The organism is Mycobacterium sp. NPDC006124, assembly GCF_040614235.1.
GTDB lineage: Bacteria > Actinomycetota > Actinomycetes > Mycobacteriales > Mycobacteriaceae > Mycobacterium.
The window spans coordinates 398,778-456,448 of sequence record NZ_JBEXUA010000004.1; the positions used below are offsets into that span (position 1 = coordinate 398,778).

At 69.0% G+C, this 57,671-nt stretch carries 47 protein-coding genes and 2 tRNA genes (3 of these 49 running past the window's edge); 22 read left to right on the forward strand and 27 right to left on the reverse strand.

Features of this window, described 5'->3' with window-relative positions; translation table 11 throughout:
- Positions 1 to 879: the 5' portion of a WcbI family polysaccharide biosynthesis putative acetyltransferase gene (locus ABZ195_RS11550; protein ID WP_355217687.1), read on the reverse strand. The gene continues 72 nt to the left of window position 1, outside the view; 879 of the gene's 951 nt are visible here — the first part of the coding sequence; its start codon is at positions 877 to 879; the stop codon falls past the left edge of the window.
- A gap of 63 nt (positions 880 to 942) precedes the next feature.
- Between ABZ195_RS11550 and ABZ195_RS11555 the strand changes: the two genes are divergently transcribed.
- The 4 genes from ABZ195_RS11555 (at position 943) to ABZ195_RS11570 (ending at position 6,351) form a co-directional block, all read left to right on the forward strand.
- The gene (locus ABZ195_RS11555) at positions 943 to 1,980 is read left to right on the forward strand and encodes a hypothetical protein (RefSeq protein WP_355217689.1); all 1,038 of its coding nucleotides are present in this window, start codon (positions 943 to 945) and stop codon (positions 1,978 to 1,980) included.
- 212 nt (positions 1,981 to 2,192) lie between these two features.
- Entirely contained in the window at positions 2,193 to 2,969 is a 777-nt protein-coding gene (locus ABZ195_RS11560; protein WP_355217691.1) for a hypothetical protein, read from the forward strand.
- A 12-nt stretch (positions 2,970 to 2,981) separates the two neighbouring features.
- Positions 2,982 to 3,845 carry an ABC transporter ATP-binding protein gene (locus ABZ195_RS11565; RefSeq protein WP_355217886.1) on the forward strand — a complete coding sequence of 288 codons (864 nt, stop codon included), beginning with the start codon at positions 2,982 to 2,984 and terminating at the stop codon, positions 3,843 to 3,845.
- 4 nt (positions 3,846 to 3,849) lie between these two features.
- Positions 3,850 to 6,351, forward strand: a complete 2,502-nt coding sequence (locus ABZ195_RS11570) for an FtsX-like permease family protein (RefSeq protein ID WP_355217693.1) — start codon at positions 3,850 to 3,852, stop codon at positions 6,349 to 6,351.
- Between the two features lie 3 nt (positions 6,352 to 6,354).
- Here the strand turns inward: ABZ195_RS11570 and ABZ195_RS11575 are convergent, their stop codons facing one another.
- The 6 genes from ABZ195_RS11575 to ABZ195_RS11600 are packed head-to-tail and all read right to left on the reverse strand — an operon-like array spanning position 6,355 to position 13,750.
- Entirely contained in the window at positions 6,355 to 7,518 is a 1,164-nt protein-coding gene (locus tag ABZ195_RS11575) for a hypothetical protein (RefSeq protein ID WP_355217695.1), read from the reverse strand.
- Positions 7,519 to 7,544: 26 nt separating this feature from the next.
- Complete coding sequence (locus ABZ195_RS11580; protein ID WP_355217697.1) at positions 7,545 to 8,516, reverse strand: haloalkane dehalogenase; 972 nt, start codon at positions 8,514 to 8,516, stop codon at positions 7,545 to 7,547.
- An 11-nt stretch (positions 8,517 to 8,527) separates the two neighbouring features.
- Positions 8,528 to 9,229: an SDR family oxidoreductase gene (locus tag ABZ195_RS11585; protein WP_355217699.1), complete on the reverse strand. Its 702-nt coding sequence runs from the start codon at positions 9,227 to 9,229 to the stop codon at positions 8,528 to 8,530.
- A gap of 4 nt (positions 9,230 to 9,233) precedes the next feature.
- Entirely contained in the window at positions 9,234 to 11,645 is a 2,412-nt protein-coding gene (locus ABZ195_RS11590; protein WP_355217701.1) for a PEP/pyruvate-binding domain-containing protein, read from the reverse strand.
- Between the two features lie 3 nt (positions 11,646 to 11,648).
- The gene (locus ABZ195_RS11595) at positions 11,649 to 12,626 is read right to left on the reverse strand and encodes a TIGR03617 family F420-dependent LLM class oxidoreductase (protein ID WP_355217703.1); all 978 of its coding nucleotides are present in this window, start codon (positions 12,624 to 12,626) and stop codon (positions 11,649 to 11,651) included.
- Positions 12,623 to 13,750, reverse strand: coding sequence for a hypothetical protein (locus tag ABZ195_RS11600; protein WP_355217705.1), 1,128 nt, complete (start codon positions 13,748 to 13,750; stop codon positions 12,623 to 12,625). The genes ABZ195_RS11595 and ABZ195_RS11600 overlap by 4 nt, the downstream gene beginning before the upstream one ends.
- A gap of 40 nt (positions 13,751 to 13,790) precedes the next feature.
- Between ABZ195_RS11600 and ABZ195_RS11605 the strand changes: the two genes are divergently transcribed.
- From ABZ195_RS11605 to ABZ195_RS11615, 3 genes are all read left to right on the forward strand, one after another.
- Positions 13,791 to 14,420: a TetR-like C-terminal domain-containing protein gene (locus tag ABZ195_RS11605; RefSeq protein WP_355217707.1), complete on the forward strand. Its 630-nt coding sequence runs from the start codon at positions 13,791 to 13,793 to the stop codon at positions 14,418 to 14,420.
- Between the two features lie 460 nt (positions 14,421 to 14,880).
- Positions 14,881 to 16,515, forward strand: coding sequence for a fatty acyl-AMP ligase (locus ABZ195_RS11610; protein WP_355217709.1), 1,635 nt, complete (start codon positions 14,881 to 14,883; stop codon positions 16,513 to 16,515).
- 26 nt (positions 16,516 to 16,541) lie between these two features.
- Positions 16,542 to 17,294 (forward strand): enoyl-CoA hydratase, encoded by a 753-nt coding sequence (locus tag ABZ195_RS11615; RefSeq protein ID WP_355217711.1) that lies wholly within the window; start codon positions 16,542 to 16,544, stop codon positions 17,292 to 17,294.
- Positions 17,295 to 17,304: 10 nt separating this feature from the next.
- On the opposite strand, the gene ABZ195_RS11620 is transcribed toward ABZ195_RS11615, so the two are convergent.
- The 5 genes from ABZ195_RS11620 to ABZ195_RS11640 are packed head-to-tail and all read right to left on the reverse strand — an operon-like array spanning position 17,305 to position 23,299.
- On the reverse strand, positions 17,305 to 18,111 hold the full coding sequence (locus ABZ195_RS11620) for a CoA ester lyase (protein WP_355217713.1): 807 nt from the start codon (positions 18,109 to 18,111) through the stop codon (positions 17,305 to 17,307).
- Positions 18,111 to 18,599 carry a MaoC family dehydratase gene (locus ABZ195_RS11625; RefSeq protein WP_355217715.1) on the reverse strand — a complete coding sequence of 163 codons (489 nt, stop codon included), beginning with the start codon at positions 18,597 to 18,599 and terminating at the stop codon, positions 18,111 to 18,113. Before ABZ195_RS11625 ends, ABZ195_RS11620 begins: the two co-directional genes overlap by 1 nt.
- A complete protein-coding gene (locus ABZ195_RS11630) occupies positions 18,596 to 19,756 on the reverse strand; it encodes an acyl-CoA dehydrogenase family protein (protein WP_355217717.1) in 1,161 nt (386 codons plus the stop codon). Before ABZ195_RS11630 ends, ABZ195_RS11625 begins: the two co-directional genes overlap by 4 nt.
- The gene (locus ABZ195_RS11635; protein ID WP_355217719.1) at positions 19,753 to 21,744 is read right to left on the reverse strand and encodes a biotin carboxylase N-terminal domain-containing protein; all 1,992 of its coding nucleotides are present in this window, start codon (positions 21,742 to 21,744) and stop codon (positions 19,753 to 19,755) included. The genes ABZ195_RS11630 and ABZ195_RS11635 overlap by 4 nt, the downstream gene beginning before the upstream one ends.
- A gap of 4 nt (positions 21,745 to 21,748) precedes the next feature.
- Positions 21,749 to 23,299, reverse strand: a complete 1,551-nt coding sequence (locus tag ABZ195_RS11640; RefSeq protein WP_355217721.1) for a carboxyl transferase domain-containing protein — start codon at positions 23,297 to 23,299, stop codon at positions 21,749 to 21,751.
- Positions 23,300 to 23,390: 91 nt separating this feature from the next.
- Here ABZ195_RS11640 and ABZ195_RS11645 point away from each other — a divergent pair, with 91 nt between their 5' ends.
- Positions 23,391 to 24,005 carry a TetR/AcrR family transcriptional regulator gene (locus tag ABZ195_RS11645; RefSeq protein ID WP_355217723.1) on the forward strand — a complete coding sequence of 205 codons (615 nt, stop codon included), beginning with the start codon at positions 23,391 to 23,393 and terminating at the stop codon, positions 24,003 to 24,005.
- Here ABZ195_RS11645 and ABZ195_RS11650 read toward each other — a convergent pair.
- Both ABZ195_RS11650 and ABZ195_RS11655 read right to left on the reverse strand, forming a co-directional pair.
- A complete protein-coding gene (locus tag ABZ195_RS11650) occupies positions 24,002 to 24,157 on the reverse strand; it encodes a DUF6131 family protein (RefSeq protein WP_263999203.1) in 156 nt (51 codons plus the stop codon). The two genes, ABZ195_RS11645 and ABZ195_RS11650, sit on opposite strands and share 4 nt — an antisense overlap.
- A 30-nt stretch (positions 24,158 to 24,187) precedes the next feature.
- Positions 24,188 to 24,403, reverse strand: a complete 216-nt coding sequence (locus tag ABZ195_RS11655; RefSeq protein WP_355217725.1) for a hypothetical protein — start codon at positions 24,401 to 24,403, stop codon at positions 24,188 to 24,190.
- A gap of 157 nt (positions 24,404 to 24,560) precedes the next feature.
- On the opposite strand from ABZ195_RS11655, the gene ABZ195_RS11660 reads away from it, so the two are divergent.
- Positions 24,561 to 25,343 carry an MmpS family transport accessory protein gene (locus tag ABZ195_RS11660; RefSeq protein WP_355217727.1) on the forward strand — a complete coding sequence of 261 codons (783 nt, stop codon included), beginning with the start codon at positions 24,561 to 24,563 and terminating at the stop codon, positions 25,341 to 25,343.
- Here the strand turns inward: ABZ195_RS11660 and ABZ195_RS11665 are convergent.
- Positions 25,340 to 26,659, reverse strand: a complete 1,320-nt coding sequence (locus ABZ195_RS11665; protein ID WP_355217729.1) for an MFS transporter — start codon at positions 26,657 to 26,659, stop codon at positions 25,340 to 25,342. The two genes, ABZ195_RS11660 and ABZ195_RS11665, sit on opposite strands and share 4 nt — an antisense overlap.
- Positions 26,660 to 26,692: 33 nt before the next feature.
- On the opposite strand from ABZ195_RS11665, the gene cmrA reads away from it, so the two are divergent.
- Complete coding sequence (gene cmrA / locus ABZ195_RS11670; protein ID WP_355217731.1) at positions 26,693 to 27,499, forward strand: mycolate reductase; 807 nt, start codon at positions 26,693 to 26,695, stop codon at positions 27,497 to 27,499.
- Positions 27,500 to 27,503: 4 nt separating this feature from the next.
- Here the strand turns inward: cmrA and ABZ195_RS11675 are convergent, their stop codons facing one another.
- Complete coding sequence (locus ABZ195_RS11675) at positions 27,504 to 29,108, reverse strand: helicase HerA-like domain-containing protein (protein ID WP_355217732.1); 1,605 nt, start codon at positions 29,106 to 29,108, stop codon at positions 27,504 to 27,506.
- Between the two features lie 92 nt (positions 29,109 to 29,200).
- Between ABZ195_RS11675 and orn the strand changes: the two genes are divergently transcribed.
- Positions 29,201 to 29,848, forward strand: a complete 648-nt coding sequence (gene orn / locus ABZ195_RS11680) for an oligoribonuclease (protein ID WP_355217734.1) — start codon at positions 29,201 to 29,203, stop codon at positions 29,846 to 29,848.
- 39 nt (positions 29,849 to 29,887) lie between these two features.
- Positions 29,888 to 29,960: transfer RNA gene (locus ABZ195_RS11685), tRNA-His, on the forward strand.
- A 91-nt stretch (positions 29,961 to 30,051) separates the two neighbouring features.
- Here the strand turns inward: ABZ195_RS11685 and ABZ195_RS11690 are convergent.
- Together ABZ195_RS11690 and ABZ195_RS11695 are read right to left on the reverse strand one after the other, a co-directional pair.
- On the reverse strand, positions 30,052 to 30,417 hold the full coding sequence (locus tag ABZ195_RS11690) for a hypothetical protein (protein ID WP_355217736.1): 366 nt from the start codon (positions 30,415 to 30,417) through the stop codon (positions 30,052 to 30,054).
- Positions 30,418 to 30,548: 131 nt separating this feature from the next.
- The gene (locus ABZ195_RS11695) at positions 30,549 to 31,772 is read right to left on the reverse strand and encodes an Ig-like domain-containing protein (RefSeq protein ID WP_355217738.1); all 1,224 of its coding nucleotides are present in this window, start codon (positions 31,770 to 31,772) and stop codon (positions 30,549 to 30,551) included.
- A gap of 158 nt (positions 31,773 to 31,930) precedes the next feature.
- Between ABZ195_RS11695 and ABZ195_RS11700 the strand changes: the two genes are divergently transcribed.
- Together ABZ195_RS11700 and ABZ195_RS11705 are read left to right on the forward strand one after the other, a co-directional pair.
- Positions 31,931 to 32,006, forward strand: a tRNA-Lys gene (locus ABZ195_RS11700).
- 569 nt (positions 32,007 to 32,575) lie between these two features.
- Complete coding sequence (locus ABZ195_RS11705; protein WP_355217739.1) at positions 32,576 to 32,746, forward strand: hypothetical protein; 171 nt, start codon at positions 32,576 to 32,578, stop codon at positions 32,744 to 32,746.
- A gap of 6 nt (positions 32,747 to 32,752) precedes the next feature.
- Here ABZ195_RS11705 and ABZ195_RS11710 read toward each other — a convergent pair whose 3' ends face one another.
- Positions 32,753 to 32,980, reverse strand: a complete 228-nt coding sequence (locus ABZ195_RS11710) for a DUF3618 domain-containing protein (RefSeq protein ID WP_355217741.1) — start codon at positions 32,978 to 32,980, stop codon at positions 32,753 to 32,755.
- 107 nt (positions 32,981 to 33,087) lie between these two features.
- Between ABZ195_RS11710 and bcp the strand changes: the two genes are divergently transcribed.
- Entirely contained in the window at positions 33,088 to 33,561 is a 474-nt protein-coding gene (gene bcp / locus ABZ195_RS11715) for a thioredoxin-dependent thiol peroxidase (RefSeq protein ID WP_355217743.1), read from the forward strand.
- On the opposite strand, the gene ABZ195_RS11720 is transcribed toward bcp, so the two are convergent.
- Genes ABZ195_RS11720 through ABZ195_RS11730 form a run of 3 tightly spaced genes read right to left on the reverse strand, consistent with a single transcriptional unit; the run spans position 33,550 to position 44,584 of the window.
- Positions 33,550 to 34,887: a dipeptidase gene (locus tag ABZ195_RS11720; RefSeq protein WP_355217744.1), complete on the reverse strand. Its 1,338-nt coding sequence runs from the start codon at positions 34,885 to 34,887 to the stop codon at positions 33,550 to 33,552. The two genes, bcp and ABZ195_RS11720, sit on opposite strands and share 12 nt — an antisense overlap.
- Before the next feature lie 21 nt (positions 34,888 to 34,908).
- Complete coding sequence (locus ABZ195_RS11725; protein ID WP_355217746.1) at positions 34,909 to 35,304, reverse strand: holo-ACP synthase; 396 nt, start codon at positions 35,302 to 35,304, stop codon at positions 34,909 to 34,911.
- Between the two features lie 43 nt (positions 35,305 to 35,347).
- Positions 35,348 to 44,584 (reverse strand): fatty acid synthase subunit beta domain-containing protein, encoded by a 9,237-nt coding sequence (locus tag ABZ195_RS11730; protein WP_355217748.1) that lies wholly within the window; start codon positions 44,582 to 44,584, stop codon positions 35,348 to 35,350.
- A gap of 1,128 nt (positions 44,585 to 45,712) precedes the next feature.
- Between ABZ195_RS11730 and ABZ195_RS11735 the strand changes: the two genes are divergently transcribed.
- The 4 genes from ABZ195_RS11735 (at position 45,713) to ABZ195_RS11750 (ending at position 49,640) form a co-directional block, all read left to right on the forward strand.
- Positions 45,713 to 46,765 (forward strand): ABC transporter ATP-binding protein, encoded by a 1,053-nt coding sequence (locus ABZ195_RS11735; protein ID WP_355217750.1) that lies wholly within the window; start codon positions 45,713 to 45,715, stop codon positions 46,763 to 46,765.
- 27 nt (positions 46,766 to 46,792) lie between these two features.
- Positions 46,793 to 47,998, forward strand: coding sequence for an ABC transporter substrate-binding protein (locus ABZ195_RS11740; RefSeq protein ID WP_355217751.1), 1,206 nt, complete (start codon positions 46,793 to 46,795; stop codon positions 47,996 to 47,998).
- 62 nt (positions 47,999 to 48,060) lie between these two features.
- The gene (locus ABZ195_RS11745) at positions 48,061 to 48,840 is read left to right on the forward strand and encodes an ABC transporter permease (RefSeq protein ID WP_355217888.1); all 780 of its coding nucleotides are present in this window, start codon (positions 48,061 to 48,063) and stop codon (positions 48,838 to 48,840) included.
- On the forward strand, positions 48,840 to 49,640 hold the full coding sequence (locus ABZ195_RS11750) for an ABC transporter permease (protein ID WP_355217753.1): 801 nt from the start codon (positions 48,840 to 48,842) through the stop codon (positions 49,638 to 49,640). The genes ABZ195_RS11745 and ABZ195_RS11750 overlap by 1 nt, the downstream gene beginning before the upstream one ends.
- Before the next feature lie 12 nt (positions 49,641 to 49,652).
- On the opposite strand, the gene ABZ195_RS11755 is transcribed toward ABZ195_RS11750, so the two are convergent.
- Positions 49,653 to 50,318, reverse strand: a complete 666-nt coding sequence (locus ABZ195_RS11755; RefSeq protein ID WP_355217755.1) for a MerR family transcriptional regulator — start codon at positions 50,316 to 50,318, stop codon at positions 49,653 to 49,655.
- A gap of 165 nt (positions 50,319 to 50,483) precedes the next feature.
- On the opposite strand from ABZ195_RS11755, the gene ABZ195_RS11760 reads away from it, so the two are divergent.
- Complete coding sequence (locus tag ABZ195_RS11760) at positions 50,484 to 51,752, forward strand: MFS transporter (protein ID WP_355217757.1); 1,269 nt, start codon at positions 50,484 to 50,486, stop codon at positions 51,750 to 51,752.
- Here the strand turns inward: ABZ195_RS11760 and ABZ195_RS11765 are convergent.
- From ABZ195_RS11765 to ABZ195_RS11775, 3 genes are all read right to left on the reverse strand, one after another.
- Positions 51,749 to 52,165 carry a ChaB family protein gene (locus ABZ195_RS11765; RefSeq protein WP_355217759.1) on the reverse strand — a complete coding sequence of 139 codons (417 nt, stop codon included), beginning with the start codon at positions 52,163 to 52,165 and terminating at the stop codon, positions 51,749 to 51,751. The genes ABZ195_RS11760 and ABZ195_RS11765 overlap by 4 nt on opposite strands.
- Before the next feature lie 47 nt (positions 52,166 to 52,212).
- A complete protein-coding gene (locus ABZ195_RS11770; RefSeq protein WP_355217890.1) occupies positions 52,213 to 53,415 on the reverse strand; it encodes a low temperature requirement protein A in 1,203 nt (400 codons plus the stop codon).
- Positions 53,416 to 53,527: 112 nt separating this feature from the next.
- Positions 53,528 to 56,374, reverse strand: coding sequence for an MMPL family transporter (locus ABZ195_RS11775; RefSeq protein WP_355217761.1), 2,847 nt, complete (start codon positions 56,372 to 56,374; stop codon positions 53,528 to 53,530).
- A gap of 148 nt (positions 56,375 to 56,522) precedes the next feature.
- Here ABZ195_RS11775 and ABZ195_RS11780 point away from each other — a divergent pair, with 148 nt between their 5' ends.
- On the forward strand, positions 56,523 to 56,945 hold the full coding sequence (locus ABZ195_RS11780) for a PPOX class F420-dependent oxidoreductase (protein WP_355217762.1): 423 nt from the start codon (positions 56,523 to 56,525) through the stop codon (positions 56,943 to 56,945).
- Positions 56,942 to 57,671, forward strand: partial view of a 2-C-methyl-D-erythritol 4-phosphate cytidylyltransferase gene (locus ABZ195_RS11785; RefSeq protein WP_355217763.1) — the 5' portion only. 8 nt of this gene lie beyond the right edge of the window; the window shows 730 of its 738 coding nt (coding positions 1-730); its start codon is at positions 56,942 to 56,944; its stop codon lies beyond the right edge, outside the window. Before ABZ195_RS11780 ends, ABZ195_RS11785 begins: the two co-directional genes overlap by 4 nt.
- Positions 57,657 to 57,671: the final stretch of a 2-C-methyl-D-erythritol 4-phosphate cytidylyltransferase gene (locus tag ABZ195_RS11790; protein WP_355217764.1), read on the reverse strand. It continues 684 nt past the right edge of the window; only the last 15 of its 699 coding nucleotides appear in the window; the start codon falls outside the window, past its right edge — the gene reads right to left on this strand; its stop codon occupies positions 57,657 to 57,659. The genes ABZ195_RS11785 and ABZ195_RS11790 overlap by 23 nt on opposite strands.

The following is a 57,671-nucleotide window of genomic DNA, read 5'->3' on the forward strand; positions in this document are numbered from 1 at the left end:
GAAGTCGGGATTGTCCTGATACCAACGCAATTGGGTGCGGTGCACGTCCTGAGGGCTGATTTCGGAACCGTCGAACCACCAGTCGGCGCGACCGGGCGCGACGATGCCGCGAGCCGTGAGCACCCGCGACTCCAGCGGTGCGATCGCCGAGCCGAGCAGGGTGTGCGGCGGCGTGGGCACCGTGGCCGTGACGTCCAGTGCGGCCAACACCCGGCGCCCCAGCTCCACCAGCACTCCGTTGCCGGGATGGTTGACGGTGTGCGCGGCGTCGGCGCCGCTGCGCCCCAACACGTCCGACACCGCAACGTCGCACTGCAGTCCTTCCCGACGCGCCAGTTCGGCCTCACTCGCCTCGGCGACGGCGACGAACGCGGAGTCGGCGACCTCGACGTCCCACTCCTCGTCGGCGGTCAGGCCGTCGCGGGCCGCGACCACGGTCCGCAGATCGTGGTAGGGCACCACCGGCGGCACCACGCTCCGGTCGGACGGGCGCCGCACGATGGCCTGGAACGGATGCAGACCGGCGTAGCGGATCACCGGCCACCGGATCACCCGCGCCGAACGCGGCAGTCGAGCGGCGAGTTCGGCGGTGCCCAGCGGGAGGTCGCGGTAGCCGTCCCTGATCGGTTGGCACACCAGCACCTCGGCCCTGGCGAGCAGATCCCGGAGCGGTGGCAGGTCGGCGGGCTCGAGTTCGTGCACGGGCGGCATCCGAACGGTCGAGTAGGGGCGATCCGGCACGCCGTCGAGGACCAGCCGAAGCGCCTCGGCCTGACAGTTGCCGACCACCACCCACAGCGGCCGCGACTCGTCGTCACGGGTCGGGTCGACGCGGTAGAAGTCACCGTAGTGCCGAGTCCTCGGCGACGGTTGGTGCACCACGTCACGCTATCCGTCCGGCGTGATCTCGTGCAGACGGGGTAAAGGCTGCGGGTGCTCACCGTGGCGTCCGTTCCCGCAAGCCACCCCTACGTCGCCGCGGTGGTCGACACCTCGCGTGTCATGCTGCTGCCCGATCCGGTGCCACCCGGGGCCACGATGGCGGGCCAGTGGTGGCCACCGCGGCTGCTCGACCCCGACTATCTGCGCCGCGAGATCGGCACGATCGACGTGCTGCACGTGCACTTCGGGTTCGAGGCGATCGCCGTCGCCGACCTGCGCGCGGTCCTCGACGTGCTGCGCCACGCCCGGGTCCCGTTGGTGCTGACGGTGCACGACCTGCACAACCCGCACTTCGCCGACGCCGCGGAGCACCTGGCCCGGCTGGACGTCCTCGTACCCGCGGCCACGGTCGTGCTCACCCTGACCTCGGGGGCGGCCGCCGAGATCGGCCGCCGGTGGGGCCGCGACGCCGTCGTGCTGCCCCACCCCCACGTCCTGCCGATCGACGCCGTCGGCCTGGCGCGCCCGTCGCGCCCGCACCCCGTCGTCGCGGTGCACGGCAAGGCGTTGCGCGCCAACATCCGGCCGTGGCCGGTCGTCGACGCGCTGCTCGTCGGCGAGCGTCCCCGGCACCACCTCCGACTGGACCTCGACGACGAGGCCCTGCGCGTCACCGGCACGGCCGAGCGCGTCCGGCGCTACCGGGAAGCCGGGGTCGACGTGCGGGTGCATCGTCGATTCAGCGACGACGAACTGGCCGACTACCTGATGGAGGTCGACGTCGTGGTGCTGCCGTACGCGTTCGGCACCCATTCCGGGTGGGTGGAGGCCTGTCACGATGCGGGCACGACCGTCGTCGTCCCCGACTGCGGTTACTTCACCCAGCAGCACGGGGCGCCGGAGTACGGCTACGGCCCCGACGGGCTCGACGACGCCGGGCTGCGCCGCGCCGTGATCGCGGGCCTGGCCCGCCTGACGCCTTCCGCGACGGCCGACCTCGAGAAGCGCGAGCGGCGGCGCCGGCAGCGAGCCGAGGTCGCGGCCGCGATGGCGGACCTCTACGACACCGCCGTGTCGGCGGCACCGGCGGCTAGGTGATCTCGTTTGCCGTCACGGGAGCGCCGCTACCCTGCGTGGTTGCGCGGTTGCTGAACGCCTGACCCGTCGACGGGAGGCAGCTGTGAACCTCGTCGAGGCGTTTGCGTCTCATCCCGGTCGATGGCATGGTCAGTCGCAACCCGCAGACGGGTCACCTCCGCGACGGCAATCTGCCTGTCGAAATGCATGCTGATAGGTGGGAGCACCGGCGAGTGACGGAGTACGTCTACGACATGTCGGAGATCGAGCGCGACGCGCTGACCGCGCGCTTCCTCGACACCAAGCGACTGGGCTGCAGCCGGTTCGCCTGCTTCGCCATCGAGGGCACCGATCCGTTCGCCAACATTGCGCGACAGGTCGAGCGCGAGGTCTTCGAGGAGTCGTGGGGCAACGACGCCGCAATGATGAAGCGGGAGTACGGCCCGTACGACGAGAGCAGTCTGTTCTTCCTCGTGGTCGACACGAAGGACGGCGTACCCGCCGGGGCGCTCCGGATGATCCGCAACTCCCCCGCCGGACTGAAGACGATCGTCGACCTCGACGACTGCGTGAAGTCGCCCATCGCGCCGACGACGATCTCGGTCGACGAGGTGATGCGCCAGCACGGGATCGACGACCTCGACCGCGTCTGGGACGGCGCGACGGCGGCGATCCCCCGCCGCTACCGGCGCCGGCTGGTGGTCACCCACGTCCAACTGATGCGCATCATGGCGCTGGGGGCCATGCGGGAGAACATCCAGCACTTCGTCGCCGTCCTGGACGCACCGGTGGTCAGGCTGGCCCGCGACGTGTTGCGGCTGCCGCTGACCCCGCTCGCCGGCACGCCGCCGTTCACGCACATGGACGCCCCCGACAACCAGGCGGTCTACGCACACGTGCCGTCGATCCTGGGACTGGGCGGTCGCCGCAACCGCAAGGTGGGACAGAAGATCAAGGACTGCCTCGGCGAGAGGTCGTCGGCGGTCCCGGAACAGTTCGCCGCGAGGTGACCTGACGTGGCGTTGACCGTCGACCTGACCAATGTGGTACGGGAGTACCGTACGGGTGGGCACGTCGTCCGCGCCCTCGACCGGGTGACGCTGCGGATCAACGGCGGCGAGTTCACCTCCATCGTGGGGCCGTCCGGTGCGGGCAAGAGCACCTTGCTGCAACTGCTCGGTGCCCTGGACTCTCCCGACTCGGGCTCGATCCAGTTCAACGGCACCGAGATCGCGACGATGACCGACGAGCAACAGTCGACGTTCCGCCGCCATCAGGTGGGCTTCGTCTTCCAGTTCTTCAATCTGCTGCCCACCCTGACCGCGTGGGAGAACGTCGCCCTGCCGATGCTGCTCGACGGCAAGCGACTGCGCCGGGTGCGCGCCGACGCCGTGGCGCTACTCGACCGCGTCGGCCTCGGTGACCGGATCGACCACCGCCCCGCCGAGCTGTCCGGCGGGCAGATGCAACGGGTGGCCGTGGCTCGCGCCCTGATGATGGATCCGCCGCTCATCCTCGCCGACGAACCGACCGGCAACCTGGACTCCTCCACCGGTGCCGCGATCATGGAACTGCTGCGCGACGTCTCCCGGACCGACGGCGCCGGCCGCGCCGTCATCATGGTCACCCACGACCTCGCCGCCGCCGCGCAGACCGACCGCGTCATCACGGTGCAGGACGGTGTCGTCAGATTCGACACCGCCGGCGGCGCCGGTCGCGACGTGAACTCGCCGCGGCGTGCACCCGACGGCGGCCGCCACGCCGTCGGCGTGCGCGAACAGCCGACCGAGGTCATCCCGACCGTCCGCAACGGCGAGTTCACGTCACACGTCCTGCTCACCGACCCGCCACGCCGACGCGGCAAGCACTCCGCGCACCGGCGCTGACCCGGTGCCGCTCCCCGCCTTCAGCCGACTGAAGGTCCTCAACGTTCGTGAGCTGCGCACCCACTGGGGCCGCGCGTTGGCCTCGGTCCTCGTCGTCGCGGTGTCGGCCGCGCTGCTCGTCGCCGTCCTCGGGGTCTCCGGATCGATCACCGGATCGATCGACCGCCTCGCCACCAGCATCGGCGGCGACGCCGACCTCGAGGTCTCCGGCATCACCGGTGACGGCGTCGACGACGCCATGCTGACCACCGTGGCCGCCACCAAGGGTGTCCTCGCGGCCGTGCCGTTGATCCGAACGCGCGTCACCGCCGACGGCCAACCCGCCCTTCTGATTGGTCTCGGCCAGAACGCCGCCGAACTCCACTCCGACCTGCAGACCGCCATTCAGGACCAACTCGAACGGGGGTCGCCCGTGACGTCGGCGCCCGACGGGGTCATCGTCGGTGCCGGCCTGGGCGTGGCCAAGGGCCAACGATTCGAGGTGGCGGGCTCGACGCAGGTCACCGCCGTCGCCGTGGTGGACGGACCGGCCGCCCGCCGGCTCAACGACGCCCACTTCGTGATCGCCCCGTTGGCACTGGCGCAACGACTCTCGGGCCGCGAAGGCAGGCTCGACTCGATCCTGGTCTTCACCACCTCCGGTGCGGAACCGCCTGCGGTGCGCTCGGCGCTGACGACCGCACTGCAGGGCAGGGCGGTAGTGGCGACGCCGAGTTTCCGTGCTGCGCAAGCCAGTAGCTCGTTCGCCATTCTGCAGGCCATGACCCTGTTGGCCGCCTCGGTGTCGTTGGTGGTGGCTGCGTTCCTCAGCTACAACGCGATGAGCATCGCGATCGCACAGCGCCGCCCCCTCATCTCCACGATGCGCGCGCTGGGCGGGCGGCGGCGAACGATCATGTCCGACATGCTCTCCGAGGCCGCACTGGTGGGCTTCCTCGGCGGGATCGTCGGGTCGGCGGTCGGCGTCCTCATCGGACTTCTGGCCATCGGCAAGCTGCCGTCGACGATGGTGCAAACCCTCGACGCCCGGCTGGAATACGTCCTGCCCGTCTGGGTGGTGCCGCTGACCGTCGTGGCGTGCGTCCTAGCCAGTGTCAGCGCCTCCGCGCTGGCCGCCCGTCAAATTCACGCGGTCGCGCCGATCGAGGCGCTGGCCCCCAACGGCGCGTCCACCACCGACCGCGGGTCACGGCGGCTCAAGATCGCCGCGGGGATCGCCGGCGTGGCACTGCTCGCCGTCACCGTGGGCGTGGTCGCCGCCGACCTCGGTCAGATCGCCATCGCGTCGATAGCGTTGTCCTTCATCGGCTTCAGCGCGCTGTGCTTCGCCTTCTCGGGACCCATCATCGCGGCCGCCGCGGCCGTGGCCCGCCGGTTCGGATCCGCCGGGGTGCTCGGCGCAGCCACCATCGAGCGCGCGCCCAAGAGGATGTGGGTTGCGATGATGACGGTGCTGACGGCCGTCGTCACCACCGTGGCGGTCACCGGGGCCACCAGCAACGCCGTGGACTCCACGGTGGCCTCCTTCGCCTCGATCGCCCAGGCCGACGTGTGGGTGAGTTCGGCTGCCGCCACGGACTATTCGTCGACGCTGCTGCCGCCCGGGACGGCCGCGGCCGTCGCCGACGTCCCCGGTGTCGCACGGGTGGTGCCCGATCAGATGGCCTTCGCCACCGTCGACGAGTCGCGGGTGATGCTGCTCGGCATCGCGGCCGACTCGCACCGGGACATCTTCACCTCGCTGAGTCCGGGTGACCGCCAGAAGCTGCTGACGGGCGAGGGCGTGGCCCTCTCGCGCGATCTGGGCACGTCGATGAAGGTCTCGGCGGGTGACCAGATCACGCTGCAGACCCCCACCGGTCCGCGCTCCGTGCGAGTGCTGGCACTGGTGCCGTACTTCTCCGGGATGACGGGCACCGTCGCGTTGAGCCTGGCCGCCATGCAGGGCTGGTTCGACCGCGCAGGCGCCAGCGACCTGGAGGTCACCGTCACCCCCGGCGCCGACCCGGACGCCGTCCGGGCCGCGATCCGCAAGGTCGTCGCCCCGGAGGCCTTCGTCTACTCCGGCGACGAGGCGCTCGAGGGCGTGGCGAGCGCCCTGGACCAGGTGATCGCGGTCATCACGATCATCGCGTGGATCGTGGTCGTGGTCTCGGCGGTGACGTTGCTCAACACACTGATGCTGTCGGTGCTGGACCGCCGTCGGGAGATCGGGGTGCTGCGCGCCATCGGCGCCACCAGGGCCTTCACCCTCAAGGCCATCCTCGCCGAGGCCGCGGGCATCGGAATCGTCGGTGCAGCACTGGGACTCGTCCTCGGCGCCGCCATTCAGTACCTGACCTCGGTCGCGCTGACCAACGTGCTGAGCATCGACGTCGCGTGGCAGCCGAGCCCCTCGATGATCGGCATCGGGCTTGCGGCACTGGCGATCTGCCTGCTCGGGTCGGTGCCACCGGCGGTGCGGGCGGCCCGGCTCGACATCGTCGACGCGATCAGCGCCGACTAACCGTCAGCGGACGAACCAGGCGAACCAGTCGCGCGAGGACGGCTGCAGATAGTGCTGCGACGAGACCTTCTCGTCCGGAAAGAGTTTGAAGCCCTGCGGTGAGCCGCCGGGCTGCGGATGGAAGTACGCCCCGCTCACCCAGTCCGGGTTGATGTCGAGTTCCATGCCACGGACCACGCCGGCATCGGCGAGGATGCGGCCCAACGTGCATACCGACATGGCCGGGCCGGCGACGTAGACCTCGACTCCGGTTGCGGTGACTCCGAATCCGGAGCGGTGGATGAACGCCGTCTGACCGATCGTGGTGCCCCACTCCTTGGTGCCGCCGGTCGCGCAGGTCGGGTTGACCGCACCCGCGTCGACGAGCGGCACGAGGTTCTGCCGGACGCTCGTCACCCCCGGCGCCATCCGCACCTCCTGATTCCAGCTGCCGACATCCGCGGTGCCGTCGGCCCGCAGGACCAGGCTGGCCTCGCCGTCGACCAGGCGGCGGACGGTGCGCCCCTGGCTGTAGTACCCGGGATGGCTGGGATCGGTCAGCCGGAAGCCGCCGTTGAACGCCACCGCGACCGCATCCCTCTCGCCGGTGGTCAGCGCGGGCGCGGCGGACCAGTTGCCGCCGGGATCGGTGGTGCCGGGCCGTAATTCGCCGCGGATGAGGGCGGGGTCCATCCGCAACACGCCGACGACGAAGGAGGTGTGCTGATCGTCGGGCCGCAATGCCGCCACCTGAACGGCGGGCCTGCCGCGCACGCTCACGACCGTGTGCCACGTGCCTTCGTTGGGCAGCGCGGTCTCACCGCCCAGCGGCGGCATCGGAGCCGAGGGCAGCGTCGCCGAGCCCGGCACCTGCGGCACGGCCCCGGCCGCGGCGGGAATGCCACCGGCCGGCTCACCACCGACGGCGGGCTGGTTGCGCAGGTAGAGCTGCTTCTCCAACCAGGTCACCTCGGCGTTGAAGCCGTGACTGCGGCCCCATTCCGCGAGCTTGGCCGCGACGCCGTCGCTGCCGGGGACGCGCAGGGCGTCGACCGCGCAGCCGGCGGCGGTCACCGCCAACACCACGACCACCGCGAGGACGACCAGACGCAGGCGCCTCGGCCACCCGCGGGGCGTCGTGGGCGTCATGCGTCGCGCGGGGTCTTCTCGCTGCACCGTGGTGACCACGGCTACGAGATTGCCAGGGTTTGCTGTCAGTTCGCCGTGGACGAACTGTGCGCGACGAAGTCCGCCACGATGCGGCCGAGTTCCTCGCCGCGCTGCTCCTGCACGAAGTGACCGGCGCCGCCGATCGTCACGTGCTGCTGCCCACGCGCGCCGGGCACGTGGCGCTGGAACACGCCGTCCCAGCCGCGGGTGGCGGGATCTCCGTCGGAGTAGGCGGTGAGGAAGGGCTTGTCCCACCGCTGCAGCACGCCCATGGTGTCGCGACCGATCTTCGCCCCGGGATCGTTGCGGGTCAACGGGATCAGGGCGATCATCTGGCGGAGCCCTGCGGTGAAGGACCGGTCCGGGAACGGTGCGTCGTAGGCGGCCAGCACGTCGGCGGGCAGCGGTCCGGCCACCGCGTCGAGGAAGAAGCTCGGGACGATCTCCGGCGCCCGCTGGTAGAAGGCGACGTAGTCGAGCAGCGTCTCCTGCAACGTCATTCGGCCGTCCCCCACCCCGTGGTGGGCCCACTCGAGCTGGCCCTCCAGCGCCGGGTCGCAGGTGTGCAGGATGGTGTTGGTGGCCACGACCCGGGCGAAGCGCGCCTCGTCGCGGGCCAGCACGCTCAACCCCAGCGGCCCACCCCAGTCCTGGGCGACGAGGGTGACGTCGCGCAGATCCAGTGCGGCGACGAAGCTCGCCAGCCAGTTCACGTGCCGGGCGAAGGTGTAATCGGTTGCATCGGAGAGCTTGTCGGAGCGGCCGTATCCGATGTTGTCGGGCGCCACGACCCGAAGGCCGGCGTCGACGAGCACGTCGATCACGTGGCGGTACAGATAGGACCACGTGGGTTGGCCGTGTACGAGCAGCACCACCGACCCGTCCCGCGGGCCGACGTCCACGTAGTGCATGCGCAGCGGTTCGACGCCCCTGCTCTGCACGTGCACGTGGTGGGGCGGGTACGGATAGCCGGGCAGACCGGCGAACCGGTCCTCGGGAGTCCTCAGGACCGCCACGCGCCGCGGGGTCAGTTCCCGAGCTGCGGGTAGAGGCTCGTCACCCCACCGCCGAAACCTGACCGCACCTGGCGGCTGGTCTCGTCGGCGAGCACTTCGTACTCACCGGCCGCGATCGCGTCCAGGGCCTGGGCGGCGACGTCGGCGGGATCCGATCTCGGGCCGTCGAGCCCCTCGGCCATGTCGGTGTCCATGAGGCCGACGTGCAGTCCGGTGACCACGATGCCGCGAGCCGCCAACTCGAGACGCACGGCGTTGGTCATCGACCACGCCGCCGACTTCGACGCGCAGTATCCGCTGATGTCGGGGTAGCTCACCCAGGACAGCACCGAGAGCACGTTGAGGATGCCACCGCCGCCGTTGCGTTCGATCACCGGGGCGAACGCCCGCACCATCGACAGCGTGCCGAAGTAGTTCGTCGCCATCTCGCGGTGAGCACCGTCGAGGTCCCCGCTCAGGAGGTTCACGTTGGCCGCGATTCCGGCGTTGTTGACCAGCAGCGTCACGCCGCCCGCCTCCTGAGCCGCCGCGGCGACCGACGCCGGGTCGGTGACGTCGACGGCAATGGGGATGACGCCGTCGAGATCCACCGAGCCCGGATCGCGGGCCCCGGCGTACACCGTGGCGCCGCGGGCGGCCAACTGGCTGGCGAAGTGTCGCCCGAGCCCGCGGTTGGCGCCGGTGACGAGTGCGGTCGAACCAGAGATCTCCATGGAGTCATACTGCCCCTCGACGCACGGGCGCGTCCGACGTTCCGGGCACTGGCTCGACGCGAAGCCGGGTGACCGTCCCGCGGTCGCCGTCCACCCTGACGCGGTCCCCGGTCCTGAGCACCTGCGTCGCCACCAGGGTGTTGACCACGCACGGCAACCCGTACTCGCGCGCGACCACCGCGCCGTGGGACACCGAGCTGCCGATGTCGGTGACCAGTGCGGCGATCACCGTGAAGTACGGCGTCCAGCCCACGTCGGTGACGGGGGCGACGAGGATCTCCCCGCGCTGCACCTCACGCGCCTCCTGAATCGACTTCGCCACGCGCACCACGCCTTCGGCGACACCGCGACTCGCGGGCCGACCCAGGATCTCGCCCTCGGTGGTGACGCCGGCCGCTCGAGAGAGGATGGGCGTGGGCCGCCCGATCGAGACGTCGTCGAACTCCAGCGACTGCTGAAACGCCAGCGCTTCCCGGCGTTGCCGCGCACGTTCGACGAGTTCGGTGACGTCGGCTTCCCCCACCACCCGGTGCAGTTCGGCCCGGTCGAAGAAGAAGACGAGATCGGCGTCGGGCAGACGTCCCGAGGCGGCCAGCACGTCCCCCAGATGGCGGTATCCACGTTTGAGGCGGTGGGCCATGGCGGTCATCTTCGACTTGGTCTCCTCCCGGCCGCGCGCACCGCCCCGGGCCAGCCGCGCGAGCAGCCGAACCGTGCCGGACGCGGGCTCGTCGACCCCGCGGCCAGGGAGATGCCCACCGCTCGCGTCACGGACCGACTGCACCATGGCCTGCATCATCGACCCGAGCCCCTCGCCGTCCTGCGCCCACGCGGGGTCTCGCATGCACAGTTCGCGGTACCCACGGTGGCCGTGGCGACTCAGGAACGCACGCAACGCATCCGAGGCCGGACCGCCTCGATCCCGCAAACGGGTCACGGCCTCTGCCGGCTCCGCGGCCAGGAACCATTCGGTGGCGGTGTCGTCGGCCGCGACCAGCCGCACCACCCGGTCCAGTTCCTCCACCATGAGGGCACTCTCGACGTCGGCCGCGCCGGCCATCAGTCGGGCGGCCTCGGCCTGGCCGTTGCTCTCGTCACGACCGTCCTTGACGGCGCGGCGCACCAGGTAGCTCTCCAGGACGTTGGCGCCGACCGCCGCGCGCGAAGAGGAGCGCACGTGGACCAGGGTGACGTGGCAATACAGTTCGACGCCGGACTCCAGCTGTCGCAGAACGGCTTTCGGATCGTGACCGGTCGGGATCTCGAACCCGGCGATCTGGTCGCCGAGGCGCCGGATCGCCGGCCCGGCGGACAGCGCGTGCGACACGAGCCGGACCGTGTTGACGAGCTTGTCGGCGAACGGCTTCGGCGGCTTGGGCACGAGTTCGTCGACCACGCGTCCGCAGATCGACATTGAGAACTGCTCCAGGGAGTTGCCGAGGATGCCCGAACTCAGCGCCGTGCCCTCGGTCATGTTCAGGAACATGTGTCCGTAGAAGTACCCAACCTGACGCCACGGCGTGTCGTAGCGCTCCTGGGCGCGGGCCACCACCTGGGTCGTCTGCATCGCGTAGTCGATCGCGTACCCCGACACCGATGCGGTGAGCGGGCAGAACGCGCCCGGCATCATCTCGCCGATGTTGCACCGCGTGTAGACGTCGGCGGCGCCGGTGACGGGGGTGTCCATCTCGTTGAGGTCACCGGGCAGCGTGGTGACGGGTCTGGCCTGCAACCACCACAGGCGGCCGGCCTGGTCGACCGCCCATTCCAGATCCATGGGTCGACCGCAGTGCCGGGCGACCTTCAGTGCGCCGGCACGGATCTGGGCGACCTCGGCGTCGCTCAGCACGGGAGCCTCCCCGACGTCGCGGACCGCCTCGGTGCCGTCCGCGGTCAGCACGTAGTGGTCGGAGACCGCCGACCCGTCGACGAGCGCCTCCCCCAGACCGGCAATCGCGTCGATCACCAGGAGATCCCGGCGCCCGGTCGTCGGATCCGCGGTGAACACCACGCCTGCCGCCCGAGCGTCGACCATCCGCTGGACGACCACGTGCATTTCGACGGGATCGGGGCCGCCGTAGGCGGTGGCGCGCTCGGAGTCGGCGGAGAGGGCACACCGGTGAACGGCGGCGACGAAGTCCTCCAGGGTCTCGACCCCGAGCACGGTGTCGTATTGCCCGGCGAAGGAGTGCTCGGCGCCGTCCTCTCCGGTGGCCGAGGACCGGACCGCCACCGGTGCGTGCATCCGGGTGAAGCGCTCGGTCACCTCGTCCGGAAGCGGGGTCCGGGAGACCCCGGTGACGACGAAACCCGATGGGACGTCGAGTCCGAGGCGGGTCAATTCGGCCAGGCCCCAGGCCTTCCCGCCGAAGCGGTCGTCGACGACGTCGTCGAACTCGATCGTGGTGGTGTGCATTCCTCAGCCCAACGCGTCGACGATCTCGGCCAGGGCGTCGGTGGCGATGGGCCCCGGCTGATAGAGGCAGATGCGGTCGGAGATGCCGTCGACGCGGTCTCTGACGTGCGCAGCCACCTCGGCCGGGGTGCCGCACGCGGCGATGGTGTGCAGCACCTCGTCGTCGATCAGCGTCGGCATCTCCTGCCACCGCCCCTGCTTGGACATCGCGTTGAGTTCGGGTTGCAGATCGCCCCATCCGTGCGCGTCCAGCACCGGGCGATAGGCGGGCGTGGAACCGTAGAACGCCAACAGCATTCGCGTCGAAGCGTGGTCCTCCCCGACTGACACGATGATCTCGGGGACCACCGCGAGATCATCGGCGCCCCGGCCGGCCGCCGCGAGTCCCTCGCGAACGGCGGGCATGGTGACCTCGTGCAGGAAGCGCTTGGACCCGAACGGCATGACCAGCAGACCGTCGGCCACCTCGGCCGTGGCCCTGGTCATGCGAGGGCCCAGCGCGCCGAGATAGATCGGTGGTGGACCGAACGGGTTGGGGCCGGGGTTGAAGGTCGGTGTCATCAGGGTGTGCCGGAAGTACTCGCCGCGGAAGTCGAGCCGCTCGTCGTCGTTCCACGTGGCGAAGATGGCCCGCAGCGCGCCGACCATCTCCTTGATGCGGGCCACCGGGTGGTCGAACTCGGCGCCGTAGCGCTTCTCGATCTGAGCGCGAATCTGGGTGCCGAGCCCGAGGATGAAGCGACCCTCGGAGATCTCCTGCAGGTCGTTGGCCTGGTGCGCCAGCTGAATCGGATTGCGCGGCAACGCGATCGCCACGTTGGTCATCAGGTCCAGACCCTTCACCGACGACGCCAGCACCAGCGGGGTGAAGACCTCCCGCGGTCCTTCGAAGGTGAACACCCCGGAGGCGCCCGCTTCCCGCAACAGTGCTGCGCGTTCGACGACGTCGGTGGGACCGAACAGCGCGGTCATGACCTTCACGACGTGGCCCCGGACTGCGCGTCGGTCCAGTCGTGCAAGCCCGACGGATGGTGCGGGCCGATGACGGCGTGCTCGAACAGCCCGACCCCCTCGCGCGTGGAGCCGTCGGCCTCGGTGCAGGTCGCCCGGCCAACGTGGTCGATCAGGCTGAAGGGAGCTCGCGCCATGACCTCGGGATCGGTCAGGTCGTAGGAGACGCGTTCGGCCGACGGACCACCCATCCACGTGCCGTGAGACCAGGAGGAGTCACCGCCGTAGCCGGAGCCAAAGGCAATGGGCGCGAACAGCTTCGATTCGACGTCGAGCTGAAGCCGGTCACCCGAGCGCGTCATCATCTCGACGTGTGCTCCGGAGGGAATCCGGGTGCCCGACACGTAGTGGACGGTCGCGCGCACGCCGTCGAGCTGCTCGACCCTGCCGTCGGCCCACCTGCGGGTGCAGTCGTACAGGCTGCGGTGGCCGTCGGGGTCCTCCTGGATGATCAGGAAGATCTGGTAGTCGTCGAAGGCCAGTGGTAGGTACAGCCACCACATTCCGCCGAAGGCCGTGTCGGGCCGGCCGGCCGGCTCGGCCTCGCCGATCGGCCGGATGCCCCAGGACCGGTCGCGGTTGCCGACCGAATTCGCGGGGTCGACGTGCAGTCGGTCACCGTCGACGTCGATGCACCCCTCCCACGTGCCAAGCTGGGCGAAACGACAGGCCTGCAGGGTGACTCGGCGTTCGGTGTGCATGTGGTGCGGATGTTCCAGGGCAGCCGGGAACCTGCCCCGCCACCGCAGGTCGACCGCCACGCCGTCGGTCTCGGCGACGGTCAGGTGCAGCTCCTGCAGAGGTTCGACGACGTCGAGCCGGTAGCCGTTGACGAACTGGTGCATGCGGTCGTCGTCGATCGCGTCACTGAAGCGGACGGCGGTCTGGGTGTCTCCGCGACGGATCAGAACGTATGCGTCCTTGACGCCAAGCCGGGGGTAGTAGCCGATACCGGTGAGCATCATGAAGCGGCCGTCGCGCTCGAGCACGTTGAAGTAGGAGCGATCGTAGAAGTTGCGGTCCGAGGTGGCGGGGGCGCTGATGGGCACGGGCGCCTGGTGGATCGGGTATTCGTCGAGCGGGCTCAGGAACACGTCTCTCCAATAACGATACGATCCGAGTTATATTTGAATCATGAGACCAGATCTGCCCGAGGATGACAAGGACTCGGTCCGATCGTCCGCGGGACGGCCCCGCGACCGCAGGATCGACGCCGCGATCATCGAGGCCACTCGCGAACTGCTACTCGAGACGGGCTACTCCGCGCTCTCGCTGTCGGCGATCGCGGCTCGCGCCGGCACCACCACCGCGGCGATCTACCGGCGCTGGGCGGGCAAGGCGCAGCTGGTGCACGAGGCGATCCTGCCCGCCGAGGTCACGGCCATGCCGAGTGCATCCGGTGACGTCGCCGGGGACATCCGAGCGCTGGTGGAGGCCACCCGAACCATGTTCGACCGACCGGAGGTCCGCATCGCGTTGCCGGCGTTGATCGCCGACACCGTCGCCGATCCGGACGTCCACAGCAGGATGACCTCGCGATTCGCCGAGAGTCTCGCCACCTTTCGCACCCGGATCGGTGACCAGCCCGACCTGCCGAGTGACGTCGGCGACCTGCCGCTTCTGGCCGAGGTCGTCGTGGGCAGTGCGATCTTCCGCATCATCGTCCGTCACGACGCCCCGCTCGACGACGCGTGGGTGAACGATCTCACCGCCCTGGTGACATCTGGCTGGCGAACCACCTCGCACGGGTCCTTGCCTCGCTAGGCGCCGCCCGGCCGACAGGAATGCTCTGCGCCCCATCACTTTTTGGTCACTGCCCGGCGCGCCGCGCCTCGTTGGGGTCGGACCCCGGCAGACCATGGGCGCGCGGCGATGACGTCGCGCCCACGCCGACCAGAAATCAGCTGCAATGTGACGAACCGCGGAGAAAGCCGTGAACGCTCACCTCGAGGTGTCGACGAGGTGTCGATCCGCACCCGATTGATGCACCACACGTCGACTTCGGGGTCCGGTCTGTACAGTCAGTGCGTCCGACCAGTGCTGAGGAGTTCACGCTTTCCCCACCATCGGTGCCCTCGATGGCCGATGATGGACACATCCGTGCTGCTCACGCGGCAATGGCGCCTAGTCCCCGCGCTACCTCTCGAAGGTGCTCGACAGAGGGACGAATGCACGACGATCGAAGAAGAATCGCCGCCAACGCGCCATAGCCAAAGGGACTTTCGTGAGTAAATTCACCGAGACGATGTTCGCCAACGCGCACGACAGCCGTAACGGAATGACGACCGGCGACCCCCATGCCCCGGTTCGGCACACCTGGAAAGAGGTGTACGAACGGGCGCGGCGCATCTCGGGTGGACTCGCCGCCGCCGGCATCGGACACGGCGACGCCGTGGCCGTGCTCGCAGGCGCCCCCGTCGAGATCGCGCCCGTCGCCCAGGGCATCTGGATGCGCGGGGCCAGCCTGACCATGCTGCACCAACCCACCCCACGCACGGACCTGCAGCGCTGGGCGCTGGAGACGATGGACGTCATCGGCATGATCGAGGCGAAGGTGGTCGTCGTCTCCGACCCGTTCACCCCCGCCGCACCGGTGTTGACCGAACGCGGGATTCGGGTGCTGACCGTCACCGAGCTGCTGGCCGCCGACCCGGTCGATCCCGTGGAGACCGACGAGGACGACCTGGCGCTGATGCAACTGACGTCGGGGTCGACCGGCTTCCCGAAGGCCGTCTGCATCTCCCACGCCAACGTGGTGGCCAACGCCGAGGCGATGTTCGTCGGGGCCAACTTCGACACCGACACCGACGTGATCATCAGTTGGCTACCCTGCTTCCACGACATGGGCATGACGGGCTTCCTGACGGTGCCGATGTACTTCGGCGCCGAGCTGGTCAAGGTCACCCCCATGGACTTCCTTGGCGACATCCTGTTGTGGGCCAAGTTGATCGACAAGTACAAGGGCACGATGACCGCGGCGCCCAACTTCGCCTACAACCTCTTCGCCAAGCGGTTGCGCCGCCAGGCCGAGGAAGGCCAGTTCGACCTGTCGTCGCTGCGGTGGGCCCTGTCCGGCGCCGAACAGGTCGACCCGGCCGACGTCGAGGACCTATGCGAGGCGGGAGCCCGGTTCGGCTTGCGACGGGAGGCCATCGTGCCGGCCTACGGCATGGCCGAGACCACGGTCGCGGTGTCGTTCACCGAATGCGGTGCCGGCATGGTCGTCGACGAGGTCGACGCCGATCTGATGGCCGTCCTGCACCGTGCCGTGCCCGCCACCAAGGGCAACACCCGCCGCCTCGTCGCCCTCGGCAAGCCCATCGACGGGCTCGAGGTGCGCATCGTCGACGAGGACGACAACGTGCTGCCCGAGCGCGCCGTCGGCGTGATCCAGGTGCGGGGCAAGCCGGTCACCAAGGGTTACGTCACCATGGCCGGCTTCATCGGCGCGCAGGACAAGTCCGGCTGGTACGACACCGGCGACATGGGCTACCTCACCGACGTCGGCGACATCGTCGTCTGCGGCAGGGTCAAGGACGTCATCATCATGGCGGGCCGCAACATCTACCCGACCGACATCGAACGTGCCGCCACCCGCGTGGCGGGCGTCCGGGCGGGTTGCTCGGTCGCGGTACGTCTCAACGCCGGTCTGACCCGTGAAACCTTCGCCGTGGCAGTCGAATCCAACGATTACGACAATCCGGACGAGGTCCGTCGCATCGAACGCCAAGTGGCCCACGAGGTCTTCGGCGACGTCGACGTGCGGCCCCGCAACGTGGTCGTCCTGCAACCCGGCGTCATCCCCAAGACACCGTCGGGAAAGCTGCGTCGCGCCCACGCGTTGTCACTGGTCGACTAGCCCTGCCGATCCACTACTGTCGAGAAGTGTCCGATCTCGTACTGAGCCACGTCGAGGACCGCGTCGCTCTCATCACGGTCAACGATCCCGATCGCCGCAACGCGGTCACCGCGGAGATCTCCGCGGCCCTGCGGGCAGCGGTCGACGCCGCCGAGGCCGATCCAGGAGTGCACGCGGTGATCGTCACCGGCGCCGGCAAGGCCTTCTGTGCGGGTGCCGACCTGACGGCGCTCGGAGCCGCCGCCGAGGACGGTCTGCGGGTGATCTACGACGGTTTCCTCGCCGTGGCGAACTGCGCACTTCCGACCATCGCCGCGGTCAACGGCGCCGCGGTGGGTGCGGGGCTGAACCTGGCGCTGGCCGCCGACGTCCGGATCTCGGGTCCGCACGCCATGTACGACCCCCGGTTCCAGAAGCTGGGCATCCATCCCGGTGGCGGTGCGACGTGGATGCTGCAACGCGCCGTCGGCCCGCAGGTGGCCCGGGCGTCACTGCTGTTCGGGATGCGCTTCGACGCGCAGGGCTCCGTCGACCACGGACTCGCCCTGCGCGTCGCCGACGATCCCGTGGCCGCGGCCCGCGAACTCGCGGCGGGCCCGGCCTCGGCGCCGCGCGAGGTGGTCATCGCCACCAAGGCGTCGATGCGCGCGACGGCGAATCCGGGCGTCGTCGACTCCGAGCAGCACCGGCTGGCCGTCGACGTGGAGATCGGCCCCCAGGCCGCCTCGATCGAATCACCGGAATTCGCAGCACGATTGGCTGCCGCGAAGCGTCGGTAGCGGCCGGATCTCATTCACCGGCGAGCTGGACGACGCGCTGAGCGCGCCGCAGCACCGGCATGTCCACCATCTGACCGTCGAACTGGAAGACGCCCCGCTGCGAAACCGCAGCCTCGAGCACCGCCCGCGCCCACGTCACCTGGTCACCCGTCGGGGCGTAGGCCGCTCGGATGACGGCGACCTGCGTGGGATGAATGGCCACCTTCGCGTCGAAGCCGACGGCGACGGCGTCGTCGGTCTCCGCGCGCAACCCGTCGAGATCCCCGATGTCGAGGTACACCGAGTCCAGCGCCAGCCTCCCGAAGGCCTTCGCCGTCAGGAGGGTCTGGGAGCGAACGTGTCTCACGACGTCCCGGTAACCACCGTCGGGCCACCGGTTCGCGGTGCCACCGGTCGCCGCGACGAGGTCCTCGGCACCCCACATCACGGCGACGGTGTTCTCGGCCCGCGCGATCTCGGCGACGCTCAGCGCGCCCAGCGGCGTCTCGACGAGCACGACGACGTCGAACGGCGCCAGCGACCGGACCTGCTCGGCGGTCTCGGTCTTGGCCAGCATCACCGTCACGTAGTCGGTCTGGGCCAGCGCCGCCAGGTCCAGGGCGTGCTCGGCCGTACCGACCGGGTTGAGTCGCACCACCGTCGTCGACGGGTTCAGCCGGGTCTCGATCAGCGCGGTCCGGGCCGCCTCCCGGTCCGCGGCCGCCACCCCGTCCTCCAGGTCGAGGATCACGACGTCCGCGGCCGCGGCAGCCTTGGCGAAGCGTTCGGGGCGGTCGGCGGGACAGAACAGCCACCCGGGTCCAGGTGGGAGCACCATCAGGACTCCGCCGCGGGCCGCTTGCGCACCATGGTCTTTCGCGATGCCGTGGCGACCACGTCACCGTGCTGGTTGCGCCCGACGTGGGAGAACGTGACGATGCCCTCGCCCGGCCTGCTCTTCGACTCCCGGGTGTCGAGCACCTCGGTCTCCGCGTACAGCGTGTCACCGTGGAACAGGGGCTTGGGGAACGCGATCTCGCCGAAGCCGAGGTTGCCCACGATCGTCCCCTGCGTCAGCTGCGCGACCGACAGCCCGACCAGCGTGGAGAGCGTGAACATGGAATTGACCAGCCGCTGATTGAACGGCGGCAACGCGTCCGCGAAGGCGGCGTCGAGGTGCAGTGCCTGAGTGTTCATGGTCAGCGTGGTGAACAGGACGTTGTCGGCCTCGGTGATGGTGCGCCCGGGCCGGTGCTGGTAGAGCACGCCGGTCTCGAACTCCTCGAACCACAGTCCCCGCTGGGTGATTACCCGCTTCTCCGTCACAGGCCCGCCTCCCGGGCGATCAGCATCAGCTGCACCTCGGTGGTGCCCTCACCGATCTCGAGGATCTTGCTGTCGCGGTAGTGCCGCGCCACCGGGTACTCGTTCATGAAGCCGTAGCCGCCGAACACCTGAGTGGCGTCACGCGCGTTGTCCATCGCAGCCTCGCTGGCCACCAGCTTGGCGACCGCCGCCGCCTTCTTGAAGGGCTTGCCCGCCAACATGAGTGCGGCCGCGTCGTAGTAGGTGGCACGGGCCGCGTGAGCGCGTGCCTCCATCCGGGCGATCTTGAACGCGATGGCCTGATACCGGCTGATTGGTGAGCCAAACGCCTCTCGCTCCTTGGCGTAGCGAACGCACTCGTCGACGCAGCCCTGCGCCGCTCCGACCGAGACCGCGGCGATCGCGATGCGACCCTCGTCGAGGATCTTCAGGAAATTGGCGTAGCCGCGGCCACGTTCGCCAAGCATGTTCTCGTGCGGCACGCGGACGTCGTCGAAGCTGAGCGGGTGGGTGTCGGAGGCATTCCAACCCATCTTGTCGTAGGCAGGTTCGGCGGTGAATCCCTTCGTGGGTACCGGCACCAGGAAGGCCGAGATGTCCTTGTGCCGGCGATCGATACCGGTGACCGCGGTGACGGTGACGAGCTTGGTGATGTCGGTGCCGGAGTTGGTGATGAACTGCTTGGTGCCGTTGATCACCCAGTGGTCACCGTCGAGTTTGGCGGTGGTCCTGGTGGCCCCGGCGTCGGTGCCGCCGCCGGCCTCGGTCAGGCCGAATGCACCGAGTGCCTTCCCGGAGGCGAGCAAGGGCAGCCACTCCTGCTTCTGGGCGTCGGTTCCGAAGCGGTACACCGGCATCGCGCCGAGGGAGACACCGGCTTCCAGGGTGATCGCGACGCTCTGATCGACCTTGGCGAGTTCCTCCAACGCCAGGCACAACGCGAAGTAGTCCCCGCCCATGCCGCCGTACTCCTCCGGGAAGGGCAACCCGAACAGACCCATGTCGGCCATGCCCGCGACGACCTCGTAGGGGAACGAGTGCTCGCGGTCGTGCTTGGCGGCCACCGGTGCGACGACGCTGCGGGCGAAGTCGCGGACCGTCTTGGCCAGCTGCTCGTAGTGGTCGGGAAGCGTTCCGGTGGAGAGGAATTCGCTCACGGCTTTGACTCCTTGATCGTTGCGATGATCCGGGCCATCGGCTGACCCACCTTGACCTGGTCGCCGACGGCGACGAGTAGTTCGACGACACCGTCGACGGGTGCCGCCAGCGCGTGTTCCATCTTCATGGCCTCGACGGTGACGACGACGTCTCCGGCCGCGACCTGAGCGCCGTCTCCGACGCCTACCGCGACCACCGAACCGGGCATGGGGCTGACGAGTTCGGCGTCGCCCGCGTGTGCGGCGTCGGCCCGCACCGGCGCCTCGCGCACCTCCTCGATCGAGACCGTGCGCCCGCCGCCAGCCAGCCAGATCACGCCGTCCGCGGCCGCGATCACGTACTGCGACCGCAACCCGTCCAGGGTAACGGTGAGCACGCGACCGTCGAGACGTGCTGCCAACGAACGGGTCTCGCCGTCCTCGATCCGGGCCGTCGCCCGCTGCGGAGCGCCGCAGACGTGCACGTGCTCGGTGCGCCCGCCCGCCCGCAGTCGGATCGTCGTCGGCGCGTGGACACCGGTGCGCCAACCCGACGGGACCGCCCACAGGTCGCCCGGTGTGGCCGGCCAGCGGGACAGCCAGCGGTAGGCCGCGGCCGCGACGAACTCGTCGTCGGTGGCTGCGACGCCGACGTAGTCGGGTGTGCGCCGGTCGAGCAGACCGGTGTCGAGCCGGCCGGCCGCCACGTCTGGGTCCGCGAGCAGGAAGCGTAGGAAATCCACGTTGGTGGTCACCCCGAGCACCGCCGTTTCGGCAAGCGCCCCGTCCAACGCGGCCAGCGCGGCGGGTCGGTCCTCGGCGTAGGCGATGACCTTGGCGAGCATCGGGTCGTAGTCGCTGCCGACGACGGTGCCGGCGCGGATGCCCGAATCGACCCGTGCGGAACCGGATTCGAGAACGTCGAGCACCGTGCCGCCGGTCGGCAGGAAGTCGCGGGCCGGGTCCTCGGCGTACACGCGGGCCTCGACGGCATGCCCCGTAATGACCACGTCGTCCTGACCGAGCGGCAGTGTGCCGCCCGCGGCGATGCGCACCTGCAGCTCGACGAGGTCGACACCCGTGACGAGTTCGGTGACGGGGTGCTCAACCTGTAGCCGGGTGTTCATCTCCATGAAGAAGAACTCGTCGGGCCGGTCGGCGGAGACGATGAACTCGACGGTGCCCGCTCCCGAATAGTCGACGCTGCGGGCGGTGTCGCACGCCGCCGCACCGATGCGGGCTCTGGTCGCCGCGTCCAACAGCGGCGACGGTGCCTCCTCGATCACCTTCTGGTGACGCCGTTGCAGGCTGCACTCGCGCTCGCCGAAGTGGACGACGTTCCCCTCACCGTCGGCGACTATCTGCACCTCGATGTGCCTGGAATTCAACACGAATCGCTCGAGGAACAGGGTGTCGTCGCCGAATGCCGACGCCGCCTCACGCCGCGCGGACACCAGCGCGGCGGCCAATTCGGATGCGTCGTGCACCACCCGCATGCCCTTGCCTCCACCGCCGGCGGACGGCTTGACCAAGACGGGGAACCCGACGTCGCCGGCACCGGTGATCAGATCCTCGTCGGTCAGACCGGGTCGCGAGATGCCGGGGACCACCGGCACGCCGAACTTCGACACGGCCGCCTTCGCGGCGATCTTGTCGCCCATCGTCTGGAGCGCGCCCACCGGCGGCCCGATGAACGCGATGCCGGCCGCCGCGAGCGCGGCCGCGAAATCGGCGTTCTCGGAGAGGAATCCGTAACCGGGGTGGACCGCGTGGGCACCGGTGCGCTGGGCCGCGCGCACCACCGCGTCGACGTCGAGGTAGCTCAGCCGGGCCGGCGCGGGCCCGAGCCGCACCGCCACGTCGGCCTCGGCCACGTGACGCGCCTGCGCGTCGGCGTCACTATAGACGGCCACGGAACGGATTCCCATGGTGCGCAACGTGCGGATCACCCGCACGGCGATCTCGCCGCGGTTGGCGACCAGTACGGTGCCGAAGGTCTTAGGAGTCATCGCGTCACATCCGGAAGACGCCGTAGGACACGGGCTCCAGCGGAGCCTGTGCGACGACGGACAGGGCCAGTCCGAGAACGGTTCTGGTGTCGGCGGGGTCGATGACGCCGTCGTCCCAGAGCCGGGCCGTGGAGTAATAGGGGTTGCCTCGTCGCTCGTACTGCTCGCGGATGGGGGCCTTGAAGGCCTCTTCCTCCTCAGGGGTCATTACACCTCGCACGGTCGACAGCACCGAGGCGGCCTGCTCGCCGCCCATCACCGAGATCCGCGCGTTGGGCCACATCCACAGGAAGCGTGGCGAATACGCCCGCCCGCACATCGAGTAGTTGCCCGCCCCGTAGGAGCCGCCGATCACCACGGTCATCTTTGGCACCCGCGCGCACGCCACCGCCGTCACCATCTTGGCGCCGTGCTTGGCGATGCCACCGGCCTCGTAGTCACGGCCCACCATGAAGCCGGCGATGTTCTGCAGGAACAGCAGGGGCACCGAGCGCTTGTCGCACAGCTCGACGAAATGCGCTCCCTTGACCGCGGATTCGCCGAAGAGCACGCCGTTGTTGGCGACGATGCCGACGGGATGGCCGTGGATGCGGGCGAAGCCGGTCACCAGCGTCGTGCCGTACTCGGCCTTGAACTCGGTGAACTCCCCTCCGTCGACGATGCGGCTGACCACCTCGTGTACGTCGTACGGGACGCGCGAGTCGACGGGCACCACGTCGTAGAGCTCCGACTGATCGGCGACGGGCTCGACCGTCGGTGCCACGTCCCACGGGGTCGGCGTTCGCGGTCCGAGGGTGGCCACGATGTTCCTCACGATCCGAAGGGCGTCGCGATCGTCGTGGGCCAGGTGATCGGTGACGCCGGAGACTCGTGCGTGCAGATCGCCGCCGCCGAGCTCCTCGGCCGTGACCACCTCGCCGGTGGCGGCCTTCACCAGCGGTGGTCCGCCGAGGAAGATGGTGCCCTGGTTGCGCACGATGACGGCCTCGTCGCTCATCGCGGGAACGTAGGCGCCACCGGCGGTGCAGGAGCCGAGCACCGCGGCGATCTGCGGGATGCCCCGCGCGCTGAGATTGGCCTGGTTGAAGAAGATCCGACCGAAGTGCTCGCGATCGGGGAACACCTCGTCCTGGCGCGGCAGGAAGGCACCGCCGGAGTCCACGAGGTAGACGCACGGCAGCCGGTTCTGGCCCGCAATCTCTTGGGCCCGAAGGTGTTTCTTGACGGTGATCGGATAGTAGGTGCCGCCCTTGACCGTCGCGTCATTGGCGACGATCATGCACTCGCGGCCCGACACCCGACCGACGCCCGCGATCATGCCGGCGCCGGGACACTCGTCGTCGTACATCCCGTCGGCGGCCAGCGGGGCCAATTCCAGGAACGGGCTGCCGGGGTCGAGTAGGCCGTCCACCCGGTCGCGGGGCAACAGCTTGCCCCTGCTGACGTGGCGTTCCCGCGCACGCGACGAGCCGCCGAGCGCCGCGACCGCGAGCTTGTCGCGCAGCTTCGCCACCAAGGTCAGATGCTGGTCACGATGGGTGGTCTGCGTGGGCAATGGCCGATCCGTTCAGTTTGGTTAACCGTCGCTAACTGATGCTATGTTAGTCATCATTAACCGAGAAGGGTAATCGGCAAGAGGGGTAGAGGTGTCCACGGCGAAGACGTCGACCACGGCAGGAGCGACTCCTCGCAGCCGGGCCAAGTCCGACCGTCGATCCCAACTGTTGTCGGCCGCCGAACGGCTGATGGCCGAACACGGTTTCCTCGGCGTGCGCCTGGAGGACATCGGCGCCGCCGCGGGCGTGACCGGACCGGCGATCTACCGCCACTTCCCCAACAAGGAGGCCCTGCTCGTCGAACTCCTCGTGGGCATCAGCACGCGCCTCCTGGAGGGCGCGACCAAGGTCGTCGCCGGCGCGTCGGAACCGGCGGCCGCGCTCGACGGACTGGTCGACTTCCACCTCGACTTCGTGTTGACCGAACCCGAGCTGATCAGAATCCAGGATCGCGACCTGGCCCACCTGCCCACCTCGGCCAAACGACAGGTGCGCCGTGCGCAGCGTCTGTACGTCGAACTGTGGGTCAAGGTGCTGCGCACCGTGGACGACGAACTCATCGACGCCGACGCGAGGCTAGTCGCGCATGCGGCATTCGGACTGCTCAACTCCACCCCGCACAGCGTGCGGCCGGGAACGGTGCGAGATTCCTCCCGGTCGATGCTGCGGGCCATGACGCTGTCCGCGCTGACCCGCCGCAACTAGTACCAGACGCGGCGTCCGCCGACGGCGTGACCCAGCGCGCCAAGCAACCAGAACACCGCGCCGATCACCAGGGCGACCACCCCGACGTAGGTCAACACCGGTACGGCGAAGACCAGACCAAGGATGACCAGAAGTACACCGAGGGCGATCATGACAGCACTCCTTCGTCGATGACTGGTTCGTTACTGGCTGGGCTGGGGGACGTTGATGTTGCAGTCGGCCACCTTCGGATTGGCTCCCGCGTAGTTCAGCGGTCCCGCGACCACCGTGAGCGCGATCGTTCCGGCTGTGGCACAGCTGGTTTCGGAGGTCTTGAAGTAATCGCGCTGATATGCGGCGAATGCGCCGATCAGCAACCACACCAGCAGGATGGTGCCGATGATTCCGCTGCCTCGCATGCTGAACCTCCATGTCGCTGACCGCCCGTGCGGCGTCGCGACGGGTTTACCCGTCCGACAATTGCGGTAAACCCCGCCGCGCCGCCTCGCCGGCAGTCGATCCCGGCGTCGAGGGGGCCCGACGCCAACGCAGGTACCCTGCAGACATGAGGTGCAGATGACGGATTCGTCGCGCCGCGACGGGTGGGACCAACAACACCCCGGCACGTACAACTACCCCGCCTACCCCGGATCGCCGTACGGCCAGCAGGCGCCGCACCAGGCCGCCGGAGGCGCGGGTGGCGACACACAACGGCCCACCGAGCATCTGCCCGCCTATTCGCCGTACGGCTACGACCCGTACTCGACGGGCTCCTACGGGCCGCCCAATTCACCCGGCGGAGCGCCGCCGCCCGAACCACCCAAGCCCGACGGACCCAATCCACGGCGATGGCTGTGGGCCGCCGCCGGCATGGTCCTGCTCGTCGTCCTCGGCATGGTGATCGGGCTGGTCATCGTCGACAGCTCCCACCAGGACACCGTCGTAGCACCACCGCAGACGCCGATCGAACCCACCGTGACGCGACCGTCGACCCCGAGCAGCACCGTGCCCACTCCCACCACCACGCTGGCGCCCAGCACCTCGGCGACACCCGGCGTGACCCCGCCGACGACGACCAATCCGGCCGACACCCACACGGTCGTCTACTCGGTCGCCGGCGAGGGCCGGGCCATCAGCATCCTCTACCTCGACAGCGGCGGCGTGCTGCAGACCGAGTTCAACGTGATGTTGCCGTGGCAGAAGGAAGTTCAACTCGCCGGGGCGGCCAACAGCTCGGCGAGCGTCAGCATCGTCAACGTCGGTCGCGAACTCACCTGCTCGATCACCATCGACGGCACCGAGACTCAGCAGAACACCGGAACGGGGCTGACGTTGTGCACCGCCCTCGGCGGTCGCTAGGCCCCGTGCCGCGGCACGCGCACGAAGCAGATCGCCAACAGTCCCAGCGCCAGGACGGTCACGAGGCCGCCCATGCCGGCTCGGTCGGTGCCGAACACGGTGATGAACGTGGTGAACAGGATCGGCGCGAGGAACGTCGCGGCCCGCCCGGTCGTCGTGTACAACCCGAACGCGGCACCTTCCTTGCCCTCCACCGACATTCGCAGCATCGTCGTGCGCGCCGAGGACTGGATGGGGCCGATGAACAGGCACAGCAGCAGCCCGCACACCCAGAAGGCCGCCGGCCCGTACAGCGTCATCATCACCAGGGCGATGGCGATCATCGCGACGAGCGACCCGACGATGATCGGCTTGGATCCGATCCGGTCGTCGAGCAGGCCGCCCACGACGGCCCCCGTCGCCGCGACCACCAGGGCGCACATGCCGAAGACCAGTACGTCGGCCCCCGACACCCCGTAGGCCGAGACGCCCAGCACCGCGCCGAAGGTGAAGATGCCCGTCAACCCGTCCCGGAAGATCGCGCTCGCCGCCAGGTAGTAGACGACGTTGCGGTCGCGCCGCCACTGGTCCTTGAGATCGGCGCCCAACTTCCGGTAGGCCCCGACCACACCGGGTGCGGCACCCGGGGCCTCGGGTGCCGTCGAGTCGACGCGCCCACGGGCGCCCACCACCAACGGCAACGCGAATGCCGCAAACCACGCCGCGGCCACCAGCACCACCAGCCGCACCGGCCAGCCGTCGTGGGCCGGCACGCCGAACAGTCCGCTGGTGTCGCCGTCACCGCCGCCGATGAACCCGAAGTACGCCACCAACAGCAGCAGCACACTGCCCAAATATCCTGACGCCGCACCTAATCCGGAGATCCGGCCTGACGTCGACGGCGTGGACAGGTCGCGCAGCATCGCGTTGTAGGGCACCGTCGCCAAGTCGCTGCACGCCGCGGTGACCGCGAGCAGTACCAGCCCCAGCCAGAGATAGCGGTGTTCGGGACGGACGACGCTCATCGACGTCGTCAGTACGATCACGACCCCGGTCAGCACCGCCAGGACGGTGCGCCTGCGGTGCGCCGCGTCGACCCAGATCCCCGTGACCGGCGCCAGCGCCGCCACCGCCAGCCCGGCGGCGAACAACGCCCACCCCAGCCATGCCGTCGGCGGCGTGCTGCCCGGCAGACCCGCCCCCACCTCCCCGGTGAGGTACACCGAGAAGACGAACGTGACGACGATCGCGTTGACTCCGGTTGCGCCGCAGTCCCACAACGCCCACGCGACGACGGGGAAACGCCTCGCGGTCCGAGTACCCGCGGGGTTGGTCATGGACGCACTCTATTGGTACCTACGATTGGGCCCATGTCCGTACCCGCTCCCAGTCCCGACGCGCGCGCCGTCGTCACCGGCGCCTCGCAGAACATCGGCGAGGCACTGGCCACCGAGCTCGCCGCCCGAGGGCACCACCTGATCATCACCGCCCGCCGCGAAGACGTACTCGTGGCCTTGGCCGGCAAGCTGACCGAACGCTACGGCGTGACCGTCGAGGTGCGCCCCGTCGACCTGGTCGACCCGGCAGCACGCGACGAGCTGTGCGCCGAGCTCGCCGGGCGCAACGTGTCCATCCTGTGCGCCAACGCCGGCACGGCCACCTTCGGACCCGTGGCCAAGCTCGACGTCGACGGCGAGAAGGCCCAGGTTCAACTCAACGTACTGGGCGTGCACAACCTGGTGCTGGCCGTCCTGCCCGGCATGGTCGAGCGACGCGCCGGCGGCATCCTGATCTCCGGTTCGGCGGCGGGCAACTCGCCGATCCCCAACAACGCGACCTATGCGGCGTCGAAGGCGTTCGTCAACACGTTCAGCGAGTCGTTGCGCGGCGAGGTCAAACCGCTCGGCGTCCACGTCACCGTGCTGGCGCCCGGGCCCGTGCGCACCGAACTGCCGGACCCCGACGAGCAGTCGCTGGTCGAAAGGCTCATCCCCGACTTCCTCTGGATCTCCACCGAGCACACCGCGAAGCTGTCGCTGGACGGCCTGGAGCGCAACAAGATGCGCGTCGTCCCCGGCGTCACCTCCAAGGCGATGTCGGTGGCCAGCGGGTACGCCCCGCGGTCCATCGTGACGCCTATCGTCGGGGCGGTCTACAAGAAGCTCGGGGGCGAGTAGTCCCTCAGCGGCGCCGACGGCGTCGGGTGCCGGTGCCGAACACGCTGCGGGTGATCTCCCGCCCGGCGACGGTGGCCGCCGACCGGATGAAGCTCTTGAAGGCCGAGCTGTGGACGACCTCGTCGACGAAGCTGGGCCCCTCCGGCGGGGGCGCGGCGACCGGGCCGGGGTAGGTCTGCCCACCGAACCCGCCGTCGAGCGGCGGCGGAAGGTCGGGAGCCGGCGGTGGCGGAGCCGGTGCCGGCGGCGGGGCCACCTTGGCGTTGAGGCGCTCGTAGGCCGAGTCGCGGTCGATCGTCTGGCCATATTCCGCCTGCAGGGGCGACGCCTTCGCCGCGGCCGAGATGGCGTCGGGGCCGACGGTGTCCATCAGCGAACGCGGCGCCCGCATCCTGGTCCACGCCACCGGGGTCGGCGCCCCGTTCTCCGAGAGCACGGTGACGATCGCCTCACCGGTGCCGAGCGACGTCAACGCCTCCTCGAGGTCGTAGACGTCGGTCTTGGGGTAGGTGCGCACCGTCTTGGACAGCGCCTTCTGGTCGTCGGGGGTGAACGCGCGCAGCGCATGCTGCACGCGGGCGCCGAGCTGAGACAACACGTCGTTGGGCACGTCGGTGGGCAACTGCGTGCAGAAGAACACCCCGACGCCCTTGGACCGGATGAGCTTCACGGTCTGCTCGACCTGCTCGAGGAAGGCCTTGGACGCGTCGTCGAACAGGAGGTGCGCCTCGTCGAAGAAGAACACCAGCTTCGGCTTCTCGACGTCGCCGACCTCCGGCAACGTGGTGAACAGGTCGGCCAGCACCCACATCAGGAACGTGGAGAACATCACCGGACGGGCCGCCTGCGCGCCCAGTTCCAGCAGGGTGATCACACCGCGGCCCTGGGCGTCGAATCGCATCAGGTCGTCGGGCTCCAGCTCCGGCTCGCCGAAGAAGGTGTCGGCGCCCTCGGCCTCCAGGTTCACCAGCGCGCGCAGGATGACACCGGCCGTGGTCGTCGACACCGCGCCGAGCGCCTTGAGCTCCGCCTTGCCGTCCTCGCCGGTGAGGAACTGGATCACCGACCGAAGGTCCTTGAGGTCCAGCAGCGGCAGCCCCTTCTGGTCGGCCCAGTGGAAGATCAACCCCAGCGTGGACTCCTGAGTCGCGTTGAGCCCCAACACCTTCGACAAGAGGATCGGACCAAAGCTGGTGATGGTGGCGCGGACCGGCACCCCGATCCCGGAGGTGCCCAGCGACAGGAACTCGACCGGAAACGCCGTCGGCGACCAGTCGTCACCGGTGTCGGCCGCCCGCTGGGTGACCTTGTCACCTGGCGCACCGGGACGCGAGAGTCCCGACAGGTCACCCTTGACGTCGGCCATCACCACCGGCACCCCTGCCGCCGAGAGCTGTTCGGCCATGAGCTGCAGTGACTTCGTCTTGCCGGTACCGGTCGCCCCGGCCACCAGGCCGTGCCGGTTGACCGTGGCCAGCGGGATCCGGACCCGCGCGCTGGGGTCGGCGACACCGTCGACCACCACGGCGCCGAGTTCGAGAGCCTGCCCGCCGACGGCATATCCAGCGGCGATTCGCTGTGCGGGGTTGGCGGTCGCGTCTTCGCTCATGCGGGCGACCTTACTGGCCGTCGACGACGCGGGAGTGGCTCTGGGCGGGCCTGGGAACGTGCTGTCGGGCTGGGCGAATACTGTTGAGCGCTGTGCGTGACGAACTGGTGTGGATCGACTGCGAGATGACGGGCCTGGACCTGAAGTCGGACCGTCTCATCGAAATCGCGGTCCTGGTGACAGACGGCGAGCTCAACCTCCTCGGCGATGGCCTCGACGTCGTCATCCACGCCGACGACGAGGCGCTCGACGGGATGGTCGAGGTGGTCGCGACGATGCACCGCAAATCGGGGTTGACCGAGGAGGTGCGGGCGTCCACCGTCGACGTCCCCACCGCCGAGAAGATGGTTCTGGACTACATTCGCGGCCTCGTCAAGCAACCGAACACCGCCCCGCTGGCCGGCAACTCGATCGGCACCGACCGCGGCTTCATCGCCCGCGACATGCCGGCCCTCGACGAGTTCCTGCACTACCGCATGATCGACGTCAGCTCCATCAAGGAGCTGTGCCGCCGCTGGTACCCGCGCATCTACTTCGGTCAGCCCGAGAAGGGCCTCGCGCACCGCGCGCTAGCCGACATCCACGAGTCGATTCGCGAGTTGAAGTACTACCGCAGCACCGCCTTCGTACCCGCTCCCGGACCCTCGACCAGCGACATCGCCGCAATCGCGGCGGAGCTTGGTCCCCCCACCGGCGACGCGCAGACAACCGATTCGGACACGGGCCACTCGAGCGGCTAAGATCGTCATACCGCGGCGCCTTCGGGCAAGGCGGACATGGTGGCTGTAGTTCAGTTGGTAGAGCACCAGGTTGTGATCCTGGCTGTCGCGGGTTCGAGTCCCGTCAGTCACCCAGCAGGTCGGAGGGCGTTCGCGCCCTCCGACTTTCTGCTTTTCGGGTATGGTCCGTTTTCGTGCGCGTGGCTGATGCGTCGATCCTGCCGTCACCCATCCAGTTGGACCCGCACCGACACCGCACCGCGGTCGTTTCGGGTGGCCACCGCATGGCCGGTGCGATCTCGCCCGTCGAGCCCCACGAGGGTGACCGCGCCGCCCTCTCCGAGGAAGTTGCGCCACCAACTCTTCCTGTCGGGCATCCCGACCCAGATGGTGATCGAATCGCCGGAGCGGCGGTAGTTGACCGGGATCTCGAACGTCTTCCCGGACTTGCGCCCGACGTAGCGGATCTCGACGAGCCCGCGGCGCACCAGACCACCTACGACGGGCAGCTTCATCGTCGCCACCGCCACCTTGTTGACCGTGCGGACGAACGCGTTGTCCGAGAAGCCTGGTTTACCTTGCTGCGCCATTGCACCAACTCTAGTGATCCAATCCTCCGCCCGGCGCGGTCGGCGACGGCGAGGATCCCGCTCCGGTGAGCGGGGGTGTCGACAACGGACGGCGGCGAACGGAGCGGCCCTAGCAGAGGACGATCAAACGCTTAGACGTTCGCGTTGCCGGCCTTCCACTGGTCCCAGGGCACGTTCCAGTCACCGAGTCCGTCCACCCCGGGCAGCACGCTGCCCACGGTGTTGGTGACCAGGACGAGATCGCCGCGCTTGGTGTTCTCGTAGAACCACTTGGCATTGCTGGTGCTGACGTTGAGGCAGCCGTGGCTGACGTTGCTGTAGCCCTGGCTGCCGACCGACCACGGCGCCGCGTGCACGTAGATGCCGCTATAGGACATCTGCGTGGCGTAATCGACCTCGGTGCGATAACCGTTCGGCGAGTTGGACGGCACCCCGTAGGTCGAGGAGTCCATCACCATGTGCGAGAGACGGTCGCCGATGATGTAGACGCCGTTGTTGGTCGGGGTGCTGTTCTTGCCCATCGAGATCGGCATGGTCTTGACGACCTCGCCGTTGCGCCGAACCGTCAGGGTCTTGGTGTCGTCGTCGGCGGTCGCGATCACCTCGTCGCCGATCGTGAAGTGGGTCGTGACGTTCTCCTGACCGAACAGCCCGTCGCCCAGGTCCACCCCGTAGGTGTTCACCGCCACGTCGACCGTCGTCCCCGGCTGCCAGTAGGCCTGCGGGCGCCACCGCACCTCGCGGTTGCTCAGCCAGTAGAACGCCCCCTCGACGGGAGGATTGGTGGTGACCGTGATGGCCTTCTCCGCGGCGAGCCGGTTGGGCACGTTCTCGTCGAACCGGATGGCGATGGGCTGTCCGACGCCCACGACGTCGCCGTCGGCCGGCAGGAGGTAGGGCCGGGTCAAGTTCTCCGGCGAGTGCGTCTGAAAGGTCATCGAACGGCTCGTCACGCCGCCCAGACCCAACGACTGAGCGCTCAGCCGGTAGGTCTTGTTGTAGCCGAGTGGCTCGGTGGTCATCCAGCGCAGGCCGTCGGGGCTGAGCCGGCCGGCGACCGTCGAACCTGCCTCGTTGGTCATCGTCACCGCACCGAGGACGCCGTCCTCCGCGCTGACCGTCACCGGCGAGTCGACCGTGACTCCTACTGCCCCGTCGGTCACCGAGGCGGTGAGCTTGGGAACCAGGAGATCACCGAACGGCGTGCCCTTGTCCTCGATGGTCTGAGGCTGCGGCGCGGGGGCCGGCGTGCCGTTGCACCCGCTGACCCCGAGGACGACGGCCGGCACCATGACCGCGGCCGCCCACCAGTTGCGCATCCGCCGCGTGCGGGTCGCCGATCGGGCCTGCCACATGCTCATACACCTTCCCCGACATTCACGAGTTCTTCCCACCTACTTGCCAGCAGTCTAGGCGAGGCCGGCGACAGGAGGGCGGTCGTCGCACCCGGCTCCCACGGCTCGACCGACCGGATTTCACCCCAGGCGTCGGAGACTGTTATCGTCTTCCACGCGCGCCGTTAGCTCAGTTGGTAGAGCAGCTGACTCTTAATCAGCGGGTCCGGGGTTCGAAACCCTGACGGCGCACCACGTGATCGGGTCGGCAACGGCCCGATTCTTGGTTTCCGGGGCACCTTCGGGTCTCGGCCGGTCCTGTGTCCAGCGGCCGCATATGCGCGAAGATTCCCAGGAATGGGAATTCCATGGCAGGCAATTTCGACGCCTACGACGTGCCTCCCGTGAATTGCCGAAGGGTCGTCGTCGCCCCGAATTCGGTCATCGCCCAAAAGAATGCAATTCACCGGCTCGGACGGCGTGGTCCCGCTGATTGCCAGGTCAACCCACACATGGGTGACGCGTGGGGCGGCCGTCGGCCGGGATTGCCGCGCGGACACCGCGACTCCGATAGCGATCACGTCCAATGAACATTAACTATGCGATTTCGGCGATCAGGCGCCATCGTGTGCTGGAATCGCCGTCCGCCGACGAATCGCCGAGCCGCCGTGAACCGAAACCCGCGGTACCGAAAGCTCCAACCAGCGCAAACAGATCCAATACGAAAGGCACAGGATGGGGTACACCTGCTACCATCGGGTTAGCTACATGCGGAGACGCGGGCGATCGGCCCGATATCCGAGAAAGTGACGAGGACTTAGCTGATGTCGACCGCCGGTGCGGCCCCGCCGATCGCCGCGTCCCCCGCCGAGGGGGACGACGCCGAGGATCGGTTGGTCGTGGTGCGCAGCTGCACCCGGTTGGGGCTCACCGCGAACCCGCCGGGATACTCGTTCCTGGATTTCTTCCGGTTCGGCCGCTTCCGCCGTCGCTAAGGCGTCTCAGCGGTTGGTGACCCGCCGGATGGCGAGGACCACCACGATCGTGCCCAACGCCGCCAGCGTCATCGCCACCGCGGGCTTCTTGGCGAACTGCACCACGCCGCTCTTGACGTCGTCGGCGATCCGAGCCGGGTTGGCCCGCTCGGCGAGGGCATCCACGGTCTGCGCAAGCTGCTCGCGCGCCACGTCGATGTCCTTCTTGATCTTGTCGGGATCCCGGTCGGCCACGTCAGCCCCTTCAATCGCGGTGCGGTCTTGGGGAATTACCCTAGAGCAGCCACGCGACGCGACCGACACCGCAGTCGCGCACCGGTCGACCGAAGGGACATTGACAGATGCCACCGACTCCCCGCCTCTCGGCGGGCGACGACGCCCCCGCCTTCAGCCTCCCCGACGCCGACGGCAACACCGTCTCACTCGGTGACTTCGCCGGGCGCAAGGTCGTCGTGTATTTCTACCCCGCCGCCTCCACACCCGGCTGCACCAAGCAGGCCTGTGACTTCCGAGACAGCCTGGCCGAACTGAACGGGGCGGGCCTCGACGTCGTCGGCATCTCCCCCGACAAGCCCGCGAAGCTCGTCAAGTTCCGTGACGCCGAGGGGCTGACGTTCCCGCTGCTGTCCGACCCCGACCGAACGGTGCTCACCGAGTGGGGCGCCTTCGGCGAGAAGTCCATGTACGGCAAGACCGTTCAGGGCGTCATCCGTTCCACGTTCGTCGTCGACGAAGAGGGCAAGATCGAGGTCGCGCAGTACAACGTGAAGGCCACCGGCCACGTCGCGAAGCTGCGCCGCGAGCTAGCGGTCTAGCGCCCCCAGCGCCTCCAGCAGCAACGCCTCCGAGGTCGCCGCCCGCTCCAGCACCCCCAGGTCGAGGCTCTCGTCCACGGCATGCGCCTGCGTCGCCGGATCCTCCACCCCGGTGACGAGGATCTTGGCCTCCGGGAAGGCGTCGGCGAACGCGGCGATGAACGGAATCGACCCGCCGACGCCCATGTCGATCGGATCGGTGCCCCAGGCGCGTCCGAAGGCCGCGCGGGCGGCGTCGTACACCGGTCCGGTCGCGTCGATCGCGTAGGGCTGACCCATGTCCCCCGGCGTGACGGTCACCCGGGCGCCCCATGGCGCCTTCGCCTCGAGGTGGCGGGTCAGCGCCTCGAGGTGGGCCCGGGCGTCGCCACCGGGCGCCACCCGCATGCTGACCTTCGCGCGGGCGCGGGGAATCAGGGTGTTCGACGACTTCGCGACGGACGTGGCGTCGATGCCGATGACCGTGATCGCCGGCTTGGCCCACAACCGGTCGGCGACCGACCCCGTCCCGATCTGGGTGACGCCGTCGAGCATTCCCGTTTCCTCGCGCACCTGCTCGTCCGAGTACTCCACGTCGGCGGCCGAACCCTGGTGCAGGCCCTCGACCGCGACGTTCCCGTCGTCGTCGTGCAGGCTGGCCAGCAGGCGTACCAGGACGCTCACCGCGTCGGGCACCACGCCGCCCCACATCCCCGAGTGCAATCCGTGGTCGAGGGTGGCCACCTCGACCACGCAGTCGGCCAACCCGCGCAGCGACACCGTCAGCGACGGGATCTCGGTGGTCCAGTTCATCGAATCGGCGATGACGATGACGTCGGCGGCCAGCAGGTCCCGGTGGGCGGCCAAGAGGGCACCCAGGGACGGCGACCCCGACTCCTCCTCACCCTCGACGAACACCGTGACGCCCACCGGCAGGTCGCCGTCGAACGCGCGGATGGCCGCGAGGTGGGTGGCGATGCCCGCCTTGTCGTCGGCGGTGCCGCGGCCGTAGAGCCGGCCGTCGCGCTCGGTGGGTTCGAACGGTGCCGACGCCCACTGGGTCGCGTCGCCCTCTGGTTGCACGTCGTGGTGGGCGTACAGCAGCACCGTCGGCGCGCCCTCGGGTGCGGGCCGACGCGCGATGACAGCCGGCGCACCACCCTCGCTGACGGTGCGGATGTCGTCGAAACCGGCGTGCGCCAACAACTTCGACACCATCTCCGCGGTGCGATGAACCTGGTCGCGACGGTCCGGGTCGGCCCACACCGACTCGATGCGGACGAGGGCTTCGAGGTCGGCGCGCACCGAGGGCAGCACCGAGTGGACGCGGGAGACGATGTCGCTCATGGGACCGAGCGTAGTGCGGAGCTAGCCGGCGGACTCCAGGATCGCCACCGCGGCGGCGGTGTCGCCGTCGTGGGTCAACGACACGTGGATGGTGATCTCCCTGAGGTGCTCGGCGATGTCGCCGGACAACCGCACCTTTGGTCGACCCCACATGTCGGTGACCACCTCGATGTCGCGGTGGATGTCCTCGGGCAGCACGGGCCGCTTGGAGAACCGCGACCCCGACCACGCCTTGATCACGGCCTCCTTGGCCGCCCACCGCGCCGCCAGGTGCCGCGCCGCCGACGAACTCTTGTCGGCGGCGTCCCGACGCTCACCCGGGGTGAACGTCTCGGCGAACACCGTGCCCGGCTGGTCGACCTGTTCGGCGAATTCCGAGATGGAGACCAGGTCGATGCCGACCCCGACGATGCTCATGCCAGGAACGCTAGCCGAGCCCGCCAGAGCCTCTCGAAGGGCCTCACGCCCCATACCGGCCATCCTGGCCGAGCCGCGCCGCGGGATCGAGCAGCATGTTCGCTTCCTGGCGCTTCTCCGGCGCGTCGTGGCTGAAGCGGCGATCGGCGGGCTTCTCGTACATGGCGGGTCCGCCGGCGATGGCCGAAGCCAGTCGCCGCTGTCCGTTCAGCACGCGATCTCCGGCACGCATCTGGTAGTCCTCCCGCTGCTCCGGGCTCAGCGCAGTCAGGAACGCCTGCGGGTGAACCAGGGCAACCAGACCCGAGACGTGACCGAAGCCCAAGCTGGTGATCAGACCCGCCTTGAGCGGGAATTGACCTGCCAGGTCGAGGGTTTCGCGAACCCACACGAAGTGCGAGGCGTGGGCCATCTCGTCGTCGACGCAGTCGAGGCTTCGGTTCGGCGGGATGACGCCGTCGCGCAGCATCTGACACATGCCCATGATCTGGAACGCGGCAGCACCACCCTTGCTGTGACCGGTCAGGCTCTTCTGGCTGACGATGAACAACGGGTTGCCCGGTGAGCGCCCCATGGCCGAGGCGAGCCGTTCGTGCAACTCGGTCTCGTTGGGATCGTTGGCCAGGGTCGACGTGTCGTGCTTGGAGATCACGGCGATGTCGTCGGCCCCCACCCCGAGCTTCGCCAGTGACCTGGCCAGCTCGGACTGCTTGCCGCCGCGCCCCGCACCCAGCGCGCCGAGACCCGGTGCCGGGATCGAGGTGTGCACACCGTCGCCGAACGTCGAGGCGTAGCCGACCACCGCCAGCACCGGCAGACCCATCTCCAGCGCCAGGTCGCCACGGGCCAGCAGGATGGTCCCGCCACCCTGACCCTCGACGAAGCCCAGGCGCCGCCGGTCGTTGCCGCGGGAGAACTTGGCGTCGCTGATGCCCTTGGCGCGCATGGCCTCGGTGTCCGCCGTCGCCGACATGTCACCGAAGCCGATGATGGCCTCCAGCGTCAGGTCGTCATAGCCGCCCGCGACCACGAACTGGGCCTTGCCGAGCCGGATCTTGTCGGCACCCTCCTCGACCGACACCGCGGTCGTCGCGCAGGCGGCGACGGGATGGATCATCGCGCCGTAGCTGCCGATGTAGGACTGCACGACGTGGCCCGCCATGACGTTCGGCAGGACCTCCTGCAGGATGTCGTTCGGCTTGTTCTTGCCCAGCAGGTTGCCGTGGTACATCGTCTGCATCGACGTCATGCCGCCCATGCCGGTGCCCTGCGTGCTGGCCACCAGGCTCGGGTGCACCCACCGCATCAGCTCGGTCGGCGTGAAGCCAGAGGACAGGAACGCGTCGACGGTGGTGACGAGGTTCCACAGTGCGAGCCGGTCGATCGAGTTGACCATGTCCTGGCTGACGCCGTACACGGTCGGATCGAACCCGGTCGGGATCTGAGCGCCGACGGTCCGCGACAGCTTGACCTTGCGGGGCACCCGGATCTCGGTACCCGCCTTGCGGGTCACCTGCCAGTCACCGCCACCGGGGACCGGGGAGATGACGGTGTGCTCCGGATCGAATCCGACGAACGCCCTGGCGTCGGCCTCCGACGACACCACGAAGGTGAAGTCCTTGTCGAGGAAGACCGAGACCAGCAGCGGCGCAGACAGATCCGCGTCGATGGCACCGTCCGGCACGAACTCCCGGATGCCCACCCGCTCGATGACGGCGTCGTGGTAACGCTCCACCAGCTCGCCCTCGTCGACCAGGTCGCCCGAGGCGGTGTCGTACCAACCTGGCTTCGGGTCGTCCTCCCACTTGACCAGACCGGTGGTCCAGGCGAGCTCGAGAACGCCTGCGGCGGAGAGCTCTCCGGACACTTCGGCCTCGAAGCGGGTCCGCGAGGAACCGTACGGGCCGAGCTCCGCGCCACCGACGATGACCACCATGTCGGCGGGGTCCACGTCGATGTCGTCCCATGCCGGCGGCGGCGCCGCGGTGTATCCGCGCGGGGGCGACGGCAGGGCCTTGATGGTGCTCGAGTCGTCGTCCTCGGACGGCTTCGCACTGCTCTCGGCGGCCATGTCCTCACGGGCCTTGGCAGCCAATTCGGCCATGTCGATGTCGATTTCGCCGAGTCCACCGGTCAGGTCGGCGTGGATCGGCGCGTTGGCCGCCGCCACCTTGGACTCGATGTCGCACAGGTCGAGCAGCATGGCGGCCATCTGCTCGGTTGAGTACGTGGTGACGCCGGCCTCTTCGACCGCGCCGACGATGGCGTCGTTGTGACCCATCAGCCCGGTGCCCTTGGTCCAGCCAATGAGGGCGTGGGCCAACGACACTCGCTGCGACCAGGAGGTCTCGGCCTTCCAGCGCGTGACCAGTGCGTCCAAGGCGGACTTGGCCTCGCCGTAGGCACCGTCGCCGCCGAACATGCCGCGATTGGGCGAGCCGGGCAGCACCACGTGCAGACGCGACGCGATGTCGCGCTCGGAGCCGATGTGCGAGAGCCCACCGATGAGCCGCTGCACGGCCCACAGCAGGACCTTCATCTCCATCTCCGAGCGGGCCCCCGCCTCGGACATGTCACCGGCCACCCGCGGTGCCGCGAAGGGGAACAGGAGCGTCGGGGTCAGGGCGTCCTTGAGGTGGATCGACTTGGGCCCGAGGCTCTCGGACTGCTCGCTGCCAACCCAGCTGACGAGCGCGTCGATGTCGCTGTAGGAGGCCATGTTCGCCGGCACCACCCACAGCGTGGCGCCGAAGCGGGCGTGGTCGCGGTAGAGCTCCTTGTAGAAGGACAACCGATCGTCGTCCAGCTTCGAGGTGGTCGCGATGACCGAGGCGCCACCGTCGAGCAGCTGCGCCACGATCGACGCCGCGATGGAGCCCTTGGACGCGCCGGTGACGACGGCGATCTCGTCGCTGTAACGACCGGTGCCGGGGTTCTCCGCACCGGCGGCCGCGCGGCCGTAGAGCGACGCGTGCACGTTGCGTCCGGCGGCCAGCGCCTTGCCCTGCCACCAACTCGCCTGGCTGGCGACGACGTGACCGGCAGCCTCGAAGCGCTCCGAGAGCCGTGACCAGTCGGCGTCGATCTCGTCCTCGCCCTTGAGCCACAGCCGGGCCAGATCCTCACGGGCGCTTGCCCAGCGGTCGTCGAAGAGCACCGCCTTGCGGCCGTCGAACGTCGGTGCGACCAAACGTGGCCAGTCCGACCCGAGTTCGGCGGTGACCAGGTCGATGAGGTCGGCGTCGCTGACCGTCTCGTCCACGTTGACCGGCGCGTCGACGCCGAGCTGACCGAGGATCAGCCTGGCAGCCGAGGCCAGCACGCCGTAGCGGCCGGTGACCTTCTCGGCGAACTCGGTGAGCGCCGCGGAATCCACGACGCCTCCCCCGGCCCCACCGGCCGACGGCAGCGAGACCGCGATGCCGCGGCGCGCGGCGACGGCGGAAACGGCCGCGTCGACGACCCGGTCGACCGTGGCCGCGTCGGGCAGGGCGCCCTCGTGCAGGTGACCGAGGTTGCCGCCGCGAACGCTGGTGCCCTCGCGAGTGCCGAGGACCAGCTCCATGGTGACGTGCTTGACCCAGCCGTCGCCGAGCTCCCAATCCTTCTTCACGCGTTCGGCGATCGCGGCGGGGCGCTTGCCCGAGGGGCCGAGCACCGTGCGCAGCTGGTCGTTGACCGCGTCGGAGAGCACGGGGCCGAACGGCTTGTAGGTCCGGGCGAGCTTGCTGACCTGAGCCTTGAGTCCGGCCAGGTCGGCTTCGGCGGCACCGTCGATGGCACCGAGGTTGAGCTCGGAGCCGAGGTCGACGAGCAGCTGGTTGCGTCGCGACGACGCACCGTCGGTGATCGACTCGATGGAGTCCAGCGGCTCGATCTGGTCGACGTGCATCTTGGCCGACAAGGCGATCAACGACAGGGTCGCGTCGTCGGCACCGAACGAGATGTCCTCGGGGCGTGGGCCTCCCGACGGTGCGGCCGGAGCTGCGGCCGGTGCGGCCGCGGGAACGGCTGCGGCAGGCGCCGCCTCGGAGGCGGCAGCGGGCGCGCTGTCCTGCTCCATGTCCGGTTCCGGGTCGGTGTCGGTCGCGAACAGCACCGCGGCGTCACGCTCGGTGTTGAGCACCTCGGTCGTGTTGTGCGAGTACTCCGGCAGCTTCAGCGTGTTGGTCGCCAGGCCGGCGACCGTCGGCGCGTTCTTGACACCGATCTCGACGAAGCGCTCGATGCCGAGACCTCCCGCGGCCTCCTCGATGAAGAGCAGGTCCTGGGTCTCGATCCACCGCACCGGGCTGGCGAACTGCCATGCCAGCAACTCGATGACGACCTTGCGGCACAGCTCGTGTGGCCGCTCGGTGCGCCAGGTGTCGTAGTCGGCGAGGATCTCGTCGAGCGGCTCGGCGGGCACCAGATCGCGGATCTCCTGGATGAAGTCGCGGTCCATGGTGAACGGCCGCGGCACCAGGTTCGGGATGTACTTGCCGACGAGCAGCGCCGGGTCCGCGTCGCGCGGCATGACCCGCTCCAGCGAGCGGCGGAAGTCGGCGACGCCGACCCGAAGCACCTCGGAGTGGAACGGCACGTCGATGCCGGGCACCAGGATGAACGAGCGCTTGCCGCCGGAGATCTCGCGACGCTTCTCGACCTCTTCCTCGAGGACCTCCAGACCGCGAACGGTACCGGCGATGGCGTACTGCGAGCCACGCAGGTTGTAGTTCACGATCTGTAGAAACTCTCCGGTATTCGCCGCGATGCCCGCCACCCAGTCGGTGACGTCGTCGTCGTCGAGATCGATCTGCGAGGGGCGGATCGCGGCGAGCCGATAGTTGGAGCGCCCGTTCTCGTCGCGCGGGACGATGTCGTGCATCTTGCTGCCGCGGTGGAAGACCACCTCGAGCAGCGCCTCGAGCGGGTACACGCCGGAGACGCACGCCAGCGCGGTGTACTCACCGACGGAGTGGCCGCAGGCGATGGCGCCCTCGACGAAGGCACCCTGCTCGCGCATCTCCGCGACCTGGGCCGCGGCGACGGTGGCCATCGCCACCTGGGTGAACTGCGTCAGGTAGAGGACACCCTCGGGGTGGTGATAGTGCACGCCGCTGGCGATGAGGCTGGTCGGGTTGTCGCGCACCACGTGCAGCACCGAGAAGCCGAGCGTCTCGCGGGTGAACTTGTCGGCGATGTCCCACACCTTGCGGGCGGCCTTGGACCGGGCGCGGACCTCCATGCCCATGCCCTTGGACTGGATGCCCTGGCCGGGGAAGGCGTAGACGGTCTTCGGCGCGGCCAACTGGGCGGTCGCCGACATCACCAGGTCGGTGCCGACCTTGGCGGTGACCTCGACGATCTCCGCGCCGCGGTCGATGCCGACCCGGTCGACCCGGAAGTCGATCTCGTCGCCGGGCATGACCATGCCGAGGAAGCGCGAGGTCCAGCCGACCAGGCGGGCGGGCGGGGTGGCGCGGCCGTCGGTGGCGGTGACGACGTGCTGCGCGGCGGCCGATAGCCACATGCCGTGCACGATGGGCGATTTCAGCCCGGCGAGCAGTGCGGCGGCGCGGTCGGTGTGGATCGGGTTGTGGTCACCGGAGACCACGGCGAAGGCGCTCATGTCGGTCGGTGCGGTGACCGACACGTCACGACGGCGACGACGCGGGGTGTCGGTGGCGTTGTCGGTGATGGCGCCGCCGGCCTGGGGCGGGTCGGTGAGCGCAACGGCACCCGTGCGGCCCCGGATGGCGAACCGCTCCTCCAAGGTCGCGAGTTCGGTGCCCTCGGCGTCGCGAATGGTCACCGACACCGGGACGACGCGGCCGACCTCGGTGTCGACCGCGGCCGAAGCCGTTGCGGTGACGGTCAATTCGCTCTTGGTGGTCGGCATCGCCGCCAGCAGGTGTGCCGCGTGGTCGAGGTGCACCAGGCTCAACAGACCCTCGACGACGGGGAATCCGGTCTCGGTGACCGCGGCTCCGATGACGGAGAACACGGCGGGCCAGCAGCGGCCGACGAGCGCGTCGGGCACCAGCGTGAGCCCGGGCGCCAGGGGCGCCCCGAACGTCGCGGTGACGCCGGTGTGGTCGGCGACCTCCTCGGGATCCCAGGGGACGGTGACCGTCGTGCTGTCGTCCCGCACCTCGGGCAACGCGTCGACCCCGTCGACGCCCGCGGCGATGGACAGCACGGCACGCATTGCGGCGGACGCGTCCTCGGTGGTGACGACGGGCATGCCACCGTCGACCGTGGTGGACGGCAACGTGAAGCGGATGGTGATCCAGATGTCCGACAGCGGCACGCTCAGCACGACGCACTCGCCGTCGAGCTCCAGGCGCGAACCGGTGGACGGATGCGTCGCGGCCCGATTCTCGTTGACCTGCCACTCATTTGGTGCACCGATGCGGTGCACCGGGTTGATCGCGGCGCGACCGGCCCACAGCACGTCGGGCGAGTCCAGGACGACCGCCAACGGGCCGGTGACGTCGGCCCGGGCCTGACGACGCGAGACCACCGCGGTGGGCTCGGCGCCTGCGGCGAGCACCTCGTCGACCGAGGCCTTCTCGAACCGGTCGAGCAGATCGCCGACGGGCTCGTCGACGCGGGTGATGCCGAAGACGGCTTCGGTACCGGGGATGACGCACACCTGGTCGGCGGTGTAGCGCGCGTCGTGCGCCTGCCACAGCGAGTCGCTGCGCCACCAGCGGCGGACGTCCTTGTCGATGACGGGCACGAAGTTCACCGGCTTGCCCAGCGTCTTGCAGAGCGTCGTGAAGAACGGCACGTCTGCGGGGTGCAGCTTGACCTCGCCGGCGTCCGGGTAGCGCGACTGCAGTTCGGCCAGCGCCCGCTGCGGATCCTCCAGCAGCGCATCGCCTTCGGCGGTGGCGGGAAACAGGGTGTCGATCGGGCCGGAGTCCTGCGGGTGCAGGCGGGCCTCGGCGCGCTTGAGCATCTCGGCGAAGCGGTCGCGCCAGCTGCCGTCGAGCCACGGCGAATCGGGCCGCTTGGTGTCGGCGGTGCTGTCACCGTCGCCGATGGCGAGCTCGACGTAGCGCTGCACCCACTGCAGGTAGGTCATGTCGGCCACGTCGCCGAAGTACGGCTTGGCGGTCAGGGCCATCGCGGCGATGATCTCGTCGCGGCGCTCGGCGACCGCGTCCACGTCACCGGCGACGTCGTCAAGCAGACGACCGCAGCGCGACGCCGCATTGTCGATCTCGTGGATGTCGGCACCGAGCTGACTGCGCCCGGATGCCATGCCGCCCTGCGCCTTTCCGGCGCCGACCCACTGTTCGGTGCCAGTGGTGTCGACCAGCAGCTGCTTGACCGCCGGCGAGGTGGTGGCCTCGAGCGTGGCCATCGTCGCGGTGCCGACGAGGATGCCGTCGACCGGCATGATCGGGTAGCCGTAGGCCTTGGCCCACTCACCCGAGAGGTACTGCGCGGCCCGCTCGGGAGTGCCGATGCCGCCGCCGACGCACAGCGTGATGTTGGACAGCTTGCGAAGATCGCCGTAGGTCGAGATCAGCAGGTCGTCGAGGTCCTCCCACGAGTGGTGCCCGCCGGCGCGACCACCCTCGACGTGCACGATGACCTCGCGGTCGGGAACCTCGGCGGCGATCTTGATGACCGACTTGATCTGCTCGACGGTGCCCGGCTTGAAGCACACGTACGCGAGGCCGACCTCGTTGAGCTCGGAGATGATGGCCACGGCCTCGTCGAGTTCGGGGATGCCCGCGCTGACGACCACGCCGTCGAACGGGGCGCCGGACTGACGCGCCTTCTGCACCAAGCGCTTTCCGCCGACCTGCAACTTCCACAGGTAGGGGTCCAGGAACAGGGTGTTGAACTGCACGGCGCGGCCCGGCTCGAGCAGCTCGGTCAGCTCGGCGACGCGCCGCTCGAAGATGGGTTCGGTGACCTGGCCGCCACCGGCGAGCTCGGCCCAGTGACCGGCGTTGGCGGCCGCGGCGACGATCTTGGCGTCGACGGTGGTCGGCGTCATGCCCGCGAGCAGCATCGGCGAACGACCCGTGAGCCGGGTGAACTTGGTGGAGAGCTTGACCGAGCCGTCCGGCAGCGAGATGACCGACGGCGCGTAGCTCGACCACGCGGGGACGATCTCGGGGGCAGCCCCGACGGTGAACAGATTGCGCTGCCCGGCGCGGGTGGCGGCGGGCACGATGCCGACGCCCAGGCCCCTGATGACCGGTGCGGTGACGCGGGTGATGGTGTCGCTGGGGCCGAGGTCGACGATCCAGCGGGCGCCGGAGTCGTGCAGGCGCTCGACCTCGTCGACCCAGTCGAACGGGTCGGTGAAGATGGCCTTGGCGAAGTGGTGGAGCAGCTCCGAGTCGATCTCGAGCTTGGCGCCCCAGCCGTCGACGACGTCGATCGCGTCGGCCAGTCGCGGGGTGTGGAAGCCGACCTCGACCTGGATGCCGTGGAAGACCGGGCTGAAGACCGCGCCACCGCGCAGCTTGTTCTTGCGCTCCGCCTCTTCCTTCTCGGTGATCTTGCTGCAGTACAGCTCGAAGCGGGACAGCTGCTCGGGGGTGCCGGTGATGACGACCGAGCGCCGGCCGTTGCGGATGGAGAGCACGGGCGGCAGGACGGTGCGAACGTCGGTGGAGAACTCCTCGAGGAGCTCGGCGATGCGCGCGGGGTCGACGTTGGTCACCGATACCATCGGCGACTTGTCGCCGCGGCCGACCATGCCGCGCCGGCGCGAGACCAGCGAGCCGGCCGCACCGATCAACTGCAGCATGGCGAGCAGTTCGGCGTCGCGCGTGCCCTTGGCCCTGAGCGCCTCGCACGCGACGATGCCCTGGGAGTGTCCAGCCATCGCCACCGGCGGCGTGCCGTAGAGGTCGAGACCCTGGCGCAGGGACGCGCGGATGGCCGCCAGCTGGGTCAGCAGGATGCCGGGTCCGGAGATCGCGGCGGTGGTGAGCTGCTTGGCGGTCGGCAACGGCTCGTCGGCGGCGAGTGCGCGCACCCACTGCATCGGCTCGAAGCCGATGGGGCGGACGACGACGAGCTCGCGGGCGACGGGCTGCAGCAGCAGGGCGGCCTCGCCGATGACCTCGCTCAGCTCGGACTCGATGCCGGCGGAGCTGATCAGTTCCTCGAGGTTCTCCAGCCAGTTGCCGCCCTGACCACCGAAGGCCACGGCGTACGGTTCACCCGCGTTGAGGAGGTCGACGAGCGCGTGCGCGCCAGAGGACGTCGAGACCGACCCGCCCGTGCGTCCGGTGGTCACCCTGTCGTGTTCGTTGATCGTCACGTCTTGCCATCTCCTCGGTGCGCTCTCTCGCGCGTATCGCTTCTCGTCCTGCACGTGTCCGGGGCTGCACGTCGTCGCGTGCGTCTACTGCGTCCTCGGCGGTGAGGCCCGCGCCCCTGCGGGTTCCGTGCCGGGTGTCCGTGCCCGGCGGGCTCAAGTCGTCTTCGGCCCGTCCTGGCGGTCGGGCAGCCGTACTAAGAGTGTCATAAGAGCTAGGGCCAGTTTCGGCCCGAAAATGGTTACTGGCGAGTTCTACGCACGGGTAACCGTGCCGCGGGTAACACGAGCCTGCGCGCGCCCGAGTCGCTCCCGGGACAAACGTCCTGTTGGCAGGTGGTTACGGTTGAGTAGCTACAACATCGCAGATCAAGGCAGTATTGTTATCGAATCGTTATGTTGAATCCGCGGGCGCCGGTCGGGTCGGCTTGATTTGCGAATGGGTCGACACGGGCGACGAAAATGTCCAGTCGCCATTCTCGAAAACGTAAAAGAGTTTGCTGGGAAACCTTACTGATCGGTAACTTCGCGGTGCCTGGCTGGCGTCTACCTCTCCCGGTTCGAGGCCGTCGACGCCTTCTCCGCCGCTCGCAGCCGATCGTGCCGGTGGCGGCGCGATCGACCCGTGGGACGGGTGACGCCTCGTGGCGAACACCCCGGCGACGGCGTAGGCGCCTCACGACCCCGTCGCACCGATCCGGGTCGACGACCCCGGTACTCGGGCCCAGCCGCGCGACGAAGGCCCCGCACCGCCTCCGACTAGCGCCGATGGGCCGGACCGGTCCCGCGACGGGCCAAAGGGCGGGCTCACCGCCGGCGTCGACGCAGCCCGCCCGACCCGGCGCCGCGGTGCGGCCTCGGCTACTCCCAGCGCTTCGACGTGGCGCCGGGGTCTGCCGGCCGCCCGCACGAGCCTCGCCGAAGCGGAGACGGCACTCGAGAGCCGACCCACGCGGCCACGGGCCACCGACCTCGGTAGCTGGTCGGGCTCGTCGACGGCGATTCGGCCTCTCGGCCGACCCAGCGGCCGACGCGGGGCGTCACGACGAAAAACGTCGGTCCGAGAGCACGTGTGCGCGGATTCCGTGTGTTGCGCTGCGCCACGAACGACCGATCCATACGATTCAGCCCATGCCAACCGGCCCCGGCGGACCTCGGATCCAACTCGACGGCGTTCGCAAGGTGTTCGGCGACTCGATCGTGGCCGTGGCCGGCGCCGACCTGACCGTCGAGGACGGCGAACTGTTCGCCATCCTCGGGCCGTCGGGATCGGGGAAGACCACCGTGCTCCGGATGATCGCCGGGTTCGAGCAGCCGACCGCGGGCACCATCCGACTCGGCGGCGTCGACGTCACCGCCCTGCCGGCCCGGCGGCGTGACGTCAACACCGTGTTCCAGGAGTACGCCCTCTTCCCCCACATGACCGTCGCGCAGAACGTCGAGTACGGGATGCGGGTTCGGGGCGTCCCCAAGGGCGAGCGCCGCAGCCGTGCGGCCGAGGCGCTGGAGATGGTGCGCCTCGACGACTACGGACCCCGCAAACCCGCGCAACTCTCCGGCGGTCAACGCCAACGGGTCGCGCTGGCCCGCGCCCTCGTCGGCCGGCCGAAGGTCCTGCTCCTCGACGAACCCCTCGGCGCGCTGGACCTCAAGCTCCGCGAACGGATGCAGGTCGAGCTCAAGGCGATTCAACGCGAGGTCGGCATCACCTTCGTCATCGTGACCCACGACCAGGACGAGGCGCTGACGCTGTGCGACCGGCTCGCGGTCTTCAACGACGGTCGCATCGAGCAGACCGGCAGGGCGCGCGACGTCTACGAGAACCCCGTCAACCGGTTCGTGGCGGACTTCGTCGGCACCTCCAACGTGCTCGACGGGGACGCCGCGGAGGCGCTCGTCGGCCGCCGGGGCCTGTTCGCCGTCCGGCCCGAGCGCGTCGCGGTGCTGCCGACCGGCACGGCCGCCCTGCCCGGCAACCGCACCGTGCAGGCCACCGTCGCCGAGGTCATCTACGCCGGGCCCACCACCCGCGTCGCCGCGGTCGCCCGGGTCGGCGCGCAGCCGGGTGTCACTCTGACCGCAACGGTGCTGAACACCGCGGCGTCCCTGCCCGAGGACCTCGGCCACGGCAGCGCGGTCACCCTGGCGTGGCCCGACGGCGCCGTCCACGATCTCTCCAACTGAACCACCCACGGAAACCAAGGGAGACCCATGAAACTCAACGCGCCGAGGATCGGCTTGACCGTCGCCGCGTGTACGACCCTGGTGGTCGGCACGCTCACCGGATGCTCCAGCTCCCAGTCCGGTGGCGGGGACGCCGGCACCGCGCCGCCGAAGATGGAGGCACTCGGCGCGCTGGGCAAGGGCGAGGGCCAGCTCAACCTGATCGCCTGGGCGGGCTACGCGGAGAACGGGTCCAACGACAAGACGGTCGACTGGGTGACCCCGTTCGAGCAGCAGTCCGGGTGCAAGGTCAACGTCAAGGTGGGCAACACCTCCGACGAGATGGTGCAGCTGATGCGCACCGGCCAGTACGACGGGGTCTCCGCCTCCGGCGACGCCACGCTTCGGCTGATCTACGCCGGCGACGTGGCGCCGGTGAACACCTCACTGGTGCCCAACTATTCGACCATCTCGGGCTTCCTGAAGAACAAGCCGTGGAACTCCGTCGACGGCCAGATGTACGGCATCCCGCACGGCTGGGGCGCAAACCTGTTGATGTACAACGTCGCCGACGTCACCGACGCGCCCGACTCGTGGGGGGCGGTGTTCGACGACGCCGGCAAGTACAAGGGCAAGGTGACCGCCTACGACTCGCCGATCTACATCGCCGACGCAGCGCTCTACCTGATGAAGACCAAGCCGGAACTGGGCATCAAGGATCCGTACTCGCTCAAGCCCGATCAACTCGACGCCGCGGTCGAGCTGCTGACCAAGCAGCGCGAGAACGTCGGCGAGTACTGGTCGGACTACACCAAGGAAGTCCAGGCCTTCGAGTCCGGCACGTCGGTCATCGGCACCACGTGGCAGGTGATCGCCAACACCATCGGCAGCGAGAACAAGGTTCAGGTCAACACCGTGTTGCCCAAGGAGGGCGCCACGGGCTGGTCGGACACCTGGATGGTCTCGGCCAAGGCGGCCCACCCGAACTGCATGTACCAGTGGATGGATTGGATCACCTCGCCGAAGGTCAACGCCCAGGTCGCCGAGTACTTCGGTGAGGCGCCCGCGCAGACCAAGGCGTGCGAATTCACCTCCCAGAAGGACTTCTGCGACATCTACCACGCCACCGACGAGGCGTATGCGTCCGGATTGCACTACTGGACCACGCCGCAGAAGCAGTGCGTCGACGGCAGCGGGACCGACTGCACGGCCTACGACGAGTGGGTCAGCAAGTGGCAGCAGATCAAGGGGTGACGGCGACCGCCCCGACCACCAGGACGGGACGGCTGAGTCTGCTCTTCCTGCTGGTGCCACCCATGGCCTGGCTGGTGGTGGCCTATCTCGGTTCGCTTGCGGTGCTGCTGGTCTCGGCGTTCTGGACCACCAACTCCTTCACCGGGGCGGTGGTGCACACCGTCACGGGCGACAACGTGATCCGCGTGGTGACCGACGAAGTCTTCCGGACGGTCACCCTGCGCACGGTGGGGGTGGCCCTGGTGGTCACGGTGCTCTGCGCGGTGCTGGCGGTGCCGCTCGGTCTCTACATGGCCAAGGTCGCCTCGCCGCGCACCAGACTTGCCCTGGTGGTGGCGGTGACGACGCCGTTGTGGGCCAGCTACCTGGTCAAGGCCTACGCCTGGCGCGTGATGCTGTCCCCGGAGGGTCCCATGTCGTGGGCCACCGGGTACAGCCCCGGATACGGGCTGGTGGCCACCATCGTCACCCTGACCTACCTGTGGTTGCCGTACATGATCATTCCGGTGTTCGCGGCCTTCGACCGGGTGCCCGACCACCTCGTCGACGCCAGCTCGGACCTGGGTGCCTCGGACCTGTCTACCCTGCGAATGGTGGTCGCGCCGTTGGTGTTTCCGGGCATCGCCGCCGGATCCATCTTCACGTTCTCGCTGTCGCTCGGCGACTACATCGCCGTCACCATCGTGGGCGGCAAGACCCAGATGCTGGGCAACATCATCTACGGCCAACTCGTGACGGCCAACAACCAGCCGCTGGCCGCGGCACTGTCGGTCATCCCGCTCGTCGCGGTGATCCTCTACCTGCTCGCGATGCGACGCACCGGCGCCCTGGAGAATGTCTGATGCTCTCCGGTGGTGCCCGCGCGGCGGTCCGGACGTGGACCGTCCTGGTGCTGGTGTTCCTGTATGCGCCACTGCTTCTCGTGGTCGTCAACGCGTTCAACGCCTCGCGCACCTTCGCCTTCCCACCCAGCGGCTTCACGCTTCGCTGGTGGGCCGACGCCTGGAACAGCGACGGCATGTGGACCTCGCTGGCCAATTCCGTGGTGGTCGGTCTCGGTGCCACGGCGATCGCGCTCGTCCTGGGCACGATGGTGGCCTTCGCGGTGCAGCGGCATCAGTTCTTCGGCCGCAACACGATCAGCTTCCTCGTCGTCCTGCCGATCACGTTGCCCGGCATCGTCACCGGCATCGCCCTGAACGCCACGTTCACCTCCGCACTCGGGGTGACGCTTGGCCTGGCCACGGTGATCGTCGGGCACGCCACCTTCTGCATCGTCATCGTGTTCAACAACACCCAGGCCCGGCTGCGGCGTCTCGGAACCGATCTGGAGGACGCGTCGTCGGATCTGGGGGCGTCGTCGTGGCAGACGTTCCGCTTCGTGACGTTCCCGATGATGCGCGGTGCGCTGGTGGCCGGCGCGATCCTGGCGTTCGCGCTCAGCTTCGACGAGATCGTGGTGACCACGTTCACCGCAGGACCCGCCGTCCAGACGCTCCCGATCTGGATCTTCGGGAACCTGTTCCGGCCCAACCAGGCCCCCGTCATCAACGTCGTCGCGGCGGCGCTGACCGTGCTCGCCGTGATCCCGGTGTGGCTGGCCCAGCGGTTTGGTGGAGACCCGGCCACCACGAGGGTGTGAGGGCCGCAGGCGCTACTCGGCGGCGGCCAGGTAGCGCTTCAGGACGTCCTCGAGCCGATCGGTGACGACCCGGCGTCCCAAGGTCCGGTAGTCGACGGCCCGCCGGCGCAGTACGTCCTCGTCGGCGCGGCGAGGTACCCGGCTGCGTCCGTCGCCGGCCTGCAGGCTCTCCTCCAGCGACTCCACCACCGACTGCGCCAGTTCGTCGAGTTGGTCGGCGACGCCGTCGGCCACGCGCAGCATGGTCTGGACGTAGCGCAGCGGTTCGTCGGCGGCGACCACCACCTCGGCGATGTTGGGGTCAACCAACGTGACGCGTCCGTCGACGACCTCGGCCAGCCCGTGGCCAACCAGGCGTCGAGCCTCGTCGCCGTCGGGATCGATGTCGAGGGTCGCGGTGCGGGGTGGCCCGAAGATCGCGTGCTGCAACCCGAGCAGGTCGGCGAGGTCGTGGCCCTCGCGCATGCTGGAGAGGAACTCCGCGATGTGTGCCGAGGTGTAGCCCTTGCGGAGCAGTTCGTTGATGGTGCCCAGTTGGGACAGATGACGGTCGTCGTAGAACGCCGAGCGACCCTCGCGGCGCGGCGGGTCCAGGAGACCTCGCTCACGATAGGCGCGAATGTTGCGGATACTCACCCCTGAGAGTTCGGACAACTCGCCGAGCCGATACTCAACCACCTGAATACTCCCTCAAACAGCCGGTCACGGCCTTTGTCAACGCATGTCCGCAACGAGCCATTGGACTACTGTAGACCTTCTCAGAAGTTTGCGAGATTTGCACGCTCGCGTCATGTTTTGAAATCGATTCGCCAGCGGGCACGTCGGTGCGCGACGATTGTCAGAGTGCGTGCATGGATGGTGTGGGCGACCGGGCTGCTGGCCTACGTCGTCGCCGTACTCGACCGGACCACGCTAGGGGTCTCGGGGCTGCAAGCCGCCGGACGATTCGACGCCAGTCCCAGCGTGCTGTCCACGTTCGTCGTGCTGCAGGTCGTGGTCTACGCCGGCGCCCAGGTACCTGCCGGAATCCTGCTCGACCGGTACGGCTCGCGCGTGCTGATCGTCGCCGGCGCCGCGTTGATGGCCACGGGTCAACTGATGCTGGCCCTCACCGAATCGCTGCCGCTGGCGATCGGCGCCAGGGCCGTGGTCGGGCTCGGCGACGCCCTGACGTTCATCTCGGTGCTCCGGCTGGTGCCGCATTGGTTCGAGCCCAAACGGGTGCCGCTGCTGACGCAGCTCACCGGCATCTTCGGCCAGCTCGGTCAGGTGCTGTCCGCGTTGCCCTTCCTGGCGTTGCTGACCGGCACCACCTGGGCGACCGCCTACGTGTCGGTGGCGTCCTTCGGCGTGCTGGCGATGGTGTTGGCGCTGACCCTGGTCAAGGACACTCCGCACGGACGGGTCCTCGCCTCGGAGAATCTGTCCGTCGGCGCCGTGCTCTCCAGTGTGAAGACCGTCTGGCTGCGCCCAGGCACACGCCTGGGCTTCTTCACCCACATGGGCACCCAGTTCTCGGTCACCGTGTTCTGTCTGATGTGGGGCGTGCCCTACCTGACCGTCGCCCAGGGCCAGTCCGCGCACGTCGCCGGGGCGCTGCTGACGGTCTCCGTCATCACCGCCATTTGTGCCGGCGTCTTCATCGGCATCCTCACCGGCCGCTATCCGCACCGGCGGTCCTGGATCGTGCTGGCGATCATCGCGAGTAACGCCGTGATCTGGACCGTCGTCCTGGCGCTTCCCGGTCGGGCACCGCTGTGGCTGCTGATCGTGCTGGTGGTCGTGATCTCGGCGGGCGGGCCAGGCTCCATGGTCGGCTTCGACTTCGCTAGGACCTTCAACCCGAGTGCCACCCTCGGCACCGCCCAGGGGATGGTCAACATGGGCGGGTTCATCGCGTCGCTGCTGGTGATGCAGGCGATGGGCGTGCTCCTCGGCGCCGCGGGCGGCTACTCCTTCGACTCGTTCCGGCAGGCGTGGACGGTGCAATACGCGGTGTGGGCGCTGGCCGTGGTCGGCATCCTGATCACCCGCCGCAAGACGAGGCGGCTGATGGCGGCCGAACAGGAGCGTTCCCTGCTCGAGTCGTTCGAGGTGGACGCCGACCGCTAATTCTTCGCCGACGCGCGGCGGTTGGCCTTCATGATCGCCTCGACCAGTTCGTCCTTGGTCATGGTCGAGCGGCCGGTCACGTCCAGCTTGCGTGCGACGCCCATCAGATGCTTCTTGGTGGCGTTGGCGTTGACGCCCTCGGCTGCCTTGCCCTTGCCGCTGAGACCGCCGATCTCGGCGCGCTCGTCGGACGGGCCCTTCTCCTCCTTGGGCTCCCACCGGTCGCCCACCTTCTCGAAGGAGTGCTTGACCGCGCTGAAGGCGACCCGATGAGCCCGTGCCTCGTCGCCGTACTGATCGGCGGCCGCGTCGTGAGCCTCGGCGAACGTCTGCTGCGCCTTCGCCGGCGACCTCTGCAGCGTGCTGGGCAGCTCCGACTTCTTCGCTCGCCCGTTCTTCCCGACCTTGGCCATGGTGACTCCCGTCTCTCGACGGTTCGGGTACCCCGGCGATTCGGCGGCTATGCCTCCCTGGCCAGGGCGGCGGCCATGTGCCGGTGCCCGATCAGCTCGAAGCCGACGACGCTGACCAGCGGGGCCAGCGTGACGATCAGCAGGCAGGCCGTCATCGGGACACCGGCCCAGGCCGCGATCACCGCGCCCGCCAGCGCACCGACGGTCACCACCAGCAGCACGAGGTGCAGCGCGTCGAACGAGCGGACCATCAGCCCGTAGAGCAGGTAGACCAACCCGACGAAGACGCCTACGGGCACGGCCACCGACACGACCGTCCCCGTCGAGCCCAGGGTGGACTGTCCCTCGACGAAGTACGCCGCGGTGTGCAACCCGGCGCCCGTGCCGACGATCGCCCCGAACACCGCGATGTGCAGGTAGCCGAAGCCGAAGGAACGCTCGCGGTGACGGTGCAGCAGATCGGCGGTGGGGACCGCGAAGTAGATCCACCACATTCCGAACGTCAGCCCGGTGCCCGAGATGGCGAGGATCGCGGCGTCCGGCGTCCAGCCGTGCTCGCCGACGACGGCCGTCAGGGACGCCACGGTGCCGACGACGCCCTCGCCGAGGGCGATGATGGCCAGCAGGCCGTACCGTTCGGCGATGTGGTGGGCGTGCCAGGGCGTGCCGCCTCGGCGCGACTCGGCCAGCCAGGGGCCGACCATCTCGGCGGCCGCGAGCAGCGCGAACACCACGAGTCCGAACGTCACCGACAGCGGCAGGAAGATCGAGGCGATCCACCCGACCTGGACGACGGTGATGACCGTCGCATACGTCAGGCTGGCCGACCTGCGCCGAGGATCCTGACGTGCGGCCCGCAGCCACTGCGCCAGCATCGCCACGCGCATCACGACGTAGCCCGCGACGATCAGTTCGTTGTCGAGATGGCCGCCGTGCTCGATGGAGGCGTAGAAGGGCGGAATGCCGAGCGCCAGGACGAGCACGCCGACCATCTGCAGCATCGTCAGGAACCGGTACACCCAGTCGTCGGTGTCGTAGGCCGAGGCGAACCAGGTGAAGTTGATCCACGCCCAGCAGGTGGCGAACGTGGCGAAGATGAAGCCGGTGAAGCCCACGCCGACGTGACCGGCGGCCAGGGCGTGGGAGAACTCCGAGGCTGCGACGCCGAACGCGATGACGAACGTCAGGTCGAAGAGCAGTTCCAGCGGGGTGGCGACGCGGTGACGCTCGTGGGGGTCACGGCCGGCCATCGGCCGGACACGGTGGGCCCGCACTGCGGGCGACGGTTCCGGCTCGTTCACCAGGGGTGCTCCTTCCGACGGCGGTTGACCGTATCGAAACTCCGCAGGTGGCGCCAGATCGTCAGTGCGTGGGCGCGGGCTCCGGCGGCGGCGGAACGCGCATGGCGGCCCGGGAGCGCACGATCGTCGGCCACCAGAACCACTTGCCCATCAGGGCGGCGATCGCCGGCGTCATGAACGTACGCACGATCAGGGTGTCGAAGAGCAGGCCGAGCGCGATCGTGGTGCCCACCTGGCCCATGACGACCAGATCGCTGAAGGCGAACGTGGCCATCGTCGCGGCGAAGACGAGCCCGGCCGAGGTGACGACCGACCCGGTGCCCGCCATCGAGCGGATGATGCCGGTCTTCAACCCGCCGTGCAGTTCTTCCTTCATCCGGGACACCAGCAGCAGGTTGTAGTCCGACCCCACGGCCAACAGCAGGATCACCGACATCGCCAGCACCATCCAGTGCAGTTCCAGGCCGAGGATGTGCTGCCACAGCAGCACCGACAGTCCGAACGAGGCGCCCAGCGACAGCAGCACCGTACCGACGATCACCGCCGCGGCCACCAGCGCCCGGGTGATGATCAGCATGATGATGAAGATCAACGTGACCGCGGAGATCCCGGCGATCAGCAGGTCGTAGAACGATCCGTCCCGCATGTCCTTGTAGGTGGCCGCGGTACCCGCCAGGTAGATCGAGGAGCCCTCCAGCGGGGTGCCCTTGATGGCTTCCTTGGCCGCCTGCTTGATGGCGTCGATGTGGGAGATGCCCTCGACCGTCGCGGGGTCGCCCTCGTGGCTGATGATGAAGCGGACGGCGTGCCCGTCGGGTGAGATGAAGTTCTTCATCCCCCGCTTGAAGTCCTTGTTGGAGAAGATCTCTGGTGGCAGATAGAACGTGTCGTCGTTGCGGGCGGCGTCGAACGCGTCACCCATGGCGGTGGCGTTCTCCGACATCGCCGACTGCTGGTTCTGGAAGCCCATCTGCACCTGGTAGGTGGTCAGCAGCATCTGCTTGACCGACCGCAGCTGCTCGAGCTGTGGGCGCAGGGTCGCCGCCAGCTGCGGCGTCAGCGCGGCGAGCTTCTGGGTGTCGGTGACCAGGCCGCCGATCTGATCGGTCAGCGAGCTGGTGCCGTCGAGCGCGTCGAAGATCCCCCGCCCGGTGACGCAGAGCGGGATGTCGTAGCAGTGCGGCTCCCAGTACACGTACGCCTTGAGGGGCCGGAACATGTCCTGGAAGTTCTCGATGCTGTCGCGCAGCTCACCGACGGTCGCGGCCAGTTCGGTGATCTTCGTGGCCATCTCGTTGATGTTGGCCGAGAGCTCGTCCATCAGCGCCAGCATGCGGGTCAGCGTGTCGATCATGGTCTGCATGTCGTTGGCCTGCTGCAGCAGGTTGGCGAACGAGTCCCGCTGATACTTCTCGTTCAGCTTCGAGGCGGTGCCCTGCATGCTGATCTGGAACGGGATGGTGCTGTGCTTGATCGGCTTGCCGTCGGGGCGGGTGATCGTCTGCACCCGCGAGATGCCCGGCGTGTGGAAGATCGCCTTGGCGATCTTGTCGATGACGAGGAAGTCCGCCGAGGTCCGCAGGTCGTGATCGCTCTTGATCATCAGCAGCTCGGGGTTCATCCGGGCGGCGTTGAAGTGTTTGTCGGCCACTTCGTAGCCGACGTTCGCCGGCATGTCGGCGGGCAGATACCTGCGGTTGTCGTAGCTGGTCTTGTAACTCGGCAGGGCCAGCAGGCCAACCAGCGCGAGGGCGATCGTGGCGGCCAGGATGGGACCGGGCCAGCGCACGATCGCGGTGCCGAGCCGGCGCCAGCCGCGGGACCGGATCGCCCGCTTGGGTTCGAAGATGCGGCGGAACCGACTGCCGATCGTGACCACGGCGGGCCCCAGTGTCAGTGCCGCGATGACGGCCACGACGGTGCCGACCGCGCAGGGCACGCCGAGGGTCTGGAAGTACGGCAGCCGGGTGAAGCTCAGGCACAGCATGGCCCCGGCGATGGTCAGACCGGACCCCAGGACCACGTGCGCGGTGCCGTGGAACATCGAGTAATAGGACGCCTCCCGGTCCTCACCGGTGCCCCGCGCCTCCTGGTAGCGGCCGATCAGGAAGATCGCGTAGTCGGTGCCGGCGGCGATGACCATCAGGGTCAGCAGGCTCGTCGCGAACGTGGACAACCCGATGATCTGGTAGTAGCCGAGGACGGCGACGATGCCGCGGGCGGCACCTAGCTCCATGAACACCATGAACAACACCAGCAGCATGGTGACCACGGAGCGGTAGACCAGCACCAGCATCAGCGCGATGACCACCAGCGTGATGATCGTGACGATGAGGATGCTGGTGTTGCCGGCTTCGGTTTGATCCGACACCAGCGCCGACCCGCCGGTGACATAGGTCTTCACCCCCGGCGGGGCGGGGGTGTCGGCGACGATCTTCTGCACCGATTTCACCGAGTCGTTGGCCAGGGTCTCGCCCATGTTGCCGTGCAGGTAGACCTGGACGTAGGCGGACAGCCCGTCGTTGCTTTGCGCACCCGACGCGGTCAGCGGGTCGCCCCAGAAGTCCTGGATGTGCTCAACGTGGGCGGTGTCGGCCTCGAGCTTCTTGACCAGCTCGTCGTAGTACCGGTGGGCGTCGGCGCCGAGCGGCTCGTCCCCCTCCAGGATGATCATCGCGTTGCTGTCGGAGCTGAACTCCTTGAATGTCGCGCCAATCTCCTGCATGGACAGCATCGACGGCGCGTCCTTGGCGTTCATCGACACCGTGTGCGCCTCGCCGACGGTCTCCAGCGACGGCACCGCCACGTTGGATACCACCGTCAGCGCGAACCAGCCGAGCACGATGAACGGGGCGAACGCGCGGATGAAGTGGGCGATCTTCGAGCGTGCCGGGCCCGTCTCACTCATTCGAGGTCACCGGCCCCCCATTTGATGTCGAATGCCCGGGCGTCGTCGGCACGAGTGACGCCACATGCGGGCGGAACGCCGCGCTCAATATATGTAGGCCGTCAAACTGTTCCTGTCAATTTCAGGGCGGACGCCTACCGTGGTCACCGTGGACGAACTCTCCGATGACGTGATCGCCTTCCTGTCCGAGGGCACCCGCACCGCGATGCTCGGCTTCGTGGCGGCCGACGGCCGGCCGCTGGTGGCGCCGGTGTGGTTCGTGGTCGACGACGGGGCCCTGGTCTTCAACACCGGCAAGGACACCGCCAAGGGCCGCGCGCTGGGACGCGACCCCAGGGTGGTGCTGTGCGTCGACGATCCGCATCCGCCGTACTCGTTCGTCCAGGTGCAGGGCGTCGCGGAGATCAGCGAGGATCCCGACGACCTGGTCGCCGTCGCGACCCGTACCGGTGGCCGCTACATGGGTGCCGACAAGGCGCAGGAATACGGGCGCCGCAACGGCGTGCCCGGGGAGCTCGTGGTGCGGGTCCGACCGACGAAGGTGGTCAAGGCATTCGACCTCGCGGAATGATCCCGATGCGGGAGCCCACGCAGGCCGCCGTCGGGGTGGTCCTCGCCGCGGGCATGGGGGCGCGGGTCGGCGCCGACGGCAACAAGGCCTATTTGCCGTTGGCGGGGCGCAGCATGCTGGCCTGGTCGGTGGAGGCGGTGGCCCGCGCCACGACCGTCACCCGCACGATTCTGGTGTTCCGGCGCGGTGAACGCGCCCTGGCCGCCGCGACCCTCGCCGCTGAGGTGCCCCAGCTCGACGTCGAACTGGTCGAGGGCGGCGACACCCGCCACGGTTCGGAGGAGAACGTGCTGCACCACTTGGCATCCGACATCGAGGCCGGCGCAGTCGACGTCGTCCTCGTGCACGACGCCGCGCGCCCGCTGGCGACGCCGGCGATGATGGACACCGCGGTGACGACGGCCCGCGCCCGGGGCGGCGCGATCCCGGTACTCCCCGCCGCCGACGTGGTGGCCGGTGACGCGGACGGCCGGTTGTCGGCGGCCAAGGGCACGCTCGTCCGGGTTCAGACACCGCAGGCATTTCGGGCCCGGCCGCTGCTGGCGGCCTACCTCGCCGCGGCGGGCGGCAGCTTCGACGGCACCGACACCGCGTCGTGCGTGCAGAACTACACCGACGTCGACGTTCACGTGTTTCCCGGGGCCGCAACCAATCTCAAGGTCACCTTCGCCCCCGACGTTCAGCTCGCCGAGCGCCTCCTGCAGGACAGGATCAGTCGCAGCGGCC

Coding starts and splice junctions, on each gene's coding strand:
- bcp (WP_355217743.1), top strand. CDS start 33,088: ATGCCACCGACTCCCCGCCTCTCGGCGGGCGACGACGCCCCCGCCTTC.
- ABZ195_RS11765 (WP_355217759.1), bottom strand. CDS start 52,165: ATGGCCAAGGTCGGGAAGAACGGGCGAGCGAAGAAGTCGGAGCTGCCC.
- ABZ195_RS11675 (WP_355217732.1), bottom strand. CDS start 29,108: ATGAGCGAAGACGCGACCGCCAACCCCGCACAGCGAATCGCCGCTGGA.
- ABZ195_RS11665 (WP_355217729.1), bottom strand. CDS start 26,659: ATGACCAACCCCGCGGGTACTCGGACCGCGAGGCGTTTCCCCGTCGTC.
- ABZ195_RS11590 (WP_355217701.1), bottom strand. CDS start 11,645: ATGCACACCACCACGATCGAGTTCGACGACGTCGTCGACGACCGCTTC.
- ABZ195_RS11725 (WP_355217746.1), bottom strand. CDS start 35,304: ATGAGCATCGTCGGGGTCGGCATCGACCTGGTCTCCATCTCGGAATTC.
- ABZ195_RS11720 (WP_355217744.1), bottom strand. CDS start 34,887: ATGAGCGACATCGTCTCCCGCGTCCACTCGGTGCTGCCCTCGGTGCGC.
- ABZ195_RS11740 (WP_355217751.1), top strand. CDS start 46,793: ATGAAACTCAACGCGCCGAGGATCGGCTTGACCGTCGCCGCGTGTACG.
- ABZ195_RS11650 (WP_263999203.1), bottom strand. CDS start 24,157: ATGATCGCCCTCGGTGTACTTCTGGTCATCCTTGGTCTGGTCTTCGCC.
- ABZ195_RS11775 (WP_355217761.1), bottom strand. CDS start 56,374: ATGAGTGAGACGGGCCCGGCACGCTCGAAGATCGCCCACTTCATCCGC.
- ABZ195_RS11620 (WP_355217713.1), bottom strand. CDS start 18,111: ATGGTGCTCCCACCTGGACCCGGGTGGCTGTTCTGTCCCGCCGACCGC.
- ABZ195_RS11705 (WP_355217739.1), top strand. CDS start 32,576: ATGTCGACCGCCGGTGCGGCCCCGCCGATCGCCGCGTCCCCCGCCGAG.
- ABZ195_RS11635 (WP_355217719.1), bottom strand. CDS start 21,744: ATGACTCCTAAGACCTTCGGCACCGTACTGGTCGCCAACCGCGGCGAG.
- ABZ195_RS11735 (WP_355217750.1), top strand. CDS start 45,713: ATGCCAACCGGCCCCGGCGGACCTCGGATCCAACTCGACGGCGTTCGC.
- ABZ195_RS11750 (WP_355217753.1), top strand. CDS start 48,840: ATGCTCTCCGGTGGTGCCCGCGCGGCGGTCCGGACGTGGACCGTCCTG.
- cmrA (WP_355217731.1), top strand. CDS start 26,693: ATGTCCGTACCCGCTCCCAGTCCCGACGCGCGCGCCGTCGTCACCGGC.
- ABZ195_RS11655 (WP_355217725.1), bottom strand. CDS start 24,403: ATGCGAGGCAGCGGAATCATCGGCACCATCCTGCTGGTGTGGTTGCTG.
- ABZ195_RS11585 (WP_355217699.1), bottom strand. CDS start 9,229: ATGGAGATCTCTGGTTCGACCGCACTCGTCACCGGCGCCAACCGCGGG.
- ABZ195_RS11745 (WP_355217888.1), top strand. CDS start 48,061: ATGGCCTGGCTGGTGGTGGCCTATCTCGGTTCGCTTGCGGTGCTGCTG.
- ABZ195_RS11695 (WP_355217738.1), bottom strand. CDS start 31,772: ATGTGGCAGGCCCGATCGGCGACCCGCACGCGGCGGATGCGCAACTGG.
- ABZ195_RS11690 (WP_355217736.1), bottom strand. CDS start 30,417: ATGGCGCAGCAAGGTAAACCAGGCTTCTCGGACAACGCGTTCGTCCGC.
- ABZ195_RS11770 (WP_355217890.1), bottom strand. CDS start 53,415: ATGGCCGGCCGTGACCCCCACGAGCGTCACCGCGTCGCCACCCCGCTG.
- ABZ195_RS11605 (WP_355217707.1), top strand. CDS start 13,791: ATGAGACCAGATCTGCCCGAGGATGACAAGGACTCGGTCCGATCGTCC.
- ABZ195_RS11660 (WP_355217727.1), top strand. CDS start 24,561: ATGACGGATTCGTCGCGCCGCGACGGGTGGGACCAACAACACCCCGGC.